Genomic DNA, 54,592 nt, shown 5'->3' with positions numbered 1-54,592 from the left:
CCCGCGGCGAGCGGTGGGGAAGGCTGAACATCCTTATTTATCCTCCAGCAAGTGGGTGGCGAAGTCGTTGCGCAAGGCGTCGATGCCGTCCAGGCGATCGGCGAGGTTGTCAGTGCGCAGGGTCAGGCAGGCGATCAGCGCCTCGACTTGGGCCAGCGCCGGCACCATGGTGTCGAACGGCGAGGCTGATTCGACCGGGGCGCTGATGATCAAGTCGGCCAGTTCGCGCAGCGGCGAGGCATAAATGTCGGTGAACAGCACCACCCGCGCGTTGTTGGTTTTCGCAGCGGTGGCCACGCGCAGCGCTTGCGTCTGATAGCGGCGATAGTCGAACAGCAGGACGACGTCCTGACGTTGCAGGTCGAACAGCCTGTCGGGCAATTGCGCGTTGTCTTCCAGCGCAAAGCAGCCGGGGCGCAGCAGACGCAAGTGATTGAGCAGGTAAGTCGCCATCAGGCTGCTGAAACGGCCGCCAAAGCAATACACCTGATGCCGCGCGTCGAGCAGCCAGTCGGTCAGGATGCGCACGTCTTCGGGTTGGGTCAGCGATTGGGTTTCGACCAGCAATCGATGGCTGTCGGCCAGGTAATGGCTCCAGGCGTCGTCCTTGTTTTGCTGTGCGCGAGGCTGCAACAGCGTGCGCGGTGAGCGCAGGCGATGATCCATGTCGCTGAGAAGGGCGTCCTGGAATTCGGCGTAACTGCCAAACCCGAGTTTTTTCACCAGACGGACGATGGTCGGATCACTGACGCCGGCATGATCGGCCAGACGTGCCATCGGCCCCAGACCATTGCGCGGGTACTGATCGAGCAAGGCGCGAACGACTTTGCGCTCCGACGGCGTAAGATCCAGGCCGGGATCGGTGATCAGGTCTCTGAGAGGGGGCATCCGGGCTCCTGCTGGATGGGTTTGTCGAATTTGCTTCACAATTCGCCAAAACAGTATTTATGTAACTGAGGTTACATGTCTAGCGAATTTTTCGTGGGTTGGCCAAGCTGTGAAACAGGCACGAAACGCCCGTGTAACAGGGTCTACGCGGTGGTCGACTGAGCTTGTAGTCCATTGCCCATTGTTGTGTCAGACATTACCGATATTTGCTGACGCGGATCGTCACTTCCTGAACAGCGAGTTGCCCGCTAAGCCCCTGTTTACGGCACAATTGCCGCCCGCGAAGATTGCATTAGTCCATTTCAGACCCTTCGAGTGAGTGATCCCCTGTGCAAACCACCCGGTTGACTCTGATTTGCCATGCTCGAACCGTCGCACAGAAATTGGCGTGTTTTCCTACAAACGAGCCTGTTGAAAATCCGCTGGCGGCGTCCGACTTGCTGGCTGATCGATATGCCACGGCGTCCCGTATTCTGTGCGGGCCGGAATTACGCACACAGCAGACCGCTGCGTGGTTTGGCGCAAACGCGCAGATCGACGAGGCATTGCGCGATTGCGATTGGGGTCGCTGGCACGGTCAGTCGATCAAGGAGCTGCAACATAAGGAAGGCGAAGCGCTGCAAGCCTGGCTGGCAGACCCGAGTGCCGCACCGCATGGCGGCGAATCGGTGGTTAAGGTCTCTGAGCGCGTGGCGAAATGGCTGGACGAATTGAAAGTGACGCCTGGCCATATCGTCGCGGTGACTCACCCCTACATCGTGCGCGCGGCGCTGATGCAGGTGGTGCAGGGCGCAGCCTTCAACGCGATAGATGTCGAACCGCTGGCGGCGGTCGAATTACGATTTAACGGTATCTGGCGTTTGCGTTTGCCGGGTATCGATCTTGAGGAAAGATTTTGATGAAACAACTATTGGTCATCGGCATCGGCGCCGGCAATCCCGACTACATCACCATGCAAGCGGTGAAAGCGCTGAATCAGGTCGACGTGTTCTTCCTGATGGACAAGGGCCAGAGCAAGGACAAGCTGATCGACCTGCGCCGGGAGATCTGCGATCGCTATATCACCGATCCCGACTACCGCTTCGCCGAAGCGCATTGCCCGGAACGCGAGCGCGGCGACGTCGATTACACCTCGGCAGTGGTGGATTTGAACCAGGCCAAGCAGCAGACCTTCGAGCGGATGATCAACGAAGAATTATCCGACGGCCAATGTGGCGGTTTCCTCGTCTGGGGCGACCCGGCGTTGTACGACAGCACCGTGCGTATTTTGCAGTCGATTCTGGCCGAGGGCCGCTGCGAGTTCGAGTTTGAGGTAATTCCGGGGATCACCAGCGTTCAGGCGCTGGCGGCGCAGCACAAAGTGCCGTTGAACACCATCGGGCGCTCCATCGAAATCACCACCGGCCGGCGTTTGGCGGCGGGGAAGGTGAGTGACACTGACAGTCTGGTGGTGATGCTTGATGCGGAAGATTCCTACCATCATGTGGCGGATCCGCAGACGCAGATTTACTGGGGCGCCTACCTGGGCACGCCGGATGAAATTTTGATCAGCGGCAAGTTGGGGGAAGTGGCTGACGAGATAGAGCGCGTGCGCAAGGCGGCGCGGGCTGAGCATGGGTGGATTATGGATACCTATTTGTTGCGCAAGCCTTAGGTCTTCGCTGGTCGGGCGGGCCTCTTCGCGGGCAAGCCTTGCTCCTACAAGGGATCGCGGTGATCCTTGTAGGAGCAAGGCTTGCCCGCGAAGGCATATTCAAAAACACCTCAAGAACTGGCATTGACCCCACGCCCAAACCGCTCCCGATACACCGACGGCGGCACCCCGACCACGCTGCGAAACGCCACCCGAAAGCTCTCCACCGAGCGATACCCGCAACGCAACGCAATCTGATCGGTATTGTGCGGCGTACTCTCAAGCAACTCCCGCGCCCGCGCCACCCGTTCATGCTGCAACCATGCCTTCGGCGACTGCCCACTGGCCTCGGTAAAACGCCGCAGAAACGTGCGCTCACTCATCGCCGCCTCGCTGGCCAGATCACGCACTTCCAGCGGCTCATGCAAACGCTCGCGCGCCCATTGCATCACCCGTGACAAATCATTGCGCGGCGTCGCGCTGACCGGCGTTGGAATGAATTGCGCCTGTCCGCCGGTGCGCTGCGGCGACATCACCAGTCTTCTTGCGACCGAGTTGGCGACCTGAGTGCCAAAGTCCCGCGCCACCAGATGCAGGCAGGCATCAATCCCCGCCGCGCTGCCGGCCGAGGTGATCAACTGGCCGGAGTCGACGTAAAGCACATCCGGGTCGACGTCGATCGCCGGAAAGCGCTGCGCCAGTTCCGTGGTGTAGCGCCAATGCGTGGTGGCGCCATGGCCATCGAGCAAGCCAGTGGCCGCCAGCACAAACACGCCAGAGCAGATCGACAGCAGTCGCGCACCGCGTGCGTGAGCCTGACGCAACGCCTCGATCAGGGCCGGCGGCACCGCTGCATTGCCGTCGCGCCAACCGGGAATGATGATGGTGCGCGCCTCGGCGAGCAGTTCCAGGCCACCATCGGCCAGCACTTGAATCCCGCCCATCGCACGCATCGGGCCTTGATCGACGGCGGCAATCGCGTGTTCGTACCACGGGAAATCGAACTCCGGCCGCGCCAGTCCGAAAATCTCCACGGCGATGCCGAACTCGAAGGTACAGAGGCCGTCGTAGGCCAGAATCGCGACCAGTCCTGGTGATGTAGGCATTTGGCGGAAAATTCCCGGTGAGTGTCTTGTGCGCCACTGTAGCGATTCGCGCCGGCTCGATAAAGTCTGTTCACACCCCATCAGACGTAGGAGCAATACCCATGACCAGCCTGGTTCGCGACATTCCTGCCGCACCGTCGGCGATTGCCTTGATGCATTTCAGCAACCGTCTGACCTTCGAAACCGATTGTTCCGACGTGTTCAGCAGCCAGGAGGCGGGGGAGATCGATTTTGTGCTGGTCGATGTGCGCGGGCCGCTGGCCTTTGAGCGCGGGCATGTGCCGGGCGCGATCAACATTCCGACACGGCTGCTGACGGCTCAGGGTTTGGCGGGCTACCCGGGCAACACATTGTTTGTGGTGTATTGCGCCGGCCCGCATTGCAACGGCGCCAACAAAGCCGCAGTGAAACTGGCGGCGTTGGGTTATCCGGTCAAAGAAATGATCGGCGGCGTGACGGGTTGGCTGGATGAAGGGTTTGCACTAAGCGTGGCGCACCCCGCCAACACCCCCATCAACTGCGCCTGCTGAATCATCCAGTGTAGGAGCTGCCGAAGGCTGCGATCTTTTGATCCTGCTTCTAAAAAAACCAGATCAAAAGATCGCAGCCTGCGGCAGCTCCTACACGGGAATTTGTGAGATTTCTGCTCTGAAAAAGGACTTGTCCTACAGCCTCCGCACCACGACCGCGCAGCCTTTGACCTCGGTCAATCGACTCGCCGATCTTCTGTAAGTATTTGTCGCTTAAACACAATTTACCCTGTGCGCGCCGCCATAGACTGCCGGCCTCTTCGGTTTTTGCTGCTAATTGGCCATGACCGAACGCTGAATCGAAAGCTGCCAATAAAAGCCTCCGCACACAGGAGTTATAAATGAAGAAGCTAGTGATGTTCGGTGCCCTGGCACTGTCGATGTTGTCCCTGACCGCTGTGGCCGAAGACGCCAAACCGATCCGCATCGGTATCGAAGCCGGTTACCCGCCATTCTCGATGAAAACCCCTGACGGCAAACTCACCGGTTTCGACGTGGACATCGGCGATGCGCTGTGCGCGCAGATGAAAGTCAAATGTACCTGGGTTGAGCAAGAGTTCGATGGCCTGATCCCGGCGCTGAAAGTGAAGAAGATTGACGCGATTCTGTCGTCGATGACCATCACCGACGACCGCAAGAAGAACGTCGATTTCACCATCAAGTACTACCACACCCCGGCCCGCTTCGTGATGAAGGAAGGCTCCGGTGTCAAAGACCCTCTAACTGAGCTCAAAGGCAAGAAAGTCGGCGTGCTGCGTGCCAGCACCCATGACCGTTACGCCACTGAAGTGCTGGTGCCAGCCGGGATCGACCTGGTGCGTTACGGCTCGCAGCAGGAAGCCAACCTCGACATCGTTTCTGGTCGTCTTGACGCGATGCTGGCCGACTCGGTCAACCTCAGCGACGGTTTCCTGAAAACCGACGCCGGCAAAGGTTTTGAATTCGTTGGCCCGACCTACGAAGACGCCAAGTACTTCGGCGGCGGCGCTGGCATTGCCGTGCGCAAGGGCGATACCGCCCTGGCTGAGCAATTCAACAAAGCCATCACCGAAATCCGCGCCAATGGCGAGTACAAGAAAGTCCAGGACAAGTACTTCGACTTTGATGTTTACGGTCATTAATACGCCGTAAGAAAAAAGTGGCCCCGTTTGCGCGGTGGCCACTTTTTTTGCGCCCATGATTTATCCTGCACCACACATTTCTAATGTAGGAGCTGCCGCAGGCTGCGATCTTTTGATCTTGTTTTTGAGTATCAAAAGATCGCAGCCTGCGGCAGCTCCTACAGAAACATCGGAGTTTTCCTATGCAACGCATCGATCATGTTCTGCCCTGGAGCCACTTGGGCAGCGAGCGCTCCCTCAGCGTGTTTCGCTACGGCGCAGGCACGCGCAAGGTGTACATCCAGGCCAGCCTGCACGCCGATGAACTGCCGGGCATGCGCACCGCGTGGGAACTCAAGCAACGCCTCAATGAACTTGAACAGCAAGGTCGCCTGCAAGGCGTAATCGAGCTGGTGCCGGTGGCCAACCCGATCGGGCTCGATCAGCATCTGCAAGGCGCGCACATGGGCCGCTTCGAACTGGGCAGCGGCAAGAATTTCAACCGCGCGTTCGTTGAACTGAGCGCGCCGGTCGCGGCGATGATCGGCGAGCGTCTTGGCGCCAATGCCGAGGCCAACGTCGCGCTGATCCGTCAGACGATGCTTCAGGTGTTCGATGAGCTGCCAGCCCCGGCTTCGCAACTGGAAGCGATGCATCGCTTGCTGCTGCGTCACGCTTGCGATGCCGACATCACCCTCGATCTGCATTGTGATTTTGATGCTGCGATTCACCTATATGCATTGCCGCAACACTGGCCGCAGTGGCAATCGTTGGCCGCACGGTTGAAGGCGGGGGTGGCGTTGTTGTGTGAGGACTCCGGCGGCAGCTCTTTCGACGAATCCTGTTCGACACCTTGGCTGCGTTTGGCCCGGGCCTTCCCGGATGCGGCGATTCCCGCTGCGAACCTCGCGACCACGCTGGAGCTGGGCAGCATGGGCGACACTCGCGTCGACCAAGCCCAAGCCAATTGCGAGGCGATTCTGGGTTTCCTTGCCGAGCAGGGTTTCATCAGCGGCGAATGGCCGGCCGCGCCGAGCGAGTGTTGCGAAGGCCTGCCGTTTGAAGGCACCGAATACCTGTTCGCGCCGCATCACGGTGTGGTGAGTTTCCTGCGCAATGCGGGTGAATGGGTGGAGAAGGGCGATGCGCTGTTTGAGGTGGTGGATCCGTTGCAGGATCGCGTGACCACCGTATGCGCCGGCACCAGTGGCGTGTTGTTTGCGATTGATCGCGGGCGTTATACGGAGCCTGGGATCTGGCAGGCGAAAGTGGCGGGGCGGGTAGCGTTTCGTACCGGGAAGCTGACTAACGACTGAAGGTCATCGGTAAATCTTCTGGCCTCATCGCGAGCAGGCTCACTCCTACATTTGGAATGCGTCCCCCCTGTAGGAGTGAGCCTGCTCGCGAAGGCGCCATCAGCAACACTACTGCATTTGGATCCTCACCGAGGAATGTTAGGCTCCCCCCCGAACCCGACACTCTGTGAAGGAAGGCTCTATGTTGAAGGCGTTTGCTCTGTTGACCCTGCTGGCGTCCACCGCCGTTCAGGCACAAACCTCGCTGCAATCCGATCTGCCGCTCAAGTACATCGAACAGGTTCACGCTGACGCCGAGCCGCGTCCGCTGGTGATTTTCCTGCACGGTTACGGCAGTAACGAAGCCGATTTGATCGGCATGAAGTTCCAATTGCCAGCGCAGTACAACTACCTGTCAGTGCAGGCTCCGTTGTCGTTGGGCGAAGGACGTTATCAATGGTTTCGCAAGAAAGGCGAAGGTGCCTACAACGGCGAGACCGATGATCTGAAGGTCAGCGGCCAGAAACTGCGGGATTTTGTCGCGCAAGCGGCGAAGAAATATCACACCACCCCGGACAAGGTGTACCTGATCGGTTTCAGTCAGGGCGCGATGATGACCTACGAAGTGGGCTTGCGACCGCCGGCAGCTGTTGGCGGTATCGCCGCGTTGAGCGGGCGCTTGTTGCCGGTGTTAAAAACCGAGCTGAAGGCCGAACAACAGCCGCTGCCGCTGAGCATCTTCATCGGCCACGGTACTGCCGATGATCGAGTGCCGTACCACGACGGCACCGAAGCCAAAGCCATGCTGGAGAAGCTCGACTACAAACCACAATTTCACGCCTATCCCGGCGTTGGCCACAGCATCAGTGCGGCCGAACTGCGGGATCTGAACGGCTGGTTGCAGCAGCTCAATCCTTGAGGATGGTTTTGATCAGCTTGTCGTGGCCGGCCTTGTCGCTGACCCGGGAAATCACCTGAACCAGCGCCATGTGCGTGCCGGAGCCGGCCATCAACGTAGTGTTGAGGGTCTGGCCGCCGCCCTGAGTGGCGGTGCTGTCGACCTGGCGCAGGCCAAGGCCGGTGCCTTTCTGCGTCAGACTTTTCTCGCTGAGCTTGTTGAAGTCCGGCAGCGCCTTACGCTGAGCGTCGATGAAGTCCGACACGGTGCCGTCGAGGAACGCGCTGTCGTTGTCCTTGACGTTGTTGCCTTCGGGAATCAGGTTTTCGGCGGCGATGACCACGGTTTTCGTCGTCTGGTTGGTGTACATCGTGCCCTTGGCGCCCGTCGGGCTGGTCGGCAACGGGTCGGCCACGAAGCCTTTGGGCAGGACGAAGGTGAACTTGCCGTCGAGCATCGAGACTTTCTCGGCGCTGGCGGTTTCTTTGGCCTTGGCCGCTTGAGCGTTGATGGCGCCGAGGCCGGCGACTGCCGCGAGTAAAAGGACAACGGCTTTTTTGCTCAACAGTGACATTCGAATCTCCAAGGGATGGTCGCGCTTAGGCGGGCGATCATCCCATGCAGAGGCCTGGCACTCCAGCCCGGCTCGTCTGAACCCGCCTCCTGAGGTCGGGTATGCACCTTGTGGCGAGGGGATTTATCCCCGCTGGCGTGCGCAGCGCGCCCATCTTTTTTACGACTGTTGCGCAGCCGAACGGGGATAAATCCCCTCACCACAGGGGACGGTTTCAACTTTGAGGTTGGGGCGTTTTAGAGGAAGGAGGTTTTGCCAGCAGCTTGCGGGTGACTCCAAGCATCGCCACCGATACGGCGACACCCACGGCAAACCCACTCAGCCCCATGCTCGGCAACGTCAGCGCCGACACCAGACAAAACGCCGAAAACGAATACATCCCCGTCGCCGTCGCGCGCAGCAATGCCGCTGTAAACGCCGACCCGCGCGTCTGCTGGGAAAATACCGCCATCACACTGCCGAGCACCGGGAACACCGCGAGCAAACCGCTCCAGCGTTCACCGACGGTGCTGGCAAGCATCGTCACCACCAGCGTCAACGCCGCGCCAGCAATCATCCGCCAGATCAATTTGTCTGACTTTGGCGCCGTACCCTTCAGCACTGGTTGCACATCCGGAAACAGATAAGGCGAGGCGAGCAGGGCAACCGCCGCCGCCGCCACCGAAAACGGCAGCGACGGTGGAATCAGCGACAGCACCAGCGCCAACACAGCCCAGACCGTCATCGATATCGCCAGCGCCCACGGCCAGTTCGCCCGTTGCGCGACCTGCGCATAGGTAATGCAGAAAGCGATCATCGCGAACATCGCCGACAACGCCGCCACCGCCGAATGTGCGGCAAATTGCGGCCCCTGTTCGATGGCGAGGAAAAACAGAATCGGCCCGACCACCACCGGCAACCCCGACAGCCACCCGGCCACGCTCGGCCCCCAACGCTTGCCGGCCAGCGAGATCAGCAAGAGAAAACCGGGAATCAGCAGCAGTTTGAGGATCAGCACGCAGGTGGCTCCGTCGAGTGAGAGACGCTCACGTTAGCATCGACGAACGCGGATTGCTGCATCGTTGTACAAAAATTGTATACAAAGTGCTTGGGCGGATAGCCGACTATGCTCTGATCATCAGGGCTTGCCGGAGTCGATGCCGCGATGAACAGAACACCGAAGGTGTTACGTGGATGCTGCGGCATAGGCTTGTGGGCCTTGTTGCTCACGCCGACCTGGGCCAATTGGCAGGACGCCGTGCCCGGTGCGCAAATCATCGGCACCGGTGATTTCAGTGTGTTCGGTTTCGATGTCTACAACGCGCGATTGTGGAGTGCCGCGCGACCGCTGGCGGACGGTCAGCCCTTCGCGCTGGAACTGATCTACCGCCGCACCATTTCTCGCGATGATCTGGTCAAGGCCAGTGTCGACGAAATCAAACGCCTCGGAGGGCCCAGCGTCAGCCCTGCACAGCTGGCCGGTTGGCAAATTCAGATGCAGCAATCCTTCGTCGATGTGCAGGCCGGTACGCGTATTACCGGCGTTTATCTGCCGGGGCAGGGCGCACGGTTTTTTGTCGGGCAACAGTTGCAGCATGAGATCGATGATCCGCAGTTCGCCCGGGCGTTTTTCGACATCTGGCTGGATCCGCGCACGCGCAGTCCCGAATTGCGCGAGCAGTTGTTGGGCGTGGGTCGATGAAGATCAAAAGATCGCAGCCTGCGGCAGCTCCTACAGGTGCGATCTTTTGATCTTCAACGTAACCGCTGAAACGTCTAAGCTGCGTCTTTCCGACTTGTTTCTGGATGTGTGCGTGAAATTCAGTGTGCCCAAAATCGCCACCGCGCCGTTTTGCCCGCCGGAAGTGGCCGGCAGTGTCGCGGTCGACCCCAACGCCCCCTTCTTCAAACGCGTACTGCGTTTCGCCGGCCCCGGTCTATTGGTGTCGATCGGCTACATGGATCCGGGCAACTGGGCGACTGCGATCGAAGCCGGTTCGCGCTTCGGCTACAGCCTGTTGTTCGTGGTGTTGCTGGCGAGTCTGGCGGGCATGGTTGTGCAATGTTTGTGTTCGCGGCTGGGCATCGCCACCGGCCGCGATCTGGCGCAATTGTCCCGCGAACGCTACAGCACGCCGACCGCACGCTTGCAGTGGATATTGGCGGAGATTTCTATCATCGCCACCGACCTCGCCGAAGTGCTCGGATGCGCACTGGCGTTTCACCTGTTGCTCGGTTGTTCGCTGACCTTCGGCATTGCCCTGACCGCGTTCGACACGCTGCTGGTGCTGGCCCTGCAGAACCGTGGATTTCGCCGACTGGAAGCGATCATGCTGGTGCTGGTCGCGACTATCGGTGTGTGTTTCTTCGTTGAACTGGTGCTGATCAAACCGTACTGGCCTGACGTTTTCCAAGGCTTCAAACCGTCGCTGTCGGCGATCAGCGACGCTGCGCCTTTGTACCTGGCGATCGGCATTCTCGGTGCAACGGTGATGCCGCATAACCTTTACCTGCATACCTCCATCGTGCAGACCCGGATGATCGGCAAGGATCTGGCGAGCAAGCAGGACGCGGTGAAACTGGCGCGCATCGACACCATCGGTTCGCTGGCGCTGGCGTTGCTGGTCAACGCGGCGATTCTGATTCTCGCGGCAGCGGCGTTTCACCAGTCCGGGCACACCGACGTGGTCGACATTCAAGACGCCTATCACTTGCTCGACCCGCTGGTCGGTGGCGCGCTGGCCAGCGTGTTATTCGGCGTGGCGCTGCTGGCGTCGGGGCAGAGTTCGACCTTTACCGGCACCATCGCCGGGCAGGTGATCATGGAGGGTTATCTCAATCTGCGGATTCCGTGCTGGCAGCGGCGCTTGATCACGCGCGGGCTGGCGCTGATTCCGGCGTTTATTGGCGTGTGGTTGATGGGCGATAACGCGGTGGGGAAACTGCTGGTGATGAGTCAGGTGGTGTTGAGTTTGCAGCTGCCGTTTGCGCTGTATCCGCTGATTCGCATGACCAATGACAAACAGCTGATGGGGCCGTTTGTGAATCGGTGGCCGACAAGGGTGTTGGCGTGGGGGTTGTTTGTGGTGATCAGTGGCGCGAATGCCTGGTTGATCTTGCAATTGGCTGGCTGAGGTTTTGTGGTGTCAGGGCTGGCCCCATCGCGAGCAGGCTCACTCCTACAGGATCGGGTTCACAAATCCCTTGTAGGAGTGAGCCTGCTCGCGATGGCGTCAAAACATTCAACAAACATTTCGAACAGACAAAAAAAGACCCGGTGCAACCAACGCTGCACCGGGTTTTTGTTGCCAGCAACCAACGGATGTCGTGGATCCGCCGCCTGCCGTTGAACTCTTGCTTACGCGCGTTCCAGCGCCAATGCCACGCCTTGACCGCCGCCAATGCACAAGGTCGCCAGACCCTTCTTCGCATCACGCTTGATCATTTCATGCAGCAGCGTCACCAGTACACGGCAGCCCGATGCGCCGATCGGGTGGCCCAGCGCAATGGCGCCGCCGTTGACGTTGACCTTGCTCAGATCCCATTGCAGATCCTTGGCCACCGCCAGCGATTGTGCAGCGAAGGCTTCGTTGGCCTCGATCAGGTCGAGCTGGTCGATGTTCCAGCCAGCCTTGTCCAGGCAGCGGCGAGTCGCCGATACCGGGCCGATGCCCATGATCGCCGGGTCAACGCCGGCGTTGGCGTAAGCAGCGATTTTCGCCAGTACTGGCAAACCCAAGGCTTTGGCTTTTTCCGCGCTCATCAGGATCACAGCGGCAGCACCATCGTTCAGCGACGAAGCGTTGCCGGCGGTGACACTGCCGTCCTTTTTGAACGCCGGACGCAGTTTCGCCAGCGATTCAGCGGTGGTGTCGCCGCGTGGCTGCTCGTCGACCTTGAATGCCAGCGGATCGCCTTTGCGCTGTGGAATCAGGATCGGGGTGATTTCATCGACAAAGCGACCGGCCTCAATGGCGGCGGCAGCTTTCTGCTGGGACGCGGCAGCAAAGGCGTCTTGCTGCTCACGGCTGATTTCGTATTTGTCGACGAGGTTTTCGGCAGTGATGCCCATGTGGTAATCGTTGAACGCATCCCACAGACCATCGCTGATCATGGTGTCGACGATTTGCGCGTGGCCCATGCGCAGACCGGTGCGGGCGCCCGGCATTACATAGTTGGACAGGCTCATGTTTTCCTGGCCGCCGGCGATGATCACGTCCGCGTCGCCGCAACGGATTGATTGCGCGCCGAGGTGCAGGGCCTTGAGGCCCGAGCCACAGACTTTGTTCAGGGTCAGCGCCGGTACCGCGTGTGGCAGGCCAGCCTTGATCGCCGACTGACGCGCGGGGTTTTGACCTGCGCCGGCGGTCAACACCTGGCCCATGATTACTTCATCAACCTGCGCACCGTCCAGACCGGTTTGTTCGAGCAACTGGCGGATCACCGCCGCGCCCAGATCCACCGCAGAAACGCTGGCCAGGGCACCCTGGAAACTGCCGATCGCGGTACGCGTGGCGGCAACAATGACGACGTCTTGCATTTTCGAATTCCTCACTCGGCAGCGAACTGCATTTCCGGTACGTGATCCGGGACGATCAGTTTACCAGCGGTTTTGGCGACGATTTCCTCGACGCTGACGCCAGGTGCGCGTTCCTTGAGGACAAAAGCGCCATTTTCGATTTCCAGGTAGGCGAGGTCGGTCAGCACACGCTTGATGCAACCAGCGCCGGTCAGCGGCAGGCTGCATTTGGACAGCAGCTTGGACTCACCATCTTTCGATGCGTGGGTCATGATCACGATGATGTTGTCGGCGCCCGCCACCAGATCCATCGCGCCGCCCATGCCCTTGACCAGTTTGCCGGGGATCATCCACGAAGCGATGTTGCCCTCGACGTCGACTTCGAACGCGCCGAGCACGGTCAGGTCGACGTGGCCACCGCGGATCATCGCGAAGGATTCGGCGGAGTTGAAAATCGACGCGCCGATGCGTGCCGTCACGGTCTGTTTGCCGGCGTTGATCATGTCGGCATCGATGGTTTCTTCAGTCGGAAACGGGCCCATGCCGAGCAGGCCGTTTTCCGATTGCAGCATGACTTCCATGCCTTCAGGAATGTAGTTGGCGACCAGGGTCGGAATGCCGATGCCGAGGTTCACGTAGAAGCCGTCCTGCATTTCGCGGGCGACGCGCTGAGCCATTTGTTCGCGGGAAAGTGCCATGTTGTTATTCTCCGTCAGCCTGAATTATTTGCGGATGGTGCGCTGTTCGATGCGTTTTTCGAACGTGCCGCAAATGACCCGATCGACGTAGATGCCCGGGGTGTGAATCTGCGTCGGATCCAGCTCGCCGGGTTCGACGATTTCTTCGACTTCAACCACGGTGATCTTGCCGGCGGTCGCGGCCAGCGGGTTGAAGTTCTGCGCGGTGTGACGGTAAACGACGTTACCGAAATGGTCGGCTTTCCAGCCTTTGACGATGGCGAAGTCGCCGGTGATGGATTCTTCCATCAGGTACTTGCGGCCCTTGAATTCACGCACTTCCTTGCCATCGGCAACTGGAGTGCCGACGCCGGTGGCGGTGAAGAAGGCCGGAATGCCGGCACCGCCCGCGCGCATTTTTTCAGCGAGGGTGCCTTGCGGGGTCAGGATGACTTCGATTTCGCCTTTGAGCAGTTGCTCTTCGAACAGCTTGTTTTCGCCGACGTAGGAGGCGATCACTTTGCTGATCTGGCGATCGGTGAGCAGCACGCCGAGGCCGAAACCGTCGACGCCGCAGTTGTTGGAAACGACGGTGAGGTCGCGGGTGCCCTTGCGTTTGATCTCGGCGATCAGGTTTTCCGGAATGCCGCACAGACCAAAGCCGCCGGCGATGACGGTCATGCCGTCCTCAAGCCCGGTCAGGGCTTCCTCGTAAGAACTCACGCGCTTGTCGAAACCTGCCATATGCACCTCTTTTATTATTTGCGGGCGGCTGGCTAGCCGAATGGTTGGAGTGTCGCGCTGGGGGATATATTTGTTAAGTTGATTTTTAAGGTTGATTGATTGATAAAGCTCAATAATCACCACCTTATGGCTGATCGTTCCCACGCTCCGCGTGGTAGCGCCTCCATGGACGCTCCGCGTCCAGTGACGCAGAGCGTTACGGGGCTGCATTCCCACGCGGAGCGAGGGAACGATCATGCATCGGGTTTCATGCTCAGAGGTTTTATTATGACCATTAAGCAGATCCGCGCCTTTCTCGCCGTGGCGCAGAGCCTCAGTTTCGCCGTGGCTTGCGAGCGGCTGCACCTGTCGCAATCGGCGTTGAGCCTGACCATCAAAGCTTTGGAAGAAGGTTTGGGCGGGCGCCTGTTCAGCCGCAACACACGCAACGTCGCGCTGACCCCGGAGGGTGAATCGCTGCTGCCACTGGCGCGACGGCTGATCGCCGACTGGGACAACGCCGAAGACGAAATGCGCCAGCGCTTCAGCCTGCAACGCGGGCGCGTGACGCTGGCGGCGATGCCGTCGTTTGCCGGCAACTTGCTGCCGCCGATCCTCAAGACCTTTCGTGCGCGCTATCCGAACGTCAACGTCACGGTCAACGACGTGATCAACGAGCAAGTGCTGGAAATGGTGCGCGATCGTCAGGTCGAGTTGGGCGTGGCGTTCGAGCCGATGCAGAACACCTCGATGACCTTCACGCCGCTGTATATGGATCGCTTCGTCGCCGTAGTACCGAAGGATTCGCCGCTGGCCGGGCGTACCGAGATTGACTGGCAGACGTTGTTGCAGGAGCCGTTCATTACCTTGCAACGGCCGTCGACGGTGCGGGTGATGCTTGAAGAACACTTGCAGGCGCGCGGGATGAAATTGCCGGTGGAGTTTGAGAGTCATCAACTGGCGACGGTGGGCCGCATGGTGGCCAGTGGGTTGGGAGTGAGCGCGGTGCCGGCGTTGTGTGCCGAGCAGATGCAGGAATTGGGTGCGCATTGCCTGACGTTGATTGATTCAGTGGAGCGGGCGATTGGTGTGCTGACGGAACCGGGGAATGAACGCTCGGCGGCGGCGCAGGCATTGTTCGATATTCTCCAACAGGAAAACCTCGCGGCGCGCCTGTCTCCCTGATCGCCCCAACTCCCTGTAGGAGTGAGCCTGCTCGCGATTGCTGTTTAACAGTCAGCATCTAGGGTGCCTGACACACCGCTATCGCGAGCAGGCTCACTCCTACAGGGGATAGGGATGCTCAGGGAGTCAGGTGTTGCGTCAGCAGGGGCAAAACCTGTTCGCAAGACGCTTCGATTTTCAGATCGAGCAAATCATCCGCCCGCGTTTTGCCCAGATTAATCGCAATCAACGGTTTACCCCGATCCGCGATCACCCGGCACAAGCGAAACGCTGAATACGCCATCAACGACGACCCCACCACCAACAAACCCGCAGCACTTTCCGCTGCGGCCATCGCCCGTGCCGCCGTATGGGCCGCGACGTTTTCGCCGAAAAACACCACATCCGGTTTCAGCCGTTCGCTGTCGCAATGCGGGCAGCGCGGCGATTGAAAGCGTGCTTCGAACGCCGGGTCGAGCAGGGTATCGCCATCGGGTGCCTGCACCGCATCGACGCCGGCCAGATACGGGTTCTGCGCTTCCATCACCTGCTGAATGGCGTCGCGCTCGCTGCGTTGGGCGCAATCCAGACACAACACTCGGTGCAGGCTGCCGTGCAGTTCGATGACATCGTGACTGCCGGCCTGATCGTGCAGGGTGTCGACGTTTTGCGTGATCAGTCCGCTGATTCGCCCGTGGCTCTGCAACGTGGCCAAGGCCTCATGCGCAGGATTCGGCCGCGCCTGGCGTACTCGCGGCCAACCCAGCATCGCCCGCGCCCAGTAGCGGCGGCGTGACTCCGGGGCGGCGAGGAATTCCTGATACATCATCGGCTGCCGACCCCGGCGCACGCCGTCGCTGTCGCGGTAATCGGGGATGCCCGAAGGCGTGCTGATGCCGGCGCCGGTCAGTACCAGAAAATCGCCATCGGCCATCGCCTGTTGCAGCGTGTCGAGGTGTTCGCGGGTCGGGCTGTCGAGCATGGCAAGCGCTCCGAAGGCTGGAGGATGACATGCAGGTTAGCACTGACTTTTCTGGCCGGGTTATTTACGCGCCTCCAGTATCAGGTTGAACGGTGTTTGTGTGGCGCGGCGAAAATGCTTGAATCCTGCCTCGGTAAATACTTTGCGCAAACGCAATTCCCCAGCCTGCGCACCGAGACCCAAACCCACCTCCTGCGACAACGAATTCGGCGTGCAAATAAACGTCGACGCCGCGTAAAACAACCGCCCGACCGGGTTGATGTTGTCGTCCAGCGTATCGTTGGCGAATGGCTCGACCAGCAGCACCGTGCCGTCATCTTTCAACGAATCGTAGGCATGCCGCGCAGCACCGACCGGGTCGCCCATGTCGTGCAGGCAGTCGAAATAGCAGATCAGGTCATAGTCATCGCCCGGATAACTTTTCGCGGTGCCCTGAAAAAACGTCGCCCGACTGCTCACGCCACCTTCTTCAGCGCGCTGAGTAGCGACGGTAATCGACGGTGCGTGATAGTCGAAACCGACAAAACGTGAATTGGGAAACGCCTGCGCCATGATCACCGTCGAGGCGCCGTGTCCGCAGCCGACATCAGCAACTTTGGCGCCGGCCTCCAGTTTTGCGACCACGCCGTCCAGCGCCGGCAGCCATTCGGCGATCAAGTGGCCTTTATAGCCGGGCCGAAAGAAGCGCTCGGTGCCGGTGAACATGCACGGATGGTGATCGCCCCAGGGCAGGGCGCCGTTGCCGCGCATGGCTTTGACCAGTTTGTCTTTGTCGTGGAAAAACGATGCCACCACGCCCAGTCCGCCGGCGACGTATACCGGCGAATCTTCCACGGCCAGCGCCAGTGCCTGTTCTTCCGGCAAGCGGAATTGGCCGTCGAGGTGCTCCATGTAGCCGGACGCCGCGTGGGCGCTGAGCCATTCGCGCACCAGACGCGGGTTGCAGGTGGTTTTTGCGGCGAGGGCTTCGGGGCTGATTGGTTGGCTGTCGGCCATCGCCCGGTACAACCCGAGCTCTTCGCCGACGATGACATTGGCCAGCATCGCCGCGCCGCCCATGTCGTTGACCAGTTTGCCCATGAAGTCCTTGAGTCGGGCCTCGTCCATTGTGTGTGCTCCTGAAACAGGATCACAGTCCGGCGGCGTTGACGGTCGAGGCATGCGCCACCGGGCGGTGGTCGGGGATTCGGGCAGGGCGTTCGCTGCGCCCTGCGGCCCCCTCGACTGGGTATAAATGAGTGTAGGAGCTGTCGAGTGAAACGAGGCTGCGATCTTTTGATTTTGATGCTGATTTTTAAGATCAAAAGATCGCAGCCTCGTTTCACTCGTCAGCTCCTACAGGGGAATGGGTGTGTATTAGAGGTCGCGGGCCATCAGCGCGTGTTCACTGTCCCACGCGCGGAAGCGTTCCATCACTTGCCAGCCGCGTTTGGCGTAGTAGTCCTGCTTGGATTGCGTGTGCAGGTACAAGCGCGCAAACCCGCAGTCCTTCGCCTCCTGACAAATCCCGTCAATCAAACGCTCCGCCAAGCCTTGCCCGCGCGCCTCGGGGCTGACGAAAACACAGGCCAGCCACGGGCCGAGATCCGGCCGATGGGCCAGATCATCGCGGGCCAACGCCGCGCCGCCGACCAGCCGTTCGCCGTCCAGAGCAATCAGGCACGACCATTCACCGTTGCTTTGCCCTTGAGCAAATTCACGCTGCCAATCGGCCAGTGGTTGATGCGCATATTCGTAGTGAAATTGCTGATGAATCCATTCGGCATAGCGGTCGCTGTGTTGCATGTGATGTGCGAGCCAATCGATTTGCAGTGACATCGGTCGAGTCCGTTCCAGAGGCGGTCGTGCATCAAAAACCAATCCACCGCCGCTGGCAATCCCGAGGCTGTTGCAGCGGCTTTACAGATTTCCACCATTCATCGGCAAAGCAGCGGTTTTGACGGGTTGCCGGACGATTGGCCGGGACGCCAGGCAGACGCGGCGCGATAGTGATTGAGCGGGGTCACTGCCGGCCCGGTTACCCATGTCCATAACAAGAACGCAGCGGAGCTCGAATTCATGACTGCACCGATTGATCTGACTGCCTTGAAAGAACGCCAGAAGGTCGCCTGGGCCAGTGGCGACTACGCCGTGATCGGCACCACCCTGCAAATCGTCGGTGAAAATCTCGCCGAAGCCTGTGATCTGCGTTGCGATGAAGAGGTGCTGGACGTCGCGGCCGGCAACGGCAATGCCACGCTGGCAGCGGCGCGGCGTGGCGCATTGGTGACGTCCACCGATTACGTCGCAGCGCTGCTGGAACGTGGACAGGATCGGGCGCGCGCCGAACATCTCGACGTGACCTTCCAAGTCGCTGACGCTGAGGATCTGCCGTTCGAAGATGAGAGTTACGACGCGGTGCTGTCGACGTTCGGCGTGATGTTTGCGCCGGATCAGGACAAAGCGGCCGCTGAGCTGGGTCGGGTCTGTCGCCGTGGCGGCCGGATCGGCCTCGCCAACTGGACGCCGGAAGGTTTCGTCGGCCAGATGTTCAAAACCCTCGGCCGGCATCTGCCGCCCCCGGCGATCGCCCAGCCACCGTCGAACTGGGGCACGGAAGCGTGGCTGCATGAGCATTTCGATGATCACGATTTTGTCGTGCAGGTAACACGCCGCGATTTCAATTTCCGCTATCGCTCGGCGGCGCACTTCATCGATATCTTCCGCCATTGGTACGGGCCGGTGCACAAAGCGTTCGCCGCGCTGCCGCCGGAGAGTGGGCAGGCGCTGGAAAGTGATCTGGCGGATTTGCTCAATCGTATGAATCGAGCAGGAGAGGGTTCGCTGGTGGTGCCGAGTGAGTATCTGGAGGTGGTGATCAGCAAACGCTAGTGGAGATCCCCTGTAGGAGTGAGCCTGCTCGCGATAGCGGTCTGTCAGCCGAAAAATGTTCCACTGACAGACCGCTATCGCGAGCAGGCTCACTCCTACAATGAGATTGTGGTGGGCCTACTTCTGATGCGCCCGATCAAACCATTCCAGCGCCGTGCGCCAAATGCAGATCCCCAGAAAGTATGCCGACATCAGCAACCACAACCCCATCACCAACGGGTTGATCACCGGGTGATTGAGCACCAGCGACAAGCTGCACAGCAGCCAGATCGCCGTCACCGCAATGTTGATCGGCATAAACCGGCGCACACGGAATGGATGCAAAAATTTCATCCGAGTCACCGTCAACAGCGCCAGCCCGATCACCGTCAAAAACGTGATCCAAGGCCCAGGGCTGATGATGTACAAACACAACGCAACCACATTCCACGCTGCCGGAAACCCGACAAAGTAGTTGTCCTTGCTCTTCATATTGACGTTGCAGAAGCAGAACAACGACGACACCAGAATCAGCGACACGGTCAGCAGCAGGGTGTAATCCGGCAGCGGAATATAGCGATAGATAAACAGTGCCGGAATAAATACGTAGGTCAGGTAATCGATCACCAGATCGAGGATCGAACCGTCGAAACTCGGCAGCACCGATTGCACATTAACCTTGCGCGCGAGGGCGCCGTCGAGGCCGTCGACGATAAGCGCCACGCCCAGCCACATCAGGCAATGGGTCGGCTGATTTTCCAACAGGGCGAGGGTGGCAAGGAAAGCAGTGACCACGCCGGTCGCGGTAAAACCATGGGCGCCCCATGCTTTGAGCCTGGCGATGTGTACGGTCGATATCACGGGGGCGTTCTCCAGAAAGTGAAGCAAGCCGGGTATCACCCTTGAGTGGCAAGGGCGCCGGCAAACCGGGTCGGGGTTGCAGCTATCGACCGGTCTGGCCGGGATAAGGTTCACCACCCTTGAATCTTAGCTGGCCGATGGAAAAATTCCCGGGGCAAACCGGCGAGGGCCTTGAGTGTCGGCCAAACGGTGCTGGCGCAATGGCTGCAGGGGTCTAGAGTTGCCAGACGCAGTCACTGCCAATGTCTGAGGATGACGCCATGAACACCACTGATTTACTCGAACAACTGCTGCGAGGCCAGGCCTCGGCGGGACAACAAAGTAACGCCTCGGCCGGTGGCGGTCTGGGCGGGCTCGGGGGCTTGCTGGGTGGTCTGCTTGGTGGCGGCTCGGGCGCGGCCAGCGGCGGCGGGTCTGCCGGTGGTCTAGGCGGACTGGGCGGTTTGCTCGGTGGACTGCTCGGTGGTGGTGCGGCTGGCGGTGGTGGGTTGGGCGGCGCCTTGGGTGGCGCGCTGGGCGGCGGTGGCGGCACGCAAAGTCGTTCCGGCGGTGGCACCAATTATGCGGCACTGGCGTCGCTGGGGATGATGGCGTACCAGGCGTATCAAGCCTGGCAACGCAGCCAGGCCAGCACCGCGCCACAACAGATTCCACAAACGGCCAACCTGCTCGCGGGCCCGGACGTCGAAGAACACAGCCACGCAGTGCTGCGTGCCTTGATCGCAGCGGCCAAGGCTGACGGGCGCATCGATGAATCGGAAAAACACCTGATCAGCGCAGAAATCGGCAAGCACACCGACGATCCACAATTGCAGCAATGGCTCGACGCCGAAGTCGCCAAACCGCTGGACGCCAGTGAAGTTGCGCAGTCGGCGAACGGCGACCCCGCCATCGCGGCCGAAATGTATCTGTCCAGCGTGTTGCTAGTGGATGACCAGCAGGATGCCGAACGCAGCTATCTGGATGAACTGGCAGCAGCGTTGCAGATCGATCCGGATTTGCAGCTGCATCTGGAGCAGCAGGCCAAAGGGCAAGCCTGAAGCAACGTCAAAAGATCGCAGCCTTCGGCAGCTCCTACAGGGTAAATATGCACCCACTGTAGGAGCTGCCGAAGGCTGCGATCTTTTGATCTGGATTTTCAAACCCAAACCGCATCCCACAACGGATAACCCCCCAACCGCGCAACCAACCCGGCCCGCAAAGGGTTCATCACGATATACCGCGCAGCCGCTTTCAAATCCTCATCCCGCCGCAATGCCCGATCGTAATACCCGCGCTGCCACAACCTTCCACGACTGCCACGCCTGAGATTGATCGACCGACAACTCCGCGATTTGACGCGGCACATCAATTGCGCCAATGAACCTTGTTTCAGGTCAACCAGCCAATGCAAGTGATCCGGCATGACGACCCATGCTAGTGATTGAACCAATCCTGTTTCTTCTGCCAAGCGTAATTGTTCAACCAACAATCGTCCGAATGAAAAATCGGCAAACACCGGCCGACGCTGATCAACCACCACCGTCAACAGATAAACCTGCCCTGACTCCGAATACCGCCCCTTCCTCAATCCACATCCTTTTGCCGCAACAGGCATTCCTTTGCCCTCCAAAAATCATCGTCTTTGAAACCTAGCCATCCCTCGCCCAAACGCGAATCCAACCCGTTGCACGATGTAACCCCATTACAAGATCTAATCCCGTAATACGATGTTTGCCTATGTAGGAGCTGCCGAAGGCTGCGATCTTTTGATCCTAAAAAATCAACATCAAAAGATCGCAGCCTTCGGCAGCTCCTACAGATAATTTCGGCAATTTCGGCAATTTCGGCAATTTCGGCAATTTCGGCAATTTCAGCGATTTCAGCGATTTCAGCGATTTCAGCAGTTTCAGCAGTTTCAGGTGTCGCAGGAGATTCATTGGCTGCAAACGCTTCGAAAGGGCCGTCCGTCCGGGCAATTTTCACGTCGATTGAATTTTTCGCAGGCGCGACGCCTCTGCTGCTGTAGAGGCGCGTGAACAGCGTCCTGCCAATCGACCGAGAAAACTGCCATGACCGTCCTGACACCCCTGCATTCCACGCCTGCCCAGCCGCAGGCGATCAATCCTGCCGGGAATATCCGCTGCATTTATGACGCGTTGCTCAAGGATGAAAATCCGCAGGCGTTGGCGCAGTCATTCCTGCACGAGCAACTGCAAAACGCCGGGCAACTCCCGGATACCCTGCCGCAAGACCCGACGACGTGGCACACCTGGGTGGCCGAACATTGCACCGATGTCGCGCAGCAATACGCCGAATATCTGCAACAACGTAAAGCCGGCGGGGCTCGGCAATTTTTCACCTGCAAGGCGCAGGCGCTGTACTTTCTGCAAGCAGTGGCGCCGACCAAACTGGTCGACGGCGCCTGGTTGTATGGCTTGCTGGCGCAGTGGCAGGATCCGCGTTTCGCCGGTTTGCTCACCACCTATCTGGAAGAACTCGGCGACGGCAACCCCGCGCAAAACCATGTGGTGATCTACCGCAAACTCCTTGCCGAACACGACTTGCAGGACAGCGCCGCGATCGCCGATGAACACTATCTGCAAGGCGCGTTGCAACTGGCGCTTGGCATTGCCGGTGTCGATTGCTTGCCAGAGGTGATCGGCTACAACCTAGGTTACGAGCAGCTGCCATTGCACCTGCTGATCACTAGTTACGAACTCAGCGAGCTGGGCATCGATCCCTACTATTTCACTTTGCACGTGACCATCGACAACGCCAGCACCGGCCATGCGCAAAAAGCCGTGCAGGCGGTGCTCGACCTGTTGCCACTGGAGGCTGATCGCGCCGACTTTCTGCGTCGTGTATCGCTCGGTTATCGCCTTAATGATCTGGGGCAGGGCAGTCGCGCGATCATCGAAGGCTTCGACCTTGAGCGTGAATTGTTGGCGATGCTTGAGCGCAAGCGGCCGTTCGGCCAGCACATGCATTCCGACTACTGCCGCTTTGAAGGCCAGACCGTCAATCAATGGCTGTCGACACCTGAGCAATTGCCCGGCTTCATGCAAGCGCTGCAGGACAAAGGCTGGATCAAACGCAACGAAGACCCGCAGAACAGCCGCTTTTGGCAACTGATCGCGGGCGATGGTGCGGCGATGTTCGGCGTGTTCAACGCCTATGAAAAACAACTGGTGCATGACTGGATTGCCGGCGATTGGAAATCTTCGGAAAAGCCGAAAGTCGCTCGGCGTCGGCCTCAAACGGCGGCATCGATCGCGGTGCCCGAGCAGGATCCCGATGTGCAGCAACTGAACGCGGCGTTGCAAGGTCAGGACGGTCTCACGCAAATCGCGACGCTGATTCCGTGGCTCGCCCCGGATCGCCATGCACACCCGGCCGGGTTGCTCGCCACCCGACGATTCATCGAACTCAAATCACGCCAGCCGTAAGGAAATCTTCAATGAGTCAGGAAGAACAATTCAGCAGCCATGATCTGGCGCTGCTGCAACTGGGCCGGCGCCTTCAGGCCGATGGCTACCGTTTCATCACCCCGACGCCGCTGACGCATCAGCGCGTTAATCAGCGCGACGAAGGGCAAATGGCTGACAGCCTGCGTGATGTGTTTGGCTGGTCGCGGCCGTTCGAGCCCGGTTTGCTCTCCGCCGACGAACAGCGCCAGTTACAGGAGGCGCAAGTCATCGACACCTACGAAGGCCAACTGAAAAGTCGCGTGCGCTGGTCGAGCCTGGATGATCTGTTGTTCGTGCATTCGGCGTTCCCGACCGACGCGGCGGACTCGGTGTTCTTCGGCCCCGACACCTACCGTTTCGCCCAGATGATCCACGCTCATCTGCAACAGAACTTCGCCCCAATCCATCGCGCGGTCGACATCGGTTGTGGCGCGGGCGTCGGTGCGATCGTGATCGCCCGAGCCCGTCGCGAGGCGCAAGTCCTGGCGCTGGACATCAACCCCGCCGCGCTGCGCCTGACTGCAATTAACGCGGCGCTGGCGGAAGTCGCCAACGTTGAAGTTCACGCCAGTGATCTGTTGCAAGGCGTAGAGGGCGAGTTCGATCTGATCGTCGCCAATCCGCCGTACATGGCCGATCCGGCGGAGCGCGCCTATCGCCACGGTGGCGGAACACTCGGCGCGGGACTGTCGCTGCGCATCGTCGAGCAGGCGCTGAATAGGCTGGCCCCCGGCGGTTCGCTTTTGCTCTACACCGGCGTGGCGATGGTCGATGGCCGTGATCCATTCCTCGACACGGTGCTGCCGCGACTCGATGAAAAACGCTTCGCCTGGACGTACCGTGAAATCGATCCGGATGTCTTTGGCGAAGAGCTGCTGAACCCCGGATATCAACGGGTTGACCGAATCGCCGTGGTGGCGCTGACCGTCACCCGAATGGGCTGAAATCAGGCAGGTGCACGATGAACAGGAACCTCGACGACTACAACCGCATGCGCGATTTCTCGGCGACCTCGGAGCCGGCGGCAGTCAAACGCTCGGGCCGCAAAACCGCCGCCGAACACGCCTTGCAGTTCTGCATCCAGAAGCACGACGCTTCGCACCTGCATTATGACTTTCGCCTGGAACTCGACGGCGCGCTGAAGAGTTGGGCAGTGCCGAAGGGGCCGTCGCTGGATCCCAAGGTCAAGCGCCTGGCGGTGCACGTTGAAGATCACCCGCTGGATTACGCGACCTTCGAGGGCAGCATTCCCGAAGGGCATTACGGCGCGGGGGATGTGATTGTCTGGGATCGCGGCGTGTGGATTCCGCAGGAGGATCCGCAACAGGCCTACGCCAAAGGCAAGCTCAAATTCGAACTGCAAGGCGAGAAACTCGGCGGGATCTGGAATCTGGTGCGCACGCACATGCCGGGGAAAAAGGAGCAGTGGTTCCTTATCAAGCATCAGGACGGTGCGGCGCGGCCTCAGGATGATTACGACGTGCTAGTCGCTGAGCCGGACAGCGTGTTGAGCGAGCGCACCCTTGTCGACAAACCGAAACTCGCCGCCGAACAAAGCAGACCGGTGAAGAAACCCGCCGCGAAATCGCGCAAAAAAGCCACCGGCACGCTGACAGGCGCGCACAAAGCCAAGCTGCCGGCGCAGCTCAAACCCGAATTGGCCACACTGGTCGATAGCGCGCCTGAAGGGCAGTGGAGCTACGAAATCAAATTCGATGGCTACCGGATCATGGCGCGGATCGATCACGACCAGGTGCAACTGTTCACCCGCAACGGCCACGATTGGACGCACAAGTTGCCGCAACAGGCCGAAGCCTTGGCCGCGCTGGGTCTGGAATCGGCTTGGCTGGACGGCGAAATGGTCGTCGCCAACGAACATGGTGTGCCGGATTTTCAGGCGCTGCAAAATGCTTTTGAAGCCGGGCGCAGCGGCAACATTCTCTACTACCTGTTTGATCTGCCGTATCTCAACGGCGTCGACTTGCGTGAGGTGCCGGTTGAAGAGCGCCGTGCCGCGCTAGCGACGATCCTCGGCGCGCAGAAAAATCCGCTGCTGCGCTATTCCGAAGCCTTCGACGAAACCCCGGATGCGTTGCTCAACAGCGCTTGTCAGATGCAGATGGAAGGCCTGATCGGCAAACGCCTCGGCTCGCCTTACGTGTCGCGACGCAGCGGCGACTGGATCAAACTGAAGTGCAAGCATCGGCAGGAATTTGTCGTCGTCGGCTACACCGAACCGAAAGGTTCGCGCAGTGCCTTCGGTGCCTTGCTGCTCGGTCTGCATGATCGTGACAGCGGCGAGTTGCGCTACGCCGGCAAGGTTGGCACGGGCTTCAACGAAGCGACGCTGAAAAGCATTCTGGCCCAGCTGAAACCGTTGCAGGTGAAGAAGGCTGCCGTGGTCAATCCGCCGAGCGGTTTCGAGGCCAAAGGCGTGCACTGGCTCAAGCCGAAATTGTTGGCCGAAATTGCCTTCGCTGAAATGACCAAGGACGGCTCGGTGCGCCACGCCGTGTTCCATGGTTTGCGCGATGACAAACCGGCCAAGGACATCACTGAGGAGCGAGCGAAACCGGTGAAGACTTCAGAGACGAAATCCGCAGCGAAAAGCCCTGCGAAAAAAACGGCGAAAAAAGTGCCCGCGGAAAAGGCTGAGACTGCGCCGTCGCAACTCGGTCTGGCCAACGGCAAGGTTCGCATCACCCACCCGGATCGGGTGATCGACGCGGTCAGCGGCACGACCAAAATGCAACTGGCCGAGTACTACGCCAGCGTTGCCGAATGGATTCTGCCGCAACTCAAGGATCGCCCGGTGGCGCTGGTGCGTGCGCCGGATGGCATTGCGGGTGAACTGTTTTTTCAGAAGAACGCCGAGCGCTTGGCGATCCCCGGCATCAGCACGCTGGACAAAGACGTCACCGGTCAACCGGTGATGCTGATCAACAATGCCGAAGCGCTGATCGGCGCGGTGCAGATGAGCACCGTCGAGTTGCACACCTGGAACGCAACCACGGTGGATCTGGATAAACCCGATCGCTTCGTGCTCGACCTCGACCCTGATCCGGCGCTGCCGTGGAAGAGCATGGTCGAAGCCACCGCGCTGACCTTGACCGTGCTCGATGAACTGGGCTTGAAAGCGTTTCTGAAAACCAGTGGCGGCAAGGGTATTCACTTGGTGGTGCCGATCACCCGCAAGCTCGGCTGGGATGAAGTGAAGGATTTCAGCCACGCGATCGTCAGCCATATGGCCAAGCTGTTGCCGGATCGATTTTCGGCGGTGTCCGGCCCGAAAAACCGTGTCGGGCGGATCTTCATCGATTACCTGCGCAACGGCCTCGGCGCCACCACCATCTGCACTTACTCGGCGCGTACGCGCGAAGGGCTGCCGGTGTCGGTACCGCTGTTTCGCGAAGAGGTCGGTGAGATCAAGGGCGGCAACCAATGGAACGTGCATAACGTCCACGAACGGTTGGCCGAGGTTGGCGATGAGCCTTGGGCTGACATGAAGAAAACCCGGCAGAGCATCACCGCCGAGATGCGCAAACGAGTCGGCATGAAAAAGTGATCAGCTGTCGCGCAGCAAGTCGTGGGCGTTAAGCAATTCAAAAGCGATTTCGGGGTTGTTGTTCAGGCCCCGTCGAATCGCCGTTGGAATCGACTTGCGCGTCTTGCGGCACAGACCTGGCAGCGCGTCGATTTCGATCTCGATGCCGAGCATGGTGCGCACTTCGTGAAACCCCGGTGAGATGTCGACGCGAATGCCCAACTGCTCGAACATGCGTTTTTGCAGGTGCCGGAGGTCGTCGAGGTTTTTCAGTTTTTCGAGGCGCGCGAGCAGGACTTTTTCTTCCTCGCGGGTCAGGCGCAGGATACGCAAATCCGCGCCGGGTGTGTCCAGCAACGGGTCGCGCCCGCAATCGCAGGCGCCGGGTGGGCAGGGGGAGCGCAAAGGCGCAGTCGTCGTCATGGCCTCCATCATAGAGGCCGTCGGACAGTTTTGCCTATGCGCCTTCAGCGGCCATCCATCGGCTGCTTGCTCCGTGCCGGTTACTGATTCAGGCCTTCGTAATGCACCAGAATCGCGTTGGCGAGGTCTTCATCGCTGGCGTTGATGCCGGGATTTTCCTGACGAACCTGTTGCAACACCGACTCAAGATAAACCCCGCGAATGGCTCCGCCGCTGGCGACAAAGGCAGACAAGTCGTCACGCGCCGGGATCACCATTTTGTGATCCTTGAAGGTCGAGTACAGCGAAGCGGAAACGCCGGCCGAAGTGGCCACATCCCCAGCGTCGACCTTGGCCATAGCGGAGCCGACGGGCAGGCATAAGAGTAAAGAAGAAACGAGCAATAACTTGCGCATGACGGGGTTCCTCCACAAGCGCTAAGCAAAAAGGGAAGGACTGCATAATGTGAGAGGTGCGCGGAGGGCGGGAGTTCCGTGAGGCGTTAATTCTGCAGACGCGGGCACCCCATAGCGGGTGCCCGGTCTTGACGCGAGTTCTATCAAATCACGCCACAGGCCATGCGATCACCGCCACCACCCAGAGGTTTTGGCATGTCGGAATGGTTGTCGCCACCGGCATGAATCATCAGCGCGTGGCCTTTGATCTCGGAGATTTTCTTCAGGCGCGGCGCCAGCACCGGGTAGTTGGCGATACCGTCAGCGGTCACGTACACCGCCGGCAGGTCACCGAGATGGCCGTCTGCGTATGGGCCGAGGTGCTTGCCGGTTTTCTGCGGATCGAAGTGCCCGCCAGCTGCCAGTGCCGCGCCTTTGACGCCGTCCTTCATGCCCGGCTCGCAACTGCCGTTTTCGTGCACGTGAAAACCGTGCACGCCGGCCGGCAGGGATTTCAGATCAGGGGTAAACAACAGGCCATACGGCGTCTCACTGACAGTAATCGAGCCGATTGCCTGCGGTGCACCGTCGGCGCTGACCAGATTGATCGCGACTTTTTCCGTCGCTGCCTGAGCAGTGCCGATTGCGAAGGTGCCGAGCAGGCCTAACCACAGTGCGCGTTTCATAGGCGTTTCCTTGTGCTGCATGAGTTTTCAGAACGACGGACTCAATAGCCTGCCGGCATTAACCGGCGATGAAGGCCATGTCCGCGTGCGTTGAAAAGTGAGACTTGCCGCTCAAACTGAAAGTTTTATCGCCGTTGACCTGCGCGCAGACATCTGCCGACACGCTCTGGCGCGGCAGACCGGCACAAATAGGCTTAACTCTAGGACTGACAGGCCTTTACCGGCGTCCCCCAAGGAGAAACCCACGGTGTCAATCAAACTGCGTTTAGTGTTGCTGATTGTTACCAGTCTGCTGACGGCATTGCTCGTGAGTCTGGTCAGTTACGTCGGTAACCTGCACATGGCCTCGGCGGTGAGCGACAACGCGGTGAGCATGAGCGCGCTGCGCAACCACATGGAAGCGGACATGATGCACGACGCCCTGCGTGCCGACGTCTATTCGGCAATGTTGGTGGGGCTGGGCAAAAGCACCAGCACGGCGGCCGAGGCACGCAGTTCGATCGAGGAGCATGCGCGGCATTTTCGTGAAGTGCTGGAAGAAAACCTGAAACTGCCGATCAACCCGACGTTGCGATCGGCGCTGGAGCAGATCAAACCGAGCCTTGAAACTTACATCAATGCCGGGGAACGCATTGTCGGCCTGGCGCTGGATAACCCGGACGCTGCGCAGCAGGAACTGGGCACGTTCAATTCGGCGTTCAGCCAGCTGGAAACGCAGATGGCCGCGTTGAGTGAATTGATTGAAGCCAATACCCGTGAGACCAGCGCTGGCACCGAAGCCGCGATCCGCAATGCCAATATTGCCCTCGGCGTGGTCTTACTGGCGGGGCTGTTGCTGCTTTTGGTTGAGGGACGCTGGGTGATCCGCAGCATTCTCGGGCCGTTGAAAACCGCCAGCCGCATCGCCGAAAGCATCGCCCACGGCAACCTCAGTGAACCGATCACCGAGCCGTCCGGCAAGGACGAAGCGAGCGCTTTGATTCGCACGCTGGCGACCATGCAACGCGATTTGCGCAACATGATCGACGTGGTGCGTAGCAACGCCCACGGCGTCAGCGGCATGAGCGAGCAACTCAGCCACGGCTGCCATCAAGTCGCCGACAGCAGCCAGCAACAAAGCGTCGCCGCCAGCACCATGGCCGCTGCTGCCAGCCAGATGACCGCGAGTATCGAGGAAATCACTCGCCACGCCGAACGCGCCCTGAGCATGGCCAATCAGGCAGAAAACCTGGCGAAGGAGGGCGGCGGGGTGATTCATCAAGTGGTCAGCGATATGGACGACATTGCTCGTTCGGCGCAACAGTCGGCGCAAGTGATCCGCACGCTGGATCAGGAATCCGAAGGCATTTTCAACATTATCCAAGTGATCAAAAGCATCGCCGACCAGACCAATTTACTGGCGCTTAACGCTGCGATCGAAGCGGCGCGGGCGGGCGAACAGGGTCGTGGTTTTGCCGTGGTGGCGGATGAAGTGCGCAGTCTGGCGGCACGCACCAGTGCCTCGACCCAGGAAATTGCTGCGATGGTCGCGCGCATTCAGCACAGCACCCGCGAGGCGGTGAGCAGCATGGAAGCGGGTGTGGCGCAGGTCGACAAGGGCATGGCGGTGACGGCAGAGGTGGAGAGGGCGATCCGCGAGATTCTGGAGGCGACGTTGAGTACCACGCAGTTGGTCAATGACATTACCCGCACGATTGGTGAACAGAGCTTGGCCAGTAACGAGATTGCTCATCAGGTCGAGATGATTGCGGGGATGTCCGAGGGCAATAGCCGGGTGATCGGGCAGACGGCGACGACTACGGATGAGCTGTCGAGTCTGGCGGGGCAGTTGGCGCAGTCGGTGGATCGGTTTCGGTTGTAACAGAGTTTTGCAGTGATTGAGCGGCCGCTTTCGCGAGCAAGCTTTGCTCCTACGGGGATCGTTGATACCCGCTTTTCGTAGGAGCAGAGCTTGCTCGCGAAGAGGCCAGCTTAATCACCCCCTACTTCAATCCCTGCCCCAAAGTTCATGTTCACCCCCCATCTGCCGATAAGTCCCTGAACGCAAAAGGACTATCAAGTCGGGAACAGACGCGCGGGTTTGTCCTGACGTGATATTCTTCGCGCCAACTTGGTTTGACCTAATTCAGTCTGCTTGCCGCGTGGCGAGCCGACGGAATCCCTGTCGCTCAAGTAGCTGATGCCAATAATGATAAGAAACCAGTTCAGAAGGGACATTAACTGAGGTCGATGCGGTACGTCGGCCTTGTGTGCCCACCCGTCAAAATTGCAGTGTGCCGGAATCTGCGACGCCAGCCTGAGCGTCACCAAAGCGGATCGCATGCTGATAACAGCGACGGGCGGAAGGCGTTTTATCATAGGTGCTACGGATGTTTAAGAAAGTGAACACAGCTCTGCTGGGGCTGGCTTTGGCGATGGGGATGTCGTCCGCCAATGCTGAAGAAGCAAAGAAAGTCGACGTGCTGTTGATCGGCGGCGGCATCATGAGCACCACCCTGGGTGTGTGGATCAATGAGCTGGAGCCAAGCTGGTCGATGGAAATGGTCGAGCGCCTCGACGGCGTCGCCCTCGAAAGCTCTAACGGCTGGAACAACGCCGGTACCGGTCACTCGGCTCTGGCTGAGCTGAACTACACCCCGGAAGATGACAAAGGCAACGTAACGATCCCGAAAGCTGTCGAGATCAACGAAGCGTTCCAGGTGTCCCGTCAGTTCTGGGCCTGGCAGGTTCAGCAAGGCGTTCTGAAGAACCCTCGCTCGTTCATCAACACCACGCCGCACATGAGCTTCGTGTGGGGTGATGACAACATCAAGTTCCTGAAAAAGCGCTACGAAGCCCTGCAAGCGAGCCCGCTGTTCGCTGGTATGCAGTACTCCGAAGACCCGGCTGTGATCAAGAAGTGGGTTCCGCTGATGATGGAAGGGCGTGACCCGAACCAGAAAATCGCGGCCACCTGGAGCCCGCTGGGTACCGACATGAACTTCGGCGAAATCACCCGCCAGTTCGCTGCCCACCTGCAAACCAAGCCTAACTTCGATCTGAAACTGTCGAGCGAAGTGCAGGACATCACCAAGAATGCCGATGGCACTTGGCGCGTCAGCTACAAAAACCTGAAAGACGGCAGCAAAACCGAAACCGACGCCAAGTTCGTGTTCATCGGCGCGGGCGGCGGTGCACTGCACCTGCTGCAGAAGTCGGGCATTCCTGAAGCCAAGGAATACGCAGGCTTCCCGGTAGGCGGCTCGTTCCTGGTGACCGATAACCCGACCATCGCTGAACAGCACCTGGCCAAGGCCTACGGTAAAGCTTCGGTTGGCGCGCCACCGATGTCGGTTCCACACCTGGACACCCGTGTTCTGGACGGCAAGCGCGTCATCCTGTTTGGCCCATTCGCGACCTTCAGCACCAAGTTCCTCAAAGAAGGCTCGTACCTGGATCTGCTGACCAGCACCACCACCCACAACATCTGGCCGATGACCAAGGTCGGCATCAAGGAATACCCGCTGGTCGAGTACCTCGCTGGCCAACTGATGCTGTCGGATGAAGACCGTCTGAACGCGCTGAAGGAATACTTCCCGAACGCCAAAGCCGAAGACTGGCGCCTGTGGCAAGCCGGCCAACGCGTGCAAATCATCAAGCGTGATGAAGCCGCTGGCGGCGTGCTGAAACTGGGCACCGAAATCGTTGCTGCACAAGACGGCTCCATCGCCGGCCTGCTGGGCGCATCGCCAGGCGCGTCGACCGCTGCACCGATCATGCTGAGCGTGTTGCAGAAAGTCTTCAAAGACAAAGTGGCTAGCCCAGAGTGGCAAACCAAGCTGCACCAGATCGTGCCAAGCTACGGCACTCAACTGAATAGCGATCCAGCGAAAGTGGCCGAAGAGTGGGCTTACACCGCCAAGATCCTCGAACTGCCGACACCTCCAGTGATCGGTCAGGCTGCTGCTCCGGCTGCGCCTGCGGCTGAAAAAGCTGAAGCACCGAAGGAAAACGCTGCACGTGACATGGCTCTGTAATTAGACCCCTGACACACAAAGCCCACTGCACCGGCGACGGTCAGTGGGCTTTTTTTATCCCTCGATATCCCTCTGTATTCCCTGTATTCCCTGTAGGAGCTGCCGAAGGCTGCGATCTTTTGATCTTGTTTTAGAATCAAAAGATCGCAGCCTTCGGCAGCTCCTACAGAATTGTTTCGGTGTTAAGACGTTAAGACGTTCAGATGTTCAGATGTCAGGGTTTCGCGGAGGCCAGATAAGCGCCAAGCCGCCGCCCCATTTCCTCACCCAACGCCTGCAACCCGCTCAACGGCCGCACCATCACTTCAAACTCGACAATCTTGCCCTGCTCATCAAAGCGAATCATGTCGATGCCTTTCAGTTCCTTCGTTCCGACCTTGGCGCTGAATTCCAGAATTACATTCAAACCATCCGCCGTCGCCAGCTCACGGTGATATTCAAAGTCTTGAAACACCTCGAACACCGTATTGAGGATCATCGACACCACCGGCGCGCCAGGGTAGGGCGTGTGCGCCATCGGTGAGCGGAATACGGCTTTGGCGTCAAGCAACTCGGGCAGGGCGCTCAAGTTGCCGGTGCGGATCATCTCGTGCCAGCGTTTCAGCGATTCGGCAACGTTGGGCTGCAGGTTCAATTCGGACATGGATTTACCCCAGAGTTTTTATTGTTTTTGCACGACCGCAGTCACTCTAGCCTGTAGGAGCTGTCGAGTGAAACGAGGCTGCGATCTTTTGATCTTGATGTTCAAGGATCCAGATCAAAAGATCGCAGCCTTCGGCAGCTCCTACAGATCAGATGTCATCTGATACGCTTTTTTCGATTCTATCTGCCTCTGTAACCGGTTCAGTCACCGGCTCAAAATACCCCGGCAGTGCGGTCACTCACGGCAGTCCTTCATTCCGAAGCGTCCAGTGCACCGCAAACCCTGCATTGAGGAGAGCTCTATGTTCAAGATGGCGATTTTCCTGGGTGGATTTCTGACACTGACCATTCTGATCGGCGTGCTCGCGACAATTTCTCCGGTTTGAAACGCGTCAAGAGTTGATGGGTGATGCCTAGGGGAATACGGCGCGAATCGTGATTTAATGCCGCGCTTTTCCCCCCGCAAATGGACGTCACCCCTCATGGCCGAACCGCGTATCCGTGCCCTCGCACTCTGCGTATTTCATCGCAATGGTCGAATTCTGGTAAACAGTTTTTACGACCCGATCCAGCAACAAACCCTTTTCCGTCCCGTCGGCGGTGGCATCGAATTCGGTGAAACCAGCGCCGAAGCGATCGTGCGTGAGGTGCAGGAAGAATTGACGCAGTCGATCCATGACTTGCGCCTGATTGGCACGCTGGAAAGCCTCTTCGTTTACAACGGCAAGCCTGGGCACGAGATCGTTCAGGTCTACGATGCCTCATTTGACGATGCCGCACTCTACGAACAACCCCATATTCAAGGGCATGAAAGTAACGGCGCACCGTTCACTGCGAGTTGGCATGACAGCTCGAGCTTCAACGAACAATCTCCGTTAGTGCCCAAAGGTTTGCTTGAACTGTTGAAGAAAAACCAATCGCTCAAGTAACCGGTATTAGAATCCCCTGAAGCTCCGACTTTCGGGAACCTCCGCCATGCGTCATTCACCATGGACTCACTGATCACCGCCGCCAGCCGTGCGCTTGCGGCGGGGAATCCGTTGGCGGCACTGAATTTCGTCGCCCTGCGCGAGGATCCGCCGGCGCTGGCGTTGCGCGGTATCGCCATGGCGCAGTTGGGTGATCTGCCGCGTGCCAAGGCGTTGTTGCAGCGAGCGGTGAAGGCGTTTGGCCGCAATGAGCCACTGTCGCGGGCGCGGTGTCTTGTTGCCGAGGCCGAAGTGGCGCTGGCGGCGCGCGATCTGGGCTGGCCGGTGGAGGCGCTGGAGGCGGCGCGTCGGTTGCTGGAGGATCACGGCGACCGGCTCAACGCGGCGCACGCGCGTTACTTGCAGATTCGTCGATTGTTGTTGATCGGTGAGCTGGATGACGCTGAACAGTTGCTCGCTGAACAGGATCCTGCACCACTTCCGCCAGCCTTGCGTGCCGCCCATGAACTGGTGGCGGCGGGCATCGCCTTGCGCAGGGTTCAGGCGCACAGGGCGCAGGCGGCACTGGTTCGCGCGCAACACGCGGCGCGGGAGGCTGGCATTGAGGCGTTGAGCGTTGAAGTCGAGCACGCCGCGCAAATCCTTGAGGCGCCGGTTGCCAGATTGATCATCAGCGGAAAAGAGCAGCCGCTGAAACTCGCAGAAGTAGAAACCCTGTTCGCTTCAAAAGCGCTGGTCATCGATGCCTGCCGCTACAGCGTGCGCGGCGCCGGCATGACGGTTGGGCTGGCCAGCCGACCGATTTTATTCAGTCTCGCCAGACTGCTGGCCGAAGCCTGGCCGGGCGATGTCTCGCGAGAGGCGCTGATTGCCAAGGCTTTCCGTTTGCAACTCAGCGACGAATCGCACCGGGCGCGGCTACGCGTTGAAATCGGCCGCTTGCGCTCAGCGCTGCAACCGCTGGCGAACATCCGCGCCACGCCTCGCGGGTTTACGTTGGTGGCCGAAGAGGTGGCGCTGCTGACGTTACCGGTCGAGGACAAACATGCGGCGCTGCTGGCCTTGCTCGCGGATGGCGAAGCGTGGTCGAGCTCAGCACTGGCACTCGCATTGGGCAGCAGTCAACGCCAAGTGCAACGGGCCTTGGATACATTGGCCTCTGAAAACAAAATCCAGTCCTTCGGTCTGGGCCGATCACGACGCTGGATGACGCCGCCGATCCCGGGTTTCGCGACGATCTTGTTACTCCCGGTGTCGCTGGGCAATGGCTAGGCTGGTCTCAACCAACACGAGGAAGCCCCCATGAAACACGCAAACGCAGAAATCCTTCGCGAGTACGGCCCGTTCGAAGGGATCGACGGCATTCACGGCGTGACCTTCGACGGTCAGCAAGTCTGGTTTGCCAGCGATGGTCAACTCAATGCGCTGGATCCGGCCAGCGGCGAAACCGTGCGCACGCTCAAGGTCGGCGCTGATGGCGGCACCGCGTTCGATGGCAAACATCTGTTCCAGATTGCCGACCGCCACATCCACAAAATCGACCCGGCCACGGGGCGCATCCTCAACACCATCGCCGCACCCGGTGGTGGCAACGATTCCGGCATGGCCTGGGCTGAGGGTTCGTTATGGGTTGGTCAGTATCGCGACCGTAAAATCCATCAGATCAACCCGGAAACCGGCGAGATTTTGCGCACGCTGGAGTCGAACCGCTTTGTCACTGGCGTGACGTGGGTTGATGGCGCGCTGTGGCATGGCACGTGGGAAGGCGAGGAGAGCGAACTGCGGCGGATCGATCCGGGTAACGGTGAGGTACTGGAAAGCCTGACGATGCCCGACGGGACTGGCGTGTCGGGGCTGGAGGCGGATGGCAAGGATCGGTTCTATTGTGGCGGTGGTAATAGCGGGCGGGTGCGGGCGGTGCGTCGGCCCAAGTGATGAGGTGACACTGCTGGCCTCTTCGCGAGCAGGCTCGCTCCCACTTCGGCCTGTGTACGCCGATCTACTGTGGGAGCGAGCCTGCTCGCGAAAGGGCCATTTGCTTTAAATCAAAAATCAAGGCGCACCAAACAGCATCGTCCAGTAAACCCCTTCATCACTACGCGCCTCGCTGGCAAAACCCGCCCCCACTTGGGTAAACATCGGGTTCATCAAATTGGCGCAATGCCCCGGACTGGCCAGCCACCCGGCCATCGCCTTGCCCGGCGAACTCTGCCCGGCGGCAATGTTTTCGCCTATCTGCCGCCCCCGATAACCCGCCGCTCTGGCGCGATCCGCCGGCAAATCACCGTCCGGATCACGATGCGCAAAATAATTGCCATAAGCCATGGCCTTACTGTGCCCTTGTGCGGCCGCGCCCAGCGCAGCGTTCCAACTCAGCGGTCGGGCGGCAGCGAAGCGTTGGCGCCCGCACATCCGTGGCCGGGCGCGGGCGGCATTGACCTCGGCCAGCAGCGCTTTGCCGACGCTGCGGTTATCGCCGACACGGTTGTCGAGCACCGGCCGCGCCAGCACCACTTGCCATTCACTGCGCGAACGGCTGATGCCGATGTCGGCGTACTGACTGTCGAGCAATGCGCCGCAGTAGTGGTCTTGTAGCTGGTCGAAGGCTTCGTCGGCATCCTCTGCACCGACGATGCGGATGCTGCGCACGGTCACCGCCGCATATCCGGACGATTTCAGCGCCTCGCGCATGCCGCCGCCGGAGCCATAGCCGATGGGCAGCGCGAGATTTTCTTTCAACGCCAGCGGAGCCAGGCGCTGCGCGGGGCGACGGTCGCAGCGTTGCGGGTGGGCGCGGTAGTCGTTGATGGCAGCGACCAGTTGGCGTTCGGCGCCGGCGTGGGCAGATTGAGCAAACAAAGGCGAAAGCAGCAGGCACAGCGAAACCAGACGAAGTGGGCGGGCGGTGTGGCGCATGGAGTGGACGGCTCAGGAGAGGAAAAAGCGGCGCGTGTAGGACTGGGGTTTTTGGACTTGGTTCAGGGTGGCAGGTGTGGTTTTTTTCTGGGGTATTGATGTGATTTGGCCGGCCCCTTCGCGAGCAAGCTCTGCTCCTACGGCATTGTGTGGAGCTCAAGCCCTTGTAGGAGCAAAGCTTGCTCGCGAAGAGGCCAGACCCGCCAACACAAAACTCAGCGATTCAACACATCGCCCATCCACCGCAAATACTCCCCCCGCTCGGAAATCGAGTTATGCCCCGAATCCGGCACCACCTTAAGCACCGCCACCCCCTCGGGAAAATTCCTCAATAGCCGCTCGGTACTGTCCCGCGCAATCACCTCGTCATCACTCGCCGCCAGCAACAACGTCGGTACGCGAATGTGCGCCGCGTATTTGCCTGATTCATAACGATCCTTGAGCAACCACTTCACCGGCACCCACGGATATTGCTTCACGGCGACTTCTTCGAGGCTGTTGTACGGCGTCACCAGAATCAAATTCTGCACCGGCCGTTGACTGGCCAGACGCACCGCAACGCCCGAACCCAGACTGCGCCCGATCACCGCCACCTGCGGATGACTGGCGTACACCTGATCAAACAGCGCCAGCGCATCCTCGGCAATTGCCTCCTCGGAAGGCTTGCCGCCGCTGCCGCCAAACCCTCGATAGTGCAGAAAGTACAGCGCGTAATCCGGGAACGCCGCGGCGAACTCCGGCAGATTGTGCGAGACATCCTCGGCATTGCCGCCGAAATAGATCAGCGCCCGTTGCCCGACACGCTCGCGGGTGGTCACCCAGACGTCGGCATCCGGCATCGATAATTTCAGCCGTGACTCCGCCGACTCCACCGTGCCGGCCCGCGGAAAATAGATCAGCGAGCGCTGAAAAACGAACAGCGCCGCGCACAGCACCAGGTACACAGCGACGATCAATGCGACGAGTAACATCAGGGTTCGGGACATTCGGCTACTTTTAACGGGGTAAGGAAGTCAGCAGTCGCAGTGTAGTCCAGCGATTTCGCCAGACAGTCTGGGCACACAACATGCAACAGATTCACGCAGCAGGGGAACCAGCATGAGCCACACTGAGGGTTACTCCCGTCGCCGATTGCTCACGCTGGCTGCCGGGGTTTCGGCAGTCTTCACTTTTGATCGGGCGTTGGCCACTGCCGCGCCACCCGCGACTATCCGAGGCCAAGCCATGCAGACCCGCGCCATCCCCTCCAGCTCCGAGTCATTGCCCCTGGTCGGTCTGGGCACGTATCGCGGATTCGACGTCGCGCCGGGCGACCCGGCTTATCGGCAACTGCCGGCGGTGCTCGATGAGCTGTTCACCAAGGGTGGCACGGTGATCGACAGCTCACCCATGTATGGCCGCGCCGAGCAGACCACCGGCGAATTGCTGTCGATCCATGAACCCCGCTCGCCGGCGTTTCTGGCGACCAAGGTGTGGATACGCGGGCGCGAGGAAGGCATCGCACAGATGGAGCAGTCGTTCAGCCTGCTGCGCACCGAGCGCATCGACCTGATGCAGATCCACAACCTGCTCGACTGGCAAACCCACCTGCCGACCCTGCGCGAATGGAAAGAGCAGGGGCGCATCCGCTACATCGGCATCACCCATTACACGTCCTCGGCTTACGATGAAGTCGAAGCTGTGCTGAGGAATGAGCAACTGGATTTTCTGCAAATCAACTACGCCCTCGATGATCGAGGTGTGGAGAAACGTATCCTGCCGCTGTGCCGTGAGCGCGGGGTGGCGGTGATCTGCAATCGGCCGTTTGGTGGCGGTGCTTTGCTGGGCCGGCTCAAGGGCAAACCTTTGCCGGCGTGGGTGTCGGACGTCCAGGTCAACAGCTGGCCGCAACTGGCGCTGAAGTTTCTGCTGGCGCATCCGGCGGTGACCTGTGTGATTCCGGGGACGAGCAATCCGCGTTATATGGCCGACAACGTCAGGGCCGGATTCGGGCCGATGCTCACCGACGCGCAGCGGCATCAGTTGATTGCGTTGGTGGGTTAGTCCGTGGCGATATCCAGCTTGCGACGAATCTTGCAGGAGCCGAGCTTGCTCGCGAAAGCGGTGTATCAGTCAGCGAAAATATCGACTGATATGGCCTCTTCGCGAGCAAGCTCTGCTCCTGCATAAAGCAGGTTGGCGGTTGGGGTCAGGGGCGATAGCGCAACGCCTCCAGCAACAACGCAAATGCCGGTGCCGCCTGACGCCGGCTCGGGTAGTAGAGGTGATACCCGGCGAATGTCGGGCACCAATCCTCAAGCACTTGCTGCAAGCGACCATCGGCCAGATACGGCTCGACAATGTTCTCCGGGATGTAGCTCAAACCGAAACCATCCAGCGCCGCATCAAGTAACGGGTAGACGCCGTTCAACGTGATCTGCCCGGATACTCGCACCTTCAGGCTTTCGCCATCCTTCTCGAACTCCCAGCTATACAGCCCGCCGTTGGTGGGCAGGCGCAAGTTGTTGCAGGCGTGGTCGGTCAGGTCGCGCGGGGTTTGCGGGGCGGGGCAGCGGGCGAAATACGCGGGCGAGCCGACCACCGCCATGCGCATGTCCGGGCCGATGCGCGTGGCGATCATGCCTTGCGCAACGTCTTCGCCCAAACGAATGCCGGCGTCGAAGCCCTGGCCGGCGATGTCGACGAAACCATAATCACAGCTGACTTCGACGGCGATGTCGGGGTATTTGGGCAGGAATTCCTTGAGTACCGGGCGCAGCAGCCAGTCCAGCGAATGGTCAGTGGCGTTGATGCGGATTTTGCCCGCCGGGGTTTCGCGCAGGTTGCTCAGGGCTGCCAGTTCCACTTCGATCTCTTCGAAGCGCGGGCCGATGGTTTGCAGCAGGTGCTCGCCGGCCTCGGTGGGCGAGACGCTGCGTGTGGTGCGCGTCAACAGGCGCAGGCCAAGGCGCGCCTCGAGGGCGCGAATGGTGTGGCTCAGCGCCGATTGCGAGACACCGAGCTTGGCGGCAGCTTTGGTGAAGCTGCGTTCGCGGGCCACGGCAAGAAAGGCGAGCAGGTCGGTGGCGTTTTCCCGAAGCATTGATGAGTGTCCTGCATAAGTTTTTTCAAATTCTAGTCGATTATCTGAAGAGTGCGGGTCGGTAAAGTGATGGCATTGATTCTCTGGAGGAACTTGCCATGAACCCGATTGCTGCTTCTGCTCTGACCCTGTCCCTGTTGGCAGGTGAAGTGCAGGCCAATGAAAATCCTCGCGTGAGCGTTACGCCCAACGGCTCGCAACCTTCGGCCCGTGGCCCGGCGGATTGGTTCACCGGCACTGTGCGGGTTGATGCACCGTTCAAGGGGTCTGATGAAGCGCGGGTCAGTGGCGCGACGGTGACATTCGAGCCGGGCGCGCGCACGGCGTGGCACACCCATCCACTGGGACAGACATTGATCGTCACCGCTGGGGTGGGTTTCGTGCAGGAATGGGGGCAACCGGTACGCGAGATTCGCCCGGGGGATACTGTATGGATTGCGCCGGGTGCCAAACATTGGCACGGAGCGGCGCCAACCACGGCGATGACGCATATCGCAATTGCTGAAGTGCTTGATGGCAAGGTGGTGGAGTGGATGGAACAGGTGAGCGCCGAGCAATACCCGCAGATCGACTAAAAACTCTCCCTGTAGGAGCTGCCGAAGGCTGCGATCTTTTGATCTCAAAAACAAGATCAAAAGATCGCAGCCTTCGGCAGCTCCTACAGGGATTTTGTTTAGATCATCTCGGGGAGTGAAGAGAGGATTTTATCCAGCGTAATCGGATACTCCCGCACCCGCGCGCCCGTGGCGTTATAGATCGCATTCGCCACCGCCGCACTCACCCCGCAAATGCCCAACTCACCGACACCTTTCGCCTTCATCGGCGAAGAAATCGGATCGGTTTCATCAAGAAAAATCACCTCCTGATGGGGAATGTCGGCATGCACCGGCACTTCATATCCCGCCAGATCATGGTTGACGAAAAACCCGAGCTTCTTGTCGATCGACAGTTCTTCCATCAACGCCGCACCGACGCCCATGGTCATCGCGCCGATCACCTGACTGCGCGCCGCTTTCGGGTTAAGAATCCGTCCCGCCGCACACACCGCGAGCATGCGCCGCACGCGGATTTCGCCAGTCGCCGCGTCCACAGCCACCTCAACGAAATGCGCACCAAACGTCGACTGCTGATATTGCTTGGCAAGGTCGGCAAATTCGATGCTGTCCTCGGCCACTAACACGCCGTTTTGCGCAGCATTACGCAGCGGCACTCGCTTGTCGCCGACGCGCACTTCACCGTCGACAAACTCAGCCTGATCCGCCGCCAACCCGAGCTTGCCCGCCACGGCCTCGCGCAGTTTCATGCACGCGGCATACACCCCGGCGGTCGAGCAATTGGCGCCGAATTGGCCGCCAGAACCCGACGAAACCGGGAAGCTCGAATCGCCCAGGTGCACTGTCACGTCCTTCAAACCCACGCCCATCATCTCGGCCGCGGTCTGCGCGATGATCGTGTAGCTGCCGGTGCCGATGTCGGTCATGTCGGTTTCCACGGTGACTTTGCCGTCGCGCTCCAGCTTCACCCGCGCGCCCGATTTGACCAGCAGGTTGTTACGGATCGCTGCCGCCACGCCCATGCCGATCAGCCAGCGACCTTCGCGGCGGGTGCCCGGCTGAGCATTGCGTTGGCTCCAGCCGAACTTGTCGGCGCCGGTTTGCAGGCATTCGATCAAGCGGCGCTGGGAAAACGGCCGCTCGGTTTTCACCGGATCGACCTGAGTGTCGTTGAGGATGCGGAACTGGATCGGATCAAGTTTCAGCTGCTCGGCCATTTCGTCCATGGCGATTTCCAGCACCATCAGTCCGGGCGTTTCGCCGGGCGCGCGCATGGAATTGCCTTCGGGCAGATCAAGCGGCGCGAGGCGCATCGTGACCAGACGATTTTCAGCGGCGTAGAGCAATTGACTCGGCTGCGCCGCGACCTCGACTTTGCCGTCCTCCAGGTTGCCCGACGAGCCTTCGTGGGCGATTGCCGTGAGTTTGCCGTCCGCCGTCGCACCCATGCGAATGCGCTGAATGGTGGCGGGGCGGTGGGTGGTATTGTTGGCCATTTGCGGGCGGGCGAGGGCGACTTTCACCGGTCTGCCGGCCATTCGTGCGCCGAGTGCAGCGAGGATGGAGTCGGCGCGGATGAACAGTTTGCCGCCGAATCCGCCGCCAATGTACGGCGAAATCAGGCGGACTTTTTCCTTCGGCAAACCGAGGGTGGTGGCGATATCGTCGACGCTCCAGGCGATCATCTGATTGGACGTCCACAGCGTCAGCTCATCGCCTTTCCACGCGGCCAATGTGGCGTGCGGCTCCATCATCGCGTGTGACTGATCCGGCGTCGTGTAGGTCTGATCGAACTGCACCGGCGCGGCTTCGAACGCCTTGGCGAAATCACCGTGGCTGACGTCGGGCAGTTCTTCTTTCGGCTCGACGCCTTTGTCGCGCACGCTGGCCAGATCGAACTCACCAGTGGCCGCTACATAATCAACCTTGACCATTTGCGCGGCGGCGCGCGCCTGTTCGAAAGTCTCGGCAACGACCAAGGCGACAGCCTGGTGATAGTGCTGAATCTCCGGCCCGGCAAGCAGGTGCGCGGCGTTGTATTTGCCCTTGCCGAGCTTGCCCGCGTTGGCGGCAGTGACGATCGCCAGCACGCCCGGCGCGGCTTTCGCGTCGTCGAGGTCGATGTTTTTGATCCGGCCTTTGGCAATGGCTGAGCCGACCATGAAGCCGTAAGCCTGATTGGCCACTGCCTCGTGTTGCTCGTAGGCGTATGGCGCCTGACCGCTGGTTTTCAACGGGCCTTCGATGCGGTCGGTGGGTTTGCCGATGACCTTTAACTGGTCGATCGGGTTGGTGGTGGCGGGCGTGTCGAATTTCATGCTTGTTCCCTCGCTTGCGCCAACACCGAACCGAGCGTGCGCTCGACCAGGGTCAGTTTGAATTGGTTGTCGTGGGTCGGCGTCGCGCCATCGAGCAGGCGTGCGCTGACGGCTTTTGCGCCGTCGGGCAGCAGCGCTTCCGCGGCTTCGACACGCCACGGTTTCGGCGCGATCCCGCCGACAGCGATGCGGCCGCTGCCGTCCTTTTGCAGAATCAGGCCGACCGAGACCAGCGCAAATGCGTACGACGAGCGATCACGCACCTTGTGATAAATGTGCGTGCCGCCGACAGGCGCGGGCAGGGTCACGGCGGTGATGAATTCGCCGGGCGCGAGGCTGGTTTCGATGTTCGGCGTGTTGCCGGGCAACTGATGAAAATCGGCCATGGCGATGCTGCGGGTGCTGCCGTCGGGCTTCACCGTTTCGATCTGTGCATCGAGGGCGCGCATGGCGATGGCCATATCGCTCGGGTGCGTGGCGATGCAAGCGTCGCTGACGCCGATGATCCCCAGTTGCCGACTGACCCCGCCAATTGCCGCGCAACCACTGCCGGGTTGGCGTTTGTTGCAGGCCTGATTGGTGTCGTAGAAGTACGGGCAGCGTGTGCGTTGCAGCAAGTTGCCGGCGGTGGTTGCCATGTTGCGCAACTGGCCGGACGCGCCGGCGAGCAAGGCGCGGGAGAGTAATCCGTAATCCTTGCGCACGCGGTTGTCGGCAGCCAGATCGGTGTTGCGCACCAGCGCACCGATGCGCAAACCACCCTCGGGCGTGGCTTCGATCTGATCCAGGCCCAAGTGATTGACGTCGATCAGGTGCAGCGGGGTTTCGATGTCGAGCTTCATCAAGTCCAGCAGATTGGTGCCGCCGGCAATGAACTTGGCGCCTTCAATCTGCGCCGCTTGCGCAGCGGCAGCGGGGGAGTCGGCGCGGCTGTAATTGAACGGTCTCATACCGACACCTCCGCGACTTCAGTCATGGCTTCGATGATGTTTGAGTAAGCACCGCAGCGGCAGATGTTGCCGCTCATGCGCTCCTGAAATTCACTGGCGATCAGTTGCGGGGAATCCGTCAGGCTGGGGCTGACATGGCTGGGAATGCCATCGCGAATTTCTTTGATCACCGACACTGCCGAACAGATTTGCCCGGGCGTGCAATAGCCGCACTGATAACCGTCGTGCTTGATGAACGCGGCTTGCATCGGGTGTAACTGGTCGGGCATGCCAAGGCCTTCGATGGTGGTGATTTCACTGCCTTCGTGCATCACCGCCAAGGTCAGGCAAGAGTTGATTCGCCGACCATCGGCAATCACCGTGCAGGCGCCGCACTGGCCGTGGTCGCAGCCTTTTTTGCTGCCGGTCAGGTGCAGGTGTTCGCGCAGGGCGTCGAGCAGGGTGGTGCGGTTGTCGACCTCCAGCGCCTGGTGTTTGCCGTTGACTTGAATCGTCACTTTGCTCATGGCGGGTTGCTCCAGGTTGGCCGCATAGGCCTTGAGGCTGATAAACGGGGGCATCGCGAAGGCTGTCGCGGTCACGGCGCCGAGGATTAAAAATCTGCGTCGGGAAATCGTCATGGTTCGATTCCTTGTCTCTCTCAATCAGGGCAGCGGGGTTGCGAATGGCCCAAACGGGCAGCCAGCGTGATCGCCGGTCTCGTTAAGGAGTGACCGCGGGGGGGAGGGAAAGGTTTTGTTGGATTTGCGCCAGACTGTTATGTGCGGTGTTAGGCAATCTTTTGGCGGGTTTGGATTTTGCGGTCACGGGGCTGGCCTCTTCGCGAGCAAGCTCGGCTCCTGCAAGGAAAGCGGCGATGCAATGCGCTTTGTAGGAGCAAAGCTTGCTCGCGAAGGGCGCTACGCCGATCCGAAAGGCCGACAAACGGTCGATAGTGGCCACTGAATCAACACGGTTTTGTCCGGTCGTATCTGCGGCTGCGCGCACCGTGTCCTGAAGGCAAGGGCAGCGTGGCCGATTCCGTCGTCAAGACCTTGGTTTTAGGGAAGTGTTGAATGAAGCGCGCTACAACGATATTGCTGACCGTGACCGCCGCCGTTTTGCTCGGTGGTTGTGTGGCGGATTTTGATGATGACCATCGCCATGGCCGGCACTACGACCGCGATCATGGCCGTGATTACGACCATGACCGGCGCTGGGACGATCGCGATGATCACCGCGACGGCCGTCGCTACTACCGTGATCGCGACGATGATTGATTAAATGAAAAGGGCGTCCCATGGGACGCCCTTGTTGTTAAAAGTGAGCGCTCGCCTGGACGCGGGATCGCGTAGGCACGGAGGCCTCGATGTCCAGCAAATGGGTGGCGAGAATGTCGCTCAGAAAGCGGAACTGATCATTGATGCCGACCACTTCATTACTGAAGTGATTGATCGCGGCGGGCATCAGCAGATCTTCGAAAGCTTCGTTGAACACCAGCGCCTGCGTCTTGTGCGACACGTAGTGCTGGTCGTAGTAGTTGCTGCCGAACACCGGGAAACTCACGGAGAGTGTGATGGTGTGAATCATGATGTGAACTCCTCGTTGCGTCTCGGATGTGGCAATCGTGCCTTTGATGGGCGGTGGGCGGAAGGCAATCGTGGCGATGGTGGATATCGATGGCAGTGATGGTTGCGGTTTTTTGTTGCTGCTGATGGCCTCTTCGCGAGCAGGCTCGCTCCCACAGGGGATTGCATTCCAAATGTGGGAGCGAGCCTGCTCGCGAAGAGGCCGGTGCAGCCACAACCAGACCAACGGCCATCCCCCGCACCTATACTCAAATCTGCCTCTTCCTGTTCAAAGGACTCCACCACCGTGAACCTGCGTGCGCTGCTCGTCGCCGCACTGTTTCTGCTGGCCGGCTGCGCCACGTCGGCCCGCGCCCCGGTGTCAGCGCCTAAAGCCGTGTTCGTCCCGCCTGCAACCTGGCAGCAGATCGACCGCGAGATCGTCAGCGCCTCCCAGCAGGCCACCGAGCAGGTCAAGCTGTTTGCCCGCGGTTCGATGGAACATTGGCGCATTCGCGTCTATGAGCAAACTGAAGAAAATTTCATCCCGTGGTTCAGCAGCTACTGGACGCAGGAATGGCTGTCGATGAAGGTCAGTTGGTACACCGTCAGTGCCGGTGGCGAACAGGACGCTTCCGCCAAGCGTCTGGCGGCGTATCTGCTTGAGCAGTATCAGAAAAAAGTACTGGCGCCGGTGGCGGTGGAGGTCGACCCGGACGCGATTCTCGGTCAGGCCACGGCGTTCTATGCGCAGTTGATGGCCCAGCAGATGCCGCTCATCGCCCAGCGTCATGGCGTGCCGGTTGCTCAGCTCAATGGGCGATTGCAGAGGATTCCGGCGATCGCGCTCGGCCCTCCGCGAGCGCGCGATGCTTCGTTGTATCAAGTCATCAGCAGCGAACCGCTGAACACGCTGCCGGCGTATGCCGCGCTCATCGACAAGATCCACACCGACGGCGGCGCCAAGGGGATTGCCTCGACGGACGCCGGCATGGCGCCGGTGGCCAAACGCGCGAGCCAGCGCATGGAAGCGGAGATGGCGCCGCGCGGAGCTGCCAGCGCCGTGGCAGCCGCCGCCGGTAAATTGGCCGGTGGGCTGATTTCGGTGGGTGTCGCGGGGATCCGCGCGATCATTCAGGCCAACGATCGCCCCGACAGCGAAGCGTTGATCCGCAACAGTCTCGGCAGCACCTTTGATAAGGCCTGGCTGAAAATGGTGCAGAACCCGACGACCGGCGTCATGGCCGGCACGCTGCACATGGCCGGTCAGGTCGAACGCAATCTGGGGGCGCGGGAGGAACCGTCGGTCGGCTTGGGCGTGAACCGTGTCGAATGGCAGCCGCCGGATTCGACTACTCAGCAGCTCGAACCCAACGTACAAGGAGAATGATCATGGCTTACATCGATATTTTCGTGGCGCCTGTGCCGACTGCCAATCGTGAACAGTACAAACAACACTGCGTGATCGCGGCAAAACTGTTCAAGGAATACGGCGCGCTCAGCGTGGCTGAATGCTGGGGCGATGACGTGCCGGACGGCAAGCTCACGTCGTTTCCTATGGCGGTGAAACTCAAAGAAGGCGAAACCGTGGTGTCTGGCTGGCTGATCTGGCCGGACAAAGCCACCCGCGATGCCGGCATGGCAAAAATGATGGAAGACCCGCGCATGCAACCCGACGTCAACCCGATGCCGTTTGATGGGCAGCGCATGATCTACGGCGGCTTCCAATACCTCCTCGAACCGTAACCCCACACCATCCCCTGTAGGAGCTGCGGCACGCTACGATCTTTTGATTTTGATTTTAAAAACAAGATCAAAAGATCGCAGCGTGCCGCAGCTCCTACAGGGATATCGTCACTCGGGTGAGGGGGTGATTCGGCAGCTTTTGCGCTGGCGAATTTCTTCGTCGCTTGGCCGTTCGCGGACAAATTCGAAGCGCGGTTCACCCTCGCTGTAATGCACCAGCCAGCCCCATTCCAGTTCATTTTCGTCCTGCCCAGGATTCGGCGGTCGGGCCCACCATGGCTCTTTGCTGAGGATCTCGCGCATGGCGGCCTCCGGTTGATGGCAATCCTTGAACTATAGCTGCCTGTCGCGAGTCGTCAGTTCAGGCTGTGTAGAATCCGGCGGATTACGATGAACAGGGGAGCAGGGCCATGACCGATGAAGCGAAGCGACTGTTTTTCGCCCTCGATTGCCCGCCGGTGCAGCGCAAGGCGATTGCTCAGTGGCGCGGCGAGTTGGGTTTGCGCACCGGCAAACCGGTGCCGGCGGAGAATTTTCATCTGACGTTGTTGTTTCTCGGAGCGGTGCCGTTGGTGCAGATCAATCAAGTTTGCCAAGCCGCCAGCAAAGTGCGCACGCCCGGGGAGGCGTTGAGGATTTCACTGGATCGCTTGCAGGTCTGGCATCGTCCGGGCGTGTTGTCGCTGGCGCCTGAGCAGGCACCGCAGGCGTTATTGCGCTTGGTCTATGCGTTGGAACAGGCGATGTTGCCTTTCGGTTTTGAAGAGACGCCCCGCGAGTTTCGCCCGCACCTTACGTTGGCCCGTGATTACCGCGCGCCGGAGCCGGAATCCGCTATGCCACCGGAGTTCTTTTTGCGAGCTGAACGCTTTGCCTTGTTTGAATCGCACAAGGGCCGTTATCGCATGCTGCAAGACTGGCCGCTGATTTGAGAGGACAAAAAAAGGCGCCCGAAGGCGCCTGAGAATTCACCTGAGCCGAGGGAGCCAGGTGAGGCCGTTCATAGAGAGGTTGCAGCGGTGGTAAGGCGCTGCGCGAACGGGAAATTTTTACACTGATCGTTCCTACGCTCTGCGTGGGAATGCCTCTTGTGACGCTCCGCGTCACGCTTTGGGACGCAGAGCGTCCCGGGCTGCGTTCCCACGCGGAGCGTGGGAACGATCATCGCGCGTATCAGTTATTTACCGAGTTTCACCCGAGTCCAGCCGCGCGTCATGATGCGCTGCGTGGCAATCGGTTGATCCGGCACGGCGTACAACGTCGCCATTACCGCGTCTGTCGGGTACGAGCCCGGGTCGTTGCGGATCGCTTCATCCACCAGTGGCGTGGCCGCCGCGTTGGCGTTGCTGTAGCCGATGCTGTTGGTGACTTCGGCGATGATGTCCGGGCGCATCAGGAAATTCATGAACAGGTAGGCGTTGTCGACGTTGCTGGCATCGCGCGGGATGGCGACCATGTCGTAGAAGCTGCCGGCGCCTTCCTTGGGAATGCTGTAGTCGATGACCACGTTGTTGCCCGATTCCACCGCGCGGGCCTTGGCCTGCAGCACGTCACCCGAGTAACCGACCGCCACGCAAATGTTGCCGTTGGCCAGATCGGAGATGTATTTCGAGGAATGGAAATACGCCACATACGGGCGGATTTTCATGAACAACGCTTCGGCTTCAGCGATGTGCGCGGTGTCCTTGTCGTTCACCGGGTAGCCCAGGTAGTGCAGGGCGGCCGGGAGCATTTCGGTCGGCGAATCGAGGAAGCTGATGCCGCAGGCTTTGAGCTTTTCAGCGTTTTCCGGTTTGAACAGCAAGTCCCAGGAGTTGGTCGGGGCGTTGGCGCCGAGCACTTCCTTGACCTTGGCCGGGTTGAAACCGATGCCGATCGAGCCCCACATGTACGGGAACGCATGAGCGTTGTCCGGATCACTGGCGGCGGCGTTTTTCAGCAGCACCGGGTTGAGATTCTTCCAGTTCGGCAGCTTCGATTTGTCCAGCGTCTGATAGACGCCAGCCTTGATCTGCTTGGCCAGGAAACTGTTGGACGGCACGACGATGTCGTAACCGGATTTGCCCGCCAGCAAGCGCGCCTCAAGGGTCTCGTTGCTGTCGAAGACGTCATAGGTCACGCGGATGCCGGTCTCGTCTTCGAATTTCTTGACGGTGTCCGGCGCGATGTAATCGGACCAGTTGTAAACACGCAGCACCTTGTCGTTGGCCTGGGCGCCCATGACGATTGCGCCCATTAAGGACAGTGTCAGCAGAGTCCTGCCAAACATTTTCATCGGTACAACTCCATTCTTTTTATTCACATTACGCAAAGCCCCCTCACCCTAACCCTCTCCCAGAGGGAGAGGGGACTGACCGAGGGGCTGACTACATTTTTGTAGGAGCTGCGGCACGCTGCGATCTGTTGATCTTCAAATGCAAAGTCAAAAGATCGCAGCGTGCCGCAGCTCCTACAGAAGCTATTGGCTGTACATGGAACTATGTGGCGAGGGGATTTATCCCCGCTCGGCTGCGAAGCAGTCGCAAAACCTGAATACAGAGTTTTCAGGTAGACTGCTGGGGCCGCTTCGCAGCCCAACGGGGATAAATCCCCTCGCCACAGTTGTTCATCGGTGTTACTTAGGCGGTCGCCGCTGCCGGCTGCTGCCACGACTCATTCGCGGTCTGATCCATTGCTTCCTGAATCGCACGCTTGCGGTTGGCCTCTGCCTTGCGGCCGAAGTACCAGACGAGGAAGGTCACCAGCGACACCGCCAGCAGAATCAGGCTCGCCACTGCGTTGATCTCAGGTTTCACGCCCAGACGCACGGCCGAGAACACTTCCATCGGCAAGGTCGTCGAACCCGGCCCGGAGACGAAGCTCGCCAACACCAAGTCATCCAGCGACAAAGCGAACGACATCATGCCGCCCGCGGCCAGCGACGGCGCGATCATCGGGATGGTGATCAGGAAAAACACCTTGAACGGCTTCGCACCGAGGTCCATCGCCGCTTCTTCGATCGACAGATCCAGCTCGCGAAGGCGGGCGGAGACTACCACTGCCACATAAGCGGCACAAAACGTGGTGTGGGCGATCCAGATGGTGACGATGCCACGCTCCTGCGGCCAACCGATCAACTGCGCCATTGCCACGAACAGCAGCAACAGCGACAGACCGGTGATCACTTCAGGCATCACCAACGGCGCGGTGACCAGGCCACCGAATAGAGTGCGGCCCTTGAAGCGAGTTACACGGGTCAGCACGAATGCCGCCAATGTGCCCAATGCCACCGCAGCAATCGCGGTGTAGCAGGCGATTTCCAGCGAACGCACCACCGAGCCCATCAGTTGCGTGTTGTCGAGCAGGCCGACATACCACTTGATCGACCAGCCACCCCACACCGTCACCAGTTTCGAGGCGTTGAACGAGTAGATCACCAGAATCAGCATCGGCAGATAAATGAACATCAGGCCGAAGATCAACATGAACTTGGAAAAACCGAAGCGTTTCATCCCCGTGCCTCCATCTCTTTGGCCTGGCTGCGGTTGAACAGCAGAATCGGCACAATCAGGATCAACAGCATCACCACCGCCAGGGCAGACGCCACCGGCCAGTCGCGGTTATTGAAGAACTCTTGCCACAGCACGCGGCCGATCATCAGCGTCTCCGGGCCACCCAGCAGTTCTGGAATCACGAACTCACCGACCACCGGAATAAATACCAGCATGCAACCGGCAATAATCCCGTTCTTGGCCAGCGGCACGGTGATTTTCCAGAAGTTGTTGAAGTTGCTCGAACCCAGATCCGACGCGGCTTCCAGCAGGCTGCCGTCGTGCTTGACGAGGTTGGCGTACAGCGGCAACACCATGAACGGCAGGTAGGCGTAAACCACGCCTATATAGACGGCGGTGTTGGTGTTGAGGATCTCGATCGGGTGATCGGTCAGCCCCGTCCACATCAGAAACGCGTTGAGCAGGCCGTTGTTGCTGAGGATGCCCATCCACGCGTAAACGCGGATCAGGATCGCGGTCCAGGTTGGCATCATGATCAACAGCAGCAGGACGTTTTGCGTTTCCTTGCCGGTCTTGGTGATCGCGTAGGCCATCGGGAAACCGATCAGCAAACACATCATCGTGCTCAGCGCGGCGACTTTCAGCGAACCGAGGTAGGCCGACAGGTACAGCTCGTCTTCGCCGAGCATGGTGTAGTTGCCGATGTTCAGCAGCAGCTGGAATTTCTGTTCGGCGTAGGTGTAGATCTCCGAGTACGGCGGGATCGACAGCGCGGCTTCCGAGAAACTGATCTTCATCACCAGAAAGAACGGCAGCATGAAGAACAGGAACAGCCAGATGAACGGAATACCGATCACCAGTTTTCGTCCGCTGGGCACCAGGCGCAGGAATTGCTGATTGAAGGTTCTCATGAGCGCAGTACCACGCCGCTGTCGTCTTCCCACCAGACGTAAACTTTGTCGTCCCAGGTCGGACGCGCGCCACGGCGTTCGGCGTTGGCCATGAACGACTGGACGATTTTGCCGCCCGGCAGTTCGACGTAGAACACCGAGTGACCGCCGAGGTAAGCGATGTCATGCACTTTGCCTTCGGACCAGTTGTAGCGGAACTCCGGTTTAGTGGTGCTGACCAGCATTTTTTCCGGACGGATCGCGTAGGTGATCGACTTGTCCTGCACCGAGGTGCTGACGCCGTGACCGACGTAGATCTTCTGCTGCAAATCCGGGCTGTGAATGATCGCGTGGCCTTCAAGGTCTTCCACCACGGTGCCGTCGAAGGCGTTCACGTTGCCGATGAATTCGCAGACCATGCGGCTGACCGGTGCTTCATAAATGTCGATCGGGCTGCCGATCTGCGCGATCCAGCCCAGGTGCATGATGGCGATGCGCTCAGCCATGGTCATCGCTTCTTCCTGGTCGTGGGTCACCATCACGCAGGTCACGCCGACGCGCTCGATGATTTGCACCAGCTCCAGTTGCATCTGCGAACGCAGTTTTTTATCCAGCGCACCCATCGGTTCGTCGAGCAGCAACAGCTTCGGACGTTTGGCCAGCGAGCGGGCGAGGGCGACGCGTTGACGCTGACCGCCGGACAACTGATGCGGTTTGCGTTTGGCGTATTGGGTCATGTGCACGAGGCGCAGCATTTCATCGACGCGGGCATCGATTTCACTGGCCGGCAAACGGTCCTGCTTGAGGCCGAAGGCGATGTTCTGCGCGACGGTCATGTGTGGGAACAGCGCATAGGACTGGAACATCATGTTGATCGGCCGCTCGTACGGCGGCATGTCGGTGATGTCCACGCCGTCGAGCAGAATCCGCCCTTCAGTCGGCCGCTCGAAACCGGCAAGCATGCGCAGCAGGGTCGATTTGCCCGAACCGGAGCCGCCGAGCAGGGCGAAGATTTCGCCCTGATGGATCTCCAGGGACACATCGTCCACTGCCGTGGTTTCGTCGAACTTCTTGGTGACACGATCGACTTTCACCAGAACCTTTTTCGGTTGCTGATGACCTTCAAGTGCCTTCCGGTAAGTGCTGGAGGCGTTTGCCATGTGAAACTCCCAACAGGTTTCGTTCGCTCAGCCAACGTGGCCGGGCTTAAGTGGATTGCAAGCCAGGAACAACCATCCCCCTCACACATATCCCTGTAGGAGCTGCCGAAGGCTGCGATCTTTTGATCTTGTTTTTTACAATCAACATCAAAAGATCGCAGCCTTCGGCAGCTCCTGCAGGGGCCACATTTTCAGTGGGTTGTCCTGGCTTGTTCGGCGCCGCCGTCCTGGCTGCCTGGGTCGTACTTGTTGTTATTACAGGTGTTGCTGTTCACGAATGACGGATGTGCGCAGGCACACCCGACATCCGAGGGGGCAGTAAATCGTTACGTATTCTTGGGTTGGATCAGCGCTGGTTTCGCTGCGCCGCCCGTTGCCGGCAAGCCGCGCCGAATGCCTGGAAAATCTTCAGGTAGTTCGGGTTGTCCAGCACCTGCCATTCCGGGTGCCATTGCACGCCGAGGGCAAAGGTCGGGCTGTCGGCGACCGAGATCGCTTCGATCAAACCGTCCGGTGCCACGGCTTCGGCACGCAGGCCGGGCGCGAGGCGGTCGATGCCCTGGCTGTGAATCGAATTGACCTGAAACTCACTCGGCAACTCGAGCGCTTCGAACACGCCACCGCCCAGTACCGTCACGGCATGCGCCGGCGCGTACTGCACGGCGAGTTCCGGGCTGTCGGCCTCGCGGTGATCAAGCATGCCCGGCAGCTCATGCACCTTCTGATGCAGGCTGCCGCCGAACGCCACGTTCATTTCCTGGAAACCACGGCAGATGCCGAGCACCGGAACGCCCGCCGCGATGGCTGCACGTAATAAAGGAAGAGTCGTGGCATCCCGCGCCGGATCGTGATCCGTGCCGGGTGCGCTGGCCGGGCCTTGATAGTGGAAAGGTTCCACGTTCGAGGGCGAGCCGGTCAGCAACAGACCGTCGAGTTGACCGAGCAGGTCATCGATTTCAGTCAGGTTGCCAAGGGAAGGAATGACCACTGGCAACCCGTTGGCGCCAACGCTGACAGCACGTAAGTACTTGTCACCGCTGATGTGATAGGGGTGCAGGCCAATCTGTTTGACGCACGCTGTAACGCCGATCAATGGCTTGAATGCCATTTTTATTCACCTCGAAGTTTGACACTTGAACGAGCTTTTCCGGAGCTTATCCGCGTTTATTTTAATTAACAACTGCCATGTAAAAAATTCTAAACGCCGTTCATCAGATCTTCATGAATCTAGGGGCTTTGGCGCCTGTGTTGGCACGAGAGTGTTAATAAAAGCCCTAAAAATAAACCCTTGGAGGCCAGCTGTTCGCTATTGACTTCACTTTGCCTTTCGGATTGACTGGCTGCGCAACACGGTAGTGAACATAATAATTAACAGCTAAATAGGTGCATCATGTCGGTCCCTCTGCGTACCGTTCAACTCAACGAAGCAAACGCATTCCTTAAGAAATATCCTGAGGTTTTGTACGTCGACCTTCTGATTGCGGATATGAACGGTGTGGTGCGCGGCAAGCGCATCGAACGCACCAGTCTTCATAAGGTTTACGAGAAAGGCATCAACCTGCCGGCCTCGCTTTTCGCCCTCGACATCAATGGCTCCACGGTGGAAAGCACCGGTTTGGGTCTGGACATCGGTGATGCTGACCGCATCTGCTACCCGATCCCCGGCACCCTGAGCATCGAGCCTTGGCAAAAGCGCCCGACCGCACAACTGTTAATGACCATGCACGAACTGGAAGGCCAGCCGTTCTTCGCTGACCCGCGTGAAGTGTTGGCCAACGTCGTGCGCAAGTTCGACGAAATGGGCCTGACCATCTGCGCCGCGTTCGAACTCGAGTTTTATCTGATCGACCAGGACAACGTGAACGGCCGTCCACAATCGCCACGTTCGCCAGTGTCCGGCAAGCGTCCGGTATCGACTCAGGTTTACTTGATCGACGATCTCGACGAATACGTCGACTGCCTGCAAGACATCCTCGAAGGCGCGAAAGAGCAGGGCATTCCGGCGGACGCCATCGTCAAGGAAAGCGCCCCGGCGCAGTTCGAAGTCAACCTGCATCACGTGTCCGACCCGATCAAGGCGTGCGACTACGCCGTCC

The 54,592-nt window shown here is 59.7% G+C and carries 56 protein-coding genes and 2 pseudogenes (1 of these 58 only partly in view); 27 read left to right on the top strand and 31 right to left on the bottom strand.

The window, feature by feature from the left end; genetic code table 11:
* Together ACIOMO_RS06410 and ACIOMO_RS06405 are read right to left on the bottom strand one after the other, a co-directional pair.
* Positions 1 to 31, bottom strand: the beginning of a protein-coding gene (locus ACIOMO_RS06410; protein ID WP_401239112.1) for an isochorismatase family cysteine hydrolase. The gene continues 614 nt to the left of window position 1, outside the view; 31 of the gene's 645 nt are visible here — the first part of the coding sequence; its start codon is at positions 29 to 31; its stop codon lies beyond the left edge, outside the window.
* A 2-nt stretch (positions 32 to 33) separates the two neighbouring features.
* Positions 34 to 888: a MurR/RpiR family transcriptional regulator gene (locus ACIOMO_RS06405; protein WP_159812478.1), complete on the bottom strand. Its 855-nt coding sequence runs from the start codon at positions 886 to 888 to the stop codon at positions 34 to 36.
* 329 nt (positions 889 to 1,217) lie between these two features.
* Here ACIOMO_RS06405 and ACIOMO_RS06400 point away from each other — a divergent pair, with 329 nt between their 5' ends.
* Together ACIOMO_RS06400 and cobF are read left to right on the top strand one after the other, a co-directional pair.
* Positions 1,218 to 1,787, top strand: coding sequence for a histidine phosphatase family protein (locus ACIOMO_RS06400; protein ID WP_401239110.1), 570 nt, complete (start codon positions 1,218 to 1,220; stop codon positions 1,785 to 1,787).
* Entirely contained in the window at positions 1,787 to 2,542 is a 756-nt protein-coding gene (gene cobF / locus ACIOMO_RS06395; protein WP_053119239.1) for a precorrin-6A synthase (deacetylating), read from the top strand. The genes ACIOMO_RS06400 and cobF overlap by 1 nt, the downstream gene beginning before the upstream one ends.
* A gap of 110 nt (positions 2,543 to 2,652) precedes the next feature.
* On the opposite strand, the gene ftrA is transcribed toward cobF, so the two are convergent.
* Positions 2,653 to 3,627 (bottom strand): transcriptional regulator FtrA, encoded by a 975-nt coding sequence (gene ftrA, locus ACIOMO_RS06390; RefSeq protein ID WP_401239107.1) that lies wholly within the window; start codon positions 3,625 to 3,627, stop codon positions 2,653 to 2,655.
* A gap of 101 nt (positions 3,628 to 3,728) precedes the next feature.
* On the opposite strand from ftrA, the gene ACIOMO_RS06385 reads away from it, so the two are divergent.
* The 4 genes from ACIOMO_RS06385 to ACIOMO_RS06370 all read left to right on the top strand — a co-directional run bounded on the left by ACIOMO_RS06385 (position 3,729) and on the right by ACIOMO_RS06370 (position 7,471).
* On the top strand, positions 3,729 to 4,157 hold the full coding sequence (locus ACIOMO_RS06385) for a rhodanese-like domain-containing protein (RefSeq protein WP_401239105.1): 429 nt from the start codon (positions 3,729 to 3,731) through the stop codon (positions 4,155 to 4,157).
* 341 nt (positions 4,158 to 4,498) lie between these two features.
* Entirely contained in the window at positions 4,499 to 5,278 is a 780-nt protein-coding gene (locus ACIOMO_RS06380; RefSeq protein ID WP_053119245.1) for an ABC transporter substrate-binding protein, read from the top strand.
* Between the two features lie 182 nt (positions 5,279 to 5,460).
* Positions 5,461 to 6,573, top strand: a complete 1,113-nt coding sequence (locus ACIOMO_RS06375) for a succinylglutamate desuccinylase/aspartoacylase family protein (protein WP_401239101.1) — start codon at positions 5,461 to 5,463, stop codon at positions 6,571 to 6,573.
* A gap of 181 nt (positions 6,574 to 6,754) precedes the next feature.
* Positions 6,755 to 7,471 carry an alpha/beta hydrolase gene (locus ACIOMO_RS06370; RefSeq protein WP_401239098.1) on the top strand — a complete coding sequence of 239 codons (717 nt, stop codon included), beginning with the start codon at positions 6,755 to 6,757 and terminating at the stop codon, positions 7,469 to 7,471.
* Here the strand turns inward: ACIOMO_RS06370 and ACIOMO_RS06365 are convergent.
* Together ACIOMO_RS06365 and ACIOMO_RS06360 are read right to left on the bottom strand one after the other, a co-directional pair.
* Entirely contained in the window at positions 7,461 to 8,024 is a 564-nt protein-coding gene (locus tag ACIOMO_RS06365) for a hypothetical protein (RefSeq protein ID WP_053119253.1), read from the bottom strand. The genes ACIOMO_RS06370 and ACIOMO_RS06365 overlap by 11 nt on opposite strands.
* 214 nt (positions 8,025 to 8,238) lie before the next feature.
* A complete protein-coding gene (locus ACIOMO_RS06360) occupies positions 8,239 to 9,021 on the bottom strand; it encodes a hypothetical protein (RefSeq protein WP_401239095.1) in 783 nt (260 codons plus the stop codon).
* 147 nt (positions 9,022 to 9,168) lie between these two features.
* Here ACIOMO_RS06360 and ACIOMO_RS06355 point away from each other — a divergent pair, with 147 nt between their 5' ends.
* A complete protein-coding gene (locus ACIOMO_RS06355; RefSeq protein ID WP_401239093.1) occupies positions 9,169 to 9,705 on the top strand; it encodes a chalcone isomerase family protein in 537 nt (178 codons plus the stop codon).
* Positions 9,706 to 9,817: 112 nt separating this feature from the next.
* Entirely contained in the window at positions 9,818 to 11,137 is a 1,320-nt protein-coding gene (locus ACIOMO_RS06350; RefSeq protein WP_282358544.1) for an Nramp family divalent metal transporter, read from the top strand.
* A gap of 224 nt (positions 11,138 to 11,361) precedes the next feature.
* Here the strand turns inward: ACIOMO_RS06350 and ACIOMO_RS06345 are convergent, their stop codons facing one another.
* Genes ACIOMO_RS06345 through ACIOMO_RS06335 form a run of 3 tightly spaced genes read right to left on the bottom strand, consistent with a single transcriptional unit; the run spans position 11,362 to position 13,943 of the window.
* Entirely contained in the window at positions 11,362 to 12,543 is a 1,182-nt protein-coding gene (locus ACIOMO_RS06345) for an acetyl-CoA C-acetyltransferase (protein WP_401239090.1), read from the bottom strand.
* Positions 12,544 to 12,554: 11 nt separating this feature from the next.
* On the bottom strand, positions 12,555 to 13,220 hold the full coding sequence (locus tag ACIOMO_RS06340; RefSeq protein WP_008082425.1) for a CoA transferase subunit B: 666 nt from the start codon (positions 13,218 to 13,220) through the stop codon (positions 12,555 to 12,557).
* 24 nt (positions 13,221 to 13,244) lie between these two features.
* Positions 13,245 to 13,943: a CoA transferase subunit A gene (locus ACIOMO_RS06335; protein WP_401239087.1), complete on the bottom strand. Its 699-nt coding sequence runs from the start codon at positions 13,941 to 13,943 to the stop codon at positions 13,245 to 13,247.
* A 267-nt stretch (positions 13,944 to 14,210) separates the two neighbouring features.
* Between ACIOMO_RS06335 and ACIOMO_RS06330 the strand changes: the two genes are divergently transcribed.
* Entirely contained in the window at positions 14,211 to 15,107 is an 897-nt protein-coding gene (locus ACIOMO_RS06330) for a LysR substrate-binding domain-containing protein (protein ID WP_400647734.1), read from the top strand.
* A 118-nt stretch (positions 15,108 to 15,225) separates the two neighbouring features.
* Here ACIOMO_RS06330 and ACIOMO_RS06325 read toward each other — a convergent pair whose 3' ends face one another.
* The 3 genes from ACIOMO_RS06325 to ACIOMO_RS06315 form a co-directional block, all read right to left on the bottom strand.
* Positions 15,226 to 16,068, bottom strand: coding sequence for an NAD-dependent protein deacetylase (locus ACIOMO_RS06325; protein ID WP_401239085.1), 843 nt, complete (start codon positions 16,066 to 16,068; stop codon positions 15,226 to 15,228).
* 60 nt (positions 16,069 to 16,128) lie between these two features.
* Positions 16,129 to 17,175 carry a class I SAM-dependent methyltransferase gene (locus ACIOMO_RS06320; protein WP_401239082.1) on the bottom strand — a complete coding sequence of 349 codons (1,047 nt, stop codon included), beginning with the start codon at positions 17,173 to 17,175 and terminating at the stop codon, positions 16,129 to 16,131.
* A gap of 249 nt (positions 17,176 to 17,424) precedes the next feature.
* The gene (locus ACIOMO_RS06315; protein ID WP_400750923.1) at positions 17,425 to 17,886 is read right to left on the bottom strand and encodes a GNAT family N-acetyltransferase; all 462 of its coding nucleotides are present in this window, start codon (positions 17,884 to 17,886) and stop codon (positions 17,425 to 17,427) included.
* Positions 17,887 to 18,126: 240 nt separating this feature from the next.
* On the opposite strand from ACIOMO_RS06315, the gene ACIOMO_RS06310 reads away from it, so the two are divergent.
* Positions 18,127 to 18,939, top strand: a complete 813-nt coding sequence (locus tag ACIOMO_RS06310; RefSeq protein WP_401239079.1) for a class I SAM-dependent methyltransferase — start codon at positions 18,127 to 18,129, stop codon at positions 18,937 to 18,939.
* A gap of 117 nt (positions 18,940 to 19,056) precedes the next feature.
* Here ACIOMO_RS06310 and pcsA read toward each other — a convergent pair whose 3' ends face one another.
* Positions 19,057 to 19,779: a phosphatidylcholine synthase gene (gene pcsA, locus ACIOMO_RS06305; protein WP_401239076.1), complete on the bottom strand. Its 723-nt coding sequence runs from the start codon at positions 19,777 to 19,779 to the stop codon at positions 19,057 to 19,059.
* A 260-nt stretch (positions 19,780 to 20,039) separates the two neighbouring features.
* Between pcsA and ACIOMO_RS06300 the strand changes: the two genes are divergently transcribed.
* Complete coding sequence (locus tag ACIOMO_RS06300) at positions 20,040 to 20,819, top strand: tellurite resistance TerB family protein (RefSeq protein WP_401239073.1); 780 nt, start codon at positions 20,040 to 20,042, stop codon at positions 20,817 to 20,819.
* Positions 20,820 to 20,917: 98 nt separating this feature from the next.
* Here the strand turns inward: ACIOMO_RS06300 and ACIOMO_RS06295 are convergent, their stop codons facing one another.
* Both ACIOMO_RS06295 and ACIOMO_RS06290 read right to left on the bottom strand, forming a co-directional pair.
* Entirely contained in the window at positions 20,918 to 21,376 is a 459-nt protein-coding gene (locus ACIOMO_RS06295; RefSeq protein ID WP_401239070.1) for an REP-associated tyrosine transposase, read from the bottom strand.
* Complete coding sequence (locus ACIOMO_RS06290; RefSeq protein ID WP_401239067.1) at positions 21,346 to 21,744, bottom strand: hypothetical protein; 399 nt, start codon at positions 21,742 to 21,744, stop codon at positions 21,346 to 21,348. Before ACIOMO_RS06290 ends, ACIOMO_RS06295 begins: the two co-directional genes overlap by 31 nt.
* An 86-nt stretch (positions 21,745 to 21,830) precedes the next feature.
* Here ACIOMO_RS06290 and ACIOMO_RS06285 point away from each other — a divergent pair, with 86 nt between their 5' ends.
* Genes ACIOMO_RS06285 through ligD form a run of 3 tightly spaced genes read left to right on the top strand, consistent with a single transcriptional unit; the run spans position 21,831 to position 26,793 of the window.
* The gene (locus ACIOMO_RS06285; RefSeq protein WP_401239064.1) at positions 21,831 to 23,207 is read left to right on the top strand and encodes an iron-containing redox enzyme family protein; all 1,377 of its coding nucleotides are present in this window, start codon (positions 21,831 to 21,833) and stop codon (positions 23,205 to 23,207) included.
* An 11-nt stretch (positions 23,208 to 23,218) separates the two neighbouring features.
* Positions 23,219 to 24,172 carry a methyltransferase gene (locus tag ACIOMO_RS06280; RefSeq protein WP_401239061.1) on the top strand — a complete coding sequence of 318 codons (954 nt, stop codon included), beginning with the start codon at positions 23,219 to 23,221 and terminating at the stop codon, positions 24,170 to 24,172.
* Positions 24,173 to 24,189: 17 nt separating this feature from the next.
* Positions 24,190 to 26,793, top strand: a complete 2,604-nt coding sequence (gene ligD, locus ACIOMO_RS06275; protein ID WP_401239058.1) for a DNA ligase D — start codon at positions 24,190 to 24,192, stop codon at positions 26,791 to 26,793.
* Here the strand turns inward: ligD and ACIOMO_RS06270 are convergent, their stop codons facing one another.
* The 3 genes from ACIOMO_RS06270 to sodC form a co-directional block, all read right to left on the bottom strand.
* Positions 26,794 to 27,195 carry a hypothetical protein gene (locus tag ACIOMO_RS06270; protein ID WP_401239055.1) on the bottom strand — a complete coding sequence of 134 codons (402 nt, stop codon included), beginning with the start codon at positions 27,193 to 27,195 and terminating at the stop codon, positions 26,794 to 26,796.
* Between the two features lie 80 nt (positions 27,196 to 27,275).
* Positions 27,276 to 27,590 carry a DUF2388 domain-containing protein gene (locus ACIOMO_RS06265; RefSeq protein ID WP_053119287.1) on the bottom strand — a complete coding sequence of 105 codons (315 nt, stop codon included), beginning with the start codon at positions 27,588 to 27,590 and terminating at the stop codon, positions 27,276 to 27,278.
* 143 nt (positions 27,591 to 27,733) lie between these two features.
* Positions 27,734 to 28,255: a superoxide dismutase family protein gene (gene sodC, locus ACIOMO_RS06260; protein WP_159812454.1), complete on the bottom strand. Its 522-nt coding sequence runs from the start codon at positions 28,253 to 28,255 to the stop codon at positions 27,734 to 27,736.
* A gap of 97 nt (positions 28,256 to 28,352) precedes the next feature.
* Between sodC and ACIOMO_RS06255 the strand changes: the two are divergent.
* From ACIOMO_RS06255 to mqo, 3 genes and pseudogenes are all read left to right on the top strand, one after another.
* Positions 28,353 to 29,258: pseudogene (locus tag ACIOMO_RS06255) on the top strand (HAMP domain-containing protein); the annotation flags it as partial.
* Positions 29,253 to 30,116 carry a methyl-accepting chemotaxis protein gene (locus ACIOMO_RS06250; protein ID WP_400647800.1) on the top strand — a complete coding sequence of 288 codons (864 nt, stop codon included), beginning with the start codon at positions 29,253 to 29,255 and terminating at the stop codon, positions 30,114 to 30,116. The pseudogene ACIOMO_RS06255 and the gene ACIOMO_RS06250, both read left to right, overlap by 6 nt.
* A 508-nt stretch (positions 30,117 to 30,624) precedes the next feature.
* Positions 30,625 to 32,271, top strand: a complete 1,647-nt coding sequence (gene mqo / locus ACIOMO_RS06245; protein WP_053119292.1) for a malate dehydrogenase (quinone) — start codon at positions 30,625 to 30,627, stop codon at positions 32,269 to 32,271.
* A gap of 214 nt (positions 32,272 to 32,485) precedes the next feature.
* Here the strand turns inward: mqo and ACIOMO_RS06240 are convergent, their stop codons facing one another.
* Positions 32,486 to 32,914, bottom strand: coding sequence for a nuclear transport factor 2 family protein (locus ACIOMO_RS06240; RefSeq protein ID WP_053119294.1), 429 nt, complete (start codon positions 32,912 to 32,914; stop codon positions 32,486 to 32,488).
* A gap of 481 nt (positions 32,915 to 33,395) precedes the next feature.
* Here ACIOMO_RS06240 and ACIOMO_RS06235 point away from each other — a divergent pair, with 481 nt between their 5' ends.
* Genes ACIOMO_RS06235 through ACIOMO_RS06225 form a run of 3 tightly spaced genes read left to right on the top strand, consistent with a single transcriptional unit; the run spans position 33,396 to position 35,777 of the window.
* Complete coding sequence (locus ACIOMO_RS06235; protein ID WP_282358428.1) at positions 33,396 to 33,842, top strand: NUDIX hydrolase; 447 nt, start codon at positions 33,396 to 33,398, stop codon at positions 33,840 to 33,842.
* Positions 33,843 to 33,902: 60 nt separating this feature from the next.
* Positions 33,903 to 35,114: a helix-turn-helix domain-containing protein gene (locus tag ACIOMO_RS06230; protein WP_401239049.1), complete on the top strand. Its 1,212-nt coding sequence runs from the start codon at positions 33,903 to 33,905 to the stop codon at positions 35,112 to 35,114.
* A gap of 30 nt (positions 35,115 to 35,144) precedes the next feature.
* Positions 35,145 to 35,777 (top strand): PQQ-binding-like beta-propeller repeat protein, encoded by a 633-nt coding sequence (locus tag ACIOMO_RS06225; RefSeq protein ID WP_212545972.1) that lies wholly within the window; start codon positions 35,145 to 35,147, stop codon positions 35,775 to 35,777.
* Between the two features lie 117 nt (positions 35,778 to 35,894).
* On the opposite strand, the gene ACIOMO_RS06220 is transcribed toward ACIOMO_RS06225, so the two are convergent.
* Together ACIOMO_RS06220 and ACIOMO_RS06215 are read right to left on the bottom strand one after the other, a co-directional pair.
* Complete coding sequence (locus ACIOMO_RS06220) at positions 35,895 to 36,758, bottom strand: CAP domain-containing protein (protein WP_401239046.1); 864 nt, start codon at positions 36,756 to 36,758, stop codon at positions 35,895 to 35,897.
* A 215-nt stretch (positions 36,759 to 36,973) separates the two neighbouring features.
* Entirely contained in the window at positions 36,974 to 37,744 is a 771-nt protein-coding gene (locus tag ACIOMO_RS06215) for an alpha/beta hydrolase (protein WP_401239043.1), read from the bottom strand.
* A 112-nt stretch (positions 37,745 to 37,856) separates the two neighbouring features.
* Between ACIOMO_RS06215 and ACIOMO_RS06210 the strand changes: the two genes are divergently transcribed.
* On the top strand, positions 37,857 to 38,801 hold the full coding sequence (locus ACIOMO_RS06210; protein ID WP_401239041.1) for an aldo/keto reductase: 945 nt from the start codon (positions 37,857 to 37,859) through the stop codon (positions 38,799 to 38,801).
* A 145-nt stretch (positions 38,802 to 38,946) separates the two neighbouring features.
* Here ACIOMO_RS06210 and ACIOMO_RS06205 read toward each other — a convergent pair whose 3' ends face one another.
* The gene (locus tag ACIOMO_RS06205; RefSeq protein WP_401239039.1) at positions 38,947 to 39,840 is read right to left on the bottom strand and encodes a LysR family transcriptional regulator; all 894 of its coding nucleotides are present in this window, start codon (positions 39,838 to 39,840) and stop codon (positions 38,947 to 38,949) included.
* A 98-nt stretch (positions 39,841 to 39,938) separates the two neighbouring features.
* Here ACIOMO_RS06205 and ACIOMO_RS06200 point away from each other — a divergent pair, with 98 nt between their 5' ends.
* Complete coding sequence (locus tag ACIOMO_RS06200) at positions 39,939 to 40,415, top strand: cupin domain-containing protein (RefSeq protein WP_212545966.1); 477 nt, start codon at positions 39,939 to 39,941, stop codon at positions 40,413 to 40,415.
* Between the two features lie 98 nt (positions 40,416 to 40,513).
* On the opposite strand, the gene paoC is transcribed toward ACIOMO_RS06200, so the two are convergent.
* The 3 genes from paoC to paoA are packed head-to-tail and all read right to left on the bottom strand — an operon-like array spanning position 40,514 to position 44,282.
* Positions 40,514 to 42,712 (bottom strand): aldehyde oxidoreductase molybdenum-binding subunit PaoC, encoded by a 2,199-nt coding sequence (paoC, locus tag ACIOMO_RS06195; protein WP_401239037.1) that lies wholly within the window; start codon positions 42,710 to 42,712, stop codon positions 40,514 to 40,516.
* A complete protein-coding gene (locus ACIOMO_RS06190; RefSeq protein WP_401239035.1) occupies positions 42,709 to 43,662 on the bottom strand; it encodes an FAD binding domain-containing protein in 954 nt (317 codons plus the stop codon). Before ACIOMO_RS06190 ends, paoC begins: the two co-directional genes overlap by 4 nt.
* Positions 43,659 to 44,282 (bottom strand): aldehyde dehydrogenase iron-sulfur subunit PaoA, encoded by a 624-nt coding sequence (gene paoA, locus ACIOMO_RS06185; protein WP_401239032.1) that lies wholly within the window; start codon positions 44,280 to 44,282, stop codon positions 43,659 to 43,661. The genes ACIOMO_RS06190 and paoA overlap by 4 nt, the downstream gene beginning before the upstream one ends.
* 435 nt (positions 44,283 to 44,717) lie before the next feature.
* Here paoA and ACIOMO_RS06180 point away from each other — a divergent pair, with 435 nt between their 5' ends.
* Entirely contained in the window at positions 44,718 to 44,921 is a 204-nt protein-coding gene (locus ACIOMO_RS06180; protein WP_282358419.1) for a hypothetical protein, read from the top strand.
* 37 nt (positions 44,922 to 44,958) lie between these two features.
* Here ACIOMO_RS06180 and ACIOMO_RS06175 read toward each other — a convergent pair whose 3' ends face one another.
* A complete protein-coding gene (locus tag ACIOMO_RS06175; RefSeq protein ID WP_053119320.1) occupies positions 44,959 to 45,231 on the bottom strand; it encodes a hypothetical protein in 273 nt (90 codons plus the stop codon).
* 285 nt (positions 45,232 to 45,516) lie between these two features.
* Between ACIOMO_RS06175 and ACIOMO_RS06170 the strand changes: the two genes are divergently transcribed.
* Positions 45,517 to 46,599: a hypothetical protein gene (locus tag ACIOMO_RS06170; protein ID WP_401239030.1), complete on the top strand. Its 1,083-nt coding sequence runs from the start codon at positions 45,517 to 45,519 to the stop codon at positions 46,597 to 46,599.
* 2 nt (positions 46,600 to 46,601) lie between these two features.
* Complete coding sequence (locus ACIOMO_RS06165) at positions 46,602 to 46,955, top strand: DUF1428 domain-containing protein (protein ID WP_053119325.1); 354 nt, start codon at positions 46,602 to 46,604, stop codon at positions 46,953 to 46,955.
* A gap of 108 nt (positions 46,956 to 47,063) precedes the next feature.
* Here the strand turns inward: ACIOMO_RS06165 and ACIOMO_RS06160 are convergent, their stop codons facing one another.
* Entirely contained in the window at positions 47,064 to 47,258 is a 195-nt protein-coding gene (locus ACIOMO_RS06160) for a hypothetical protein (protein WP_401239026.1), read from the bottom strand.
* 107 nt (positions 47,259 to 47,365) lie between these two features.
* On the opposite strand from ACIOMO_RS06160, the gene thpR reads away from it, so the two are divergent.
* A complete protein-coding gene (thpR, locus tag ACIOMO_RS06155; protein WP_401239024.1) occupies positions 47,366 to 47,887 on the top strand; it encodes an RNA 2',3'-cyclic phosphodiesterase in 522 nt (173 codons plus the stop codon).
* 245 nt (positions 47,888 to 48,132) lie between these two features.
* Here the strand turns inward: thpR and ACIOMO_RS06150 are convergent, their stop codons facing one another.
* From ACIOMO_RS06150 to ACIOMO_RS06130, 5 genes are all read right to left on the bottom strand, one after another.
* Positions 48,133 to 49,230, bottom strand: a complete 1,098-nt coding sequence (locus tag ACIOMO_RS06150; RefSeq protein ID WP_159812438.1) for a polyamine ABC transporter substrate-binding protein — start codon at positions 49,228 to 49,230, stop codon at positions 48,133 to 48,135.
* 343 nt (positions 49,231 to 49,573) lie between these two features.
* The gene (locus ACIOMO_RS06145; RefSeq protein ID WP_053121094.1) at positions 49,574 to 50,446 is read right to left on the bottom strand and encodes an ABC transporter permease subunit; all 873 of its coding nucleotides are present in this window, start codon (positions 50,444 to 50,446) and stop codon (positions 49,574 to 49,576) included.
* A complete protein-coding gene (locus tag ACIOMO_RS06140) occupies positions 50,443 to 51,324 on the bottom strand; it encodes an ABC transporter permease subunit (RefSeq protein ID WP_163005261.1) in 882 nt (293 codons plus the stop codon). The genes ACIOMO_RS06145 and ACIOMO_RS06140 overlap by 4 nt, the downstream gene beginning before the upstream one ends.
* Positions 51,325 to 51,353: 29 nt before the next feature.
* Complete coding sequence (locus tag ACIOMO_RS06135) at positions 51,354 to 52,496, bottom strand: ABC transporter ATP-binding protein (RefSeq protein WP_053121089.1); 1,143 nt, start codon at positions 52,494 to 52,496, stop codon at positions 51,354 to 51,356.
* Positions 52,497 to 52,842: 346 nt separating this feature from the next.
* Positions 52,843 to 53,604 (bottom strand): gamma-glutamyl-gamma-aminobutyrate hydrolase family protein, encoded by a 762-nt coding sequence (locus ACIOMO_RS06130; protein WP_212549190.1) that lies wholly within the window; start codon positions 53,602 to 53,604, stop codon positions 52,843 to 52,845.
* A gap of 282 nt (positions 53,605 to 53,886) precedes the next feature.
* Here ACIOMO_RS06130 and ACIOMO_RS06125 point away from each other — a divergent pair.
* A pseudogene (locus tag ACIOMO_RS06125) lies at positions 53,887 to 54,592 on the top strand (glutamine synthetase); the annotation flags it as partial.

Origin of the sequence: Pseudomonas sp. NPDC087804, assembly GCF_044742965.1 — a bacterium.
In the GTDB taxonomy this organism is placed as follows: domain Bacteria; phylum Pseudomonadota; class Gammaproteobacteria; order Pseudomonadales; family Pseudomonadaceae; genus Aquipseudomonas; species Aquipseudomonas rustica.
Note: the sequence above shows the minus strand (reverse complement) of the source record. Positions and strands in the feature narration are given on the sequence as shown.

Excerpts from the sequence above, each read along its gene's own strand:
- ACIOMO_RS06405 (WP_159812478.1), bottom strand. The coding sequence starts at position 888 with ATGCCCCCTCTCAGAGACCTGATCACCGATCCCGGCCTGGATCTTACG.
- cobF (WP_053119239.1), top strand. The coding sequence starts at position 1,787 with ATGAAACAACTATTGGTCATCGGCATCGGCGCCGGCAATCCCGACTAC.
- ftrA (WP_401239107.1), bottom strand. The coding sequence starts at position 3,627 with ATGCCTACATCACCAGGACTGGTCGCGATTCTGGCCTACGACGGCCTC.
- ACIOMO_RS06385 (WP_401239105.1), top strand. The coding sequence starts at position 3,729 with ATGACCAGCCTGGTTCGCGACATTCCTGCCGCACCGTCGGCGATTGCC.
- ACIOMO_RS06380 (WP_053119245.1), top strand. The coding sequence starts at position 4,499 with ATGAAGAAGCTAGTGATGTTCGGTGCCCTGGCACTGTCGATGTTGTCC.
- ACIOMO_RS06375 (WP_401239101.1), top strand. The coding sequence starts at position 5,461 with ATGCAACGCATCGATCATGTTCTGCCCTGGAGCCACTTGGGCAGCGAG.
- ACIOMO_RS06370 (WP_401239098.1), top strand. The coding sequence starts at position 6,755 with ATGTTGAAGGCGTTTGCTCTGTTGACCCTGCTGGCGTCCACCGCCGTT.
- ACIOMO_RS06365 (WP_053119253.1), bottom strand. The coding sequence starts at position 8,024 with ATGTCACTGTTGAGCAAAAAAGCCGTTGTCCTTTTACTCGCGGCAGTC.
- ACIOMO_RS06355 (WP_401239093.1), top strand. The coding sequence starts at position 9,169 with ATGAACAGAACACCGAAGGTGTTACGTGGATGCTGCGGCATAGGCTTG.
- ACIOMO_RS06345 (WP_401239090.1), bottom strand. The coding sequence starts at position 12,543 with ATGCAAGACGTCGTCATTGTTGCCGCCACGCGTACCGCGATCGGCAGT.
- ACIOMO_RS06340 (WP_008082425.1), bottom strand. The coding sequence starts at position 13,220 with ATGGCACTTTCCCGCGAACAAATGGCTCAGCGCGTCGCCCGCGAAATG.
- ACIOMO_RS06335 (WP_401239087.1), bottom strand. The coding sequence starts at position 13,943 with ATGGCAGGTTTCGACAAGCGCGTGAGTTCTTACGAGGAAGCCCTGACC.
- ACIOMO_RS06330 (WP_400647734.1), top strand. The coding sequence starts at position 14,211 with ATGACCATTAAGCAGATCCGCGCCTTTCTCGCCGTGGCGCAGAGCCTC.
- ACIOMO_RS06325 (WP_401239085.1), bottom strand. The coding sequence starts at position 16,068 with ATGCTCGACAGCCCGACCCGCGAACACCTCGACACGCTGCAACAGGCG.
- ACIOMO_RS06320 (WP_401239082.1), bottom strand. The coding sequence starts at position 17,175 with ATGGACGAGGCCCGACTCAAGGACTTCATGGGCAAACTGGTCAACGAC.
- ACIOMO_RS06315 (WP_400750923.1), bottom strand. The coding sequence starts at position 17,886 with ATGTCACTGCAAATCGATTGGCTCGCACATCACATGCAACACAGCGAC.
- ACIOMO_RS06310 (WP_401239079.1), top strand. The coding sequence starts at position 18,127 with ATGACTGCACCGATTGATCTGACTGCCTTGAAAGAACGCCAGAAGGTC.
- ACIOMO_RS06300 (WP_401239073.1), top strand. The coding sequence starts at position 20,040 with ATGAACACCACTGATTTACTCGAACAACTGCTGCGAGGCCAGGCCTCG.
- ACIOMO_RS06295 (WP_401239070.1), bottom strand. The coding sequence starts at position 21,376 with ATGCCTGTTGCGGCAAAAGGATGTGGATTGAGGAAGGGGCGGTATTCG.
- ACIOMO_RS06285 (WP_401239064.1), top strand. The coding sequence starts at position 21,831 with ATGACCGTCCTGACACCCCTGCATTCCACGCCTGCCCAGCCGCAGGCG.
- ACIOMO_RS06280 (WP_401239061.1), top strand. The coding sequence starts at position 23,219 with ATGAGTCAGGAAGAACAATTCAGCAGCCATGATCTGGCGCTGCTGCAA.
- ligD (WP_401239058.1), top strand. The coding sequence starts at position 24,190 with ATGAACAGGAACCTCGACGACTACAACCGCATGCGCGATTTCTCGGCG.
- ACIOMO_RS06270 (WP_401239055.1), bottom strand. The coding sequence starts at position 27,195 with ATGACGACGACTGCGCCTTTGCGCTCCCCCTGCCCACCCGGCGCCTGC.
- ACIOMO_RS06265 (WP_053119287.1), bottom strand. The coding sequence starts at position 27,590 with ATGCGCAAGTTATTGCTCGTTTCTTCTTTACTCTTATGCCTGCCCGTC.
- sodC (WP_159812454.1), bottom strand. The coding sequence starts at position 28,255 with ATGAAACGCGCACTGTGGTTAGGCCTGCTCGGCACCTTCGCAATCGGC.
- ACIOMO_RS06250 (WP_400647800.1), top strand. The coding sequence starts at position 29,253 with ATGCAACGCGATTTGCGCAACATGATCGACGTGGTGCGTAGCAACGCC.
- mqo (WP_053119292.1), top strand. The coding sequence starts at position 30,625 with ATGTTTAAGAAAGTGAACACAGCTCTGCTGGGGCTGGCTTTGGCGATG.
- ACIOMO_RS06240 (WP_053119294.1), bottom strand. The coding sequence starts at position 32,914 with ATGTCCGAATTGAACCTGCAGCCCAACGTTGCCGAATCGCTGAAACGC.
- ACIOMO_RS06235 (WP_282358428.1), top strand. The coding sequence starts at position 33,396 with ATGGCCGAACCGCGTATCCGTGCCCTCGCACTCTGCGTATTTCATCGC.
- ACIOMO_RS06230 (WP_401239049.1), top strand. The coding sequence starts at position 33,903 with ATGGACTCACTGATCACCGCCGCCAGCCGTGCGCTTGCGGCGGGGAAT.
- ACIOMO_RS06225 (WP_212545972.1), top strand. The coding sequence starts at position 35,145 with ATGAAACACGCAAACGCAGAAATCCTTCGCGAGTACGGCCCGTTCGAA.
- ACIOMO_RS06220 (WP_401239046.1), bottom strand. The coding sequence starts at position 36,758 with ATGCGCCACACCGCCCGCCCACTTCGTCTGGTTTCGCTGTGCCTGCTG.
- ACIOMO_RS06215 (WP_401239043.1), bottom strand. The coding sequence starts at position 37,744 with ATGTCCCGAACCCTGATGTTACTCGTCGCATTGATCGTCGCTGTGTAC.
- ACIOMO_RS06210 (WP_401239041.1), top strand. The coding sequence starts at position 37,857 with ATGAGCCACACTGAGGGTTACTCCCGTCGCCGATTGCTCACGCTGGCT.
- ACIOMO_RS06205 (WP_401239039.1), bottom strand. The coding sequence starts at position 39,840 with ATGCTTCGGGAAAACGCCACCGACCTGCTCGCCTTTCTTGCCGTGGCC.
- ACIOMO_RS06200 (WP_212545966.1), top strand. The coding sequence starts at position 39,939 with ATGAACCCGATTGCTGCTTCTGCTCTGACCCTGTCCCTGTTGGCAGGT.
- paoC (WP_401239037.1), bottom strand. The coding sequence starts at position 42,712 with ATGAAATTCGACACGCCCGCCACCACCAACCCGATCGACCAGTTAAAG.
- ACIOMO_RS06190 (WP_401239035.1), bottom strand. The coding sequence starts at position 43,662 with ATGAGACCGTTCAATTACAGCCGCGCCGACTCCCCCGCTGCCGCTGCG.
- paoA (WP_401239032.1), bottom strand. The coding sequence starts at position 44,282 with ATGACGATTTCCCGACGCAGATTTTTAATCCTCGGCGCCGTGACCGCG.
- ACIOMO_RS06180 (WP_282358419.1), top strand. The coding sequence starts at position 44,718 with ATGAAGCGCGCTACAACGATATTGCTGACCGTGACCGCCGCCGTTTTG.
- ACIOMO_RS06175 (WP_053119320.1), bottom strand. The coding sequence starts at position 45,231 with ATGATTCACACCATCACACTCTCCGTGAGTTTCCCGGTGTTCGGCAGC.
- ACIOMO_RS06165 (WP_053119325.1), top strand. The coding sequence starts at position 46,602 with ATGGCTTACATCGATATTTTCGTGGCGCCTGTGCCGACTGCCAATCGT.
- ACIOMO_RS06160 (WP_401239026.1), bottom strand. The coding sequence starts at position 47,258 with ATGCGCGAGATCCTCAGCAAAGAGCCATGGTGGGCCCGACCGCCGAAT.
- thpR (WP_401239024.1), top strand. The coding sequence starts at position 47,366 with ATGACCGATGAAGCGAAGCGACTGTTTTTCGCCCTCGATTGCCCGCCG.
- ACIOMO_RS06150 (WP_159812438.1), bottom strand. The coding sequence starts at position 49,230 with ATGAAAATGTTTGGCAGGACTCTGCTGACACTGTCCTTAATGGGCGCA.
- ACIOMO_RS06145 (WP_053121094.1), bottom strand. The coding sequence starts at position 50,446 with ATGAAACGCTTCGGTTTTTCCAAGTTCATGTTGATCTTCGGCCTGATG.
- ACIOMO_RS06135 (WP_053121089.1), bottom strand. The coding sequence starts at position 52,496 with ATGGCAAACGCCTCCAGCACTTACCGGAAGGCACTTGAAGGTCATCAG.
- ACIOMO_RS06130 (WP_212549190.1), bottom strand. The coding sequence starts at position 53,604 with ATGGCATTCAAGCCATTGATCGGCGTTACAGCGTGCGTCAAACAGATT.